Source organism: Cohaesibacter marisflavi, assembly GCF_900115225.1.
Lineage (GTDB): Bacteria > Pseudomonadota > Alphaproteobacteria > Rhizobiales > Cohaesibacteraceae > Cohaesibacter > Cohaesibacter marisflavi.
Window position 1 is genome coordinate 1 of the sequence record NZ_FOVR01000017.1, and the last position, 57,671, is coordinate 57,671.

The window sequence follows — 57,671 nt, forward strand, 5'->3', positions numbered from 1 at the left end:
GCTTGAAATCTTCGAAGAAAGATATGGCAATGCCTCGACGCTCATCACCAGCCAACTCCCCATCAGCACATGGCATGATGTCATTGGTGAGCCGACCTTCGCTGATGCCATCCTCGACAGGTTCGTTCACAACGCCTATCGCATCGAACTAGAGGGCCAATCCTTCCGAAAAACTCACGCCAATATGGGTGACGAAACCGGCCAAAACTGATAACAAAAATCAACCGCCTCACGGCAATGCATCAGAGCCGCGCGGATAGCCCGGAATGGGTGCGCGGATGTTGTTGGAATGACTGCGCGGATACGTCGGAATCCGCATCTAAAGTATCATCTCATTATGGGGGGGCATAAACTTACCTTACCAGTACCATCCACTGTTCATAGAGCCATGCCGGATGTTCAGAAAGGACTTGTTGCTACCACAGATTACACTCAATTTTCCGAGCCTTTTGCAATGTTGGGTGAAGTCAATTCCTGTGAAAATATACTGGATACATATTTAAGCACCTACCACGTTTTGGAAAACTACATGATTCGTAGAGAAGTAACTTCTGTGTTCTCAAATTCAACTGGTCGGAGTTTTCAGCGGGTGAGAGATTTTAAGCGATTAGGGCAACAGACTGATGATAAAGAAATCGCTCATTTGAATAAGCTCTTCTCAAAATCTTGGGAAATCATGATCGGGGAATGCAGATTGCAAGAGACACTTGAGCAATCCTTTGAAGATGCACGAGCGAATGACGCGTGGGACAATGACAGCTTTGATGATTTCTTGAAGCATTTGGGATTACAGAATGGAGGAGGTAATCCGGTCACGTTGTCTCACGGTTTTCATAATCAGATGCAAGTGAAAAAAAATTTTCCCAAGCTAGTTTACGCGATCAGGTGTTCGATTGTTCACAATAAGGCCACGGAATTTCACCTTTCAAACGAAGAACTGAGAAGAAATAGTATCATAGCACTCGTTATTGAACGAATTTGTCTTCCTGTGATGTATAGACTTGCTTTTGGTCTGCCATCATCGGCCCCAGAGGACAATCCAATTCACTATCCACAACGTGAACTTATGTTCTACTAAGATTTTTGGTAGAGTGTTTAATCTATAGGTTGATGTAATGTTAGTTTTGATAGCTCTTGACGCTTCAAAAAGAATTTTTTTCATTGCAGATAATAATAATTATTACCAAGATTCTCTTAATTTTTATTTATAAGTAGATGGTTTGAAACAGATCTGTTCCAATCAAGGACGAAAAGGATAGGATGTACTATCGTGTCGCCACCTTTGGTGTCGATGGGACGTCCTTTCTCCTGACACTTAGCGGTCTGTTCAAGTCCGTCCCACAAGGAAATATACGGTCGCCACTTTTGTGGCGGCATTATTATTTTTATTTCCGTCTTTCCTTCTGCCGACCTACTTCCCTTAAGCAAAAACGCATCAACGCTTAGCGCCCGGCGATTGAGGGTGCAATTGGGGAATTAACGTTCCGGCTGTTAAGCCGGCTGCGTTAGTTCCTTCACCTAACGGTGAATGCGCCGCTCATGCGGGAGAGGGAACAGGGTGGTACCATGTCCACATACCATGCAACAATATCTCTATCTGCCATTTCATCTGATCCAAGATCTGCCTCAAATCAATCCGCAATCAAAAAGGGGGGCAAAGCTCTTTCAACCGCTTCAGCCGTATCTCAGGCTAAGGCCCATGTTCAATATATTGTAGATCCAAACAAGACGGATCTTGCCCAAGAAGGAATGATCCTGGCATCGACCGAAGACGGGCACGTCACTACCTCGCAGGAACGCCGAGAACTCATACAGTCCATTTCTGAAAAGCTCGACCGTCGAACCCAGAAGCTTCAAAAGCCCAATCGAGATGGTTCAAAAAAGCCTCCGATTCTTAAAAGCCGCGTTCGGGTTATGGATAAGATTATTGTGTCATTACCCAATGATGCCACTCTTGAACATCAAGCCGAAATCGGCAGACTTACATTGTCTGCTCTCATTGGCGATAGCGGCGCTTTTGGAATTGCGGCTATTCATGGCGATTGCGAAAACAATAAACATATGCACATCGCCCTAATTGACGGTCCAGAAAGCCGCGATGCGGCTCAGAAGAGAGCCGAAACCCGTTGCGAAACCAAGCCTGACAAAGTGATCAGGGTGCGGCAGGGTGACCATCTTAGACTTAATGAAGCTTATGCCAAGCGCAACACTCGCCTGAAAATTGGCGAAATCATCAATAATGTGGCTGACCGGCATGGCCTCCGGCGGGCTGAATTGCGATCTTTGGAAGAGTTAGGAATCGAACGCGAACCCCAGATTCACGAAGGGCCGCGAATTTCGCAGGCTCGGCGAGGGGACGAAAGGGCGTCATGCATCTCTGATCTACCGCCACGAACGCGAGAAGCTCTAGAACACAATGTTGCAACGATCATGACTGACCGTCAGCCGGATGAGCCATTAGGCGAGATCGATCCCCGTATTTTTCCCGAACGTTTGCGACCTTACATAGATGACGGAGTGAAACATATGAATGAGGCGATGCGGCACCAACAAGAACGGGCTCAAAAAAGAGCCGCAACGGTGTCCGCAAATTCGACATGGGTCGACGGTTTAGCTATCCAGCAACATTATATGCGTTTGCGAAAGTCTTTGAAAAAGAAGGATCGGCAGGAGGCTATTCTTTGGCGGTATGGGGATGCAAAGCGCCGATTGAAAATGGTGCGAGAGGGTCGACGAAGCCAATTACTTGGACGCGCTGCTTCTAGACGTTCTTTCGCAATTGGTCGGCTCATGGGAGTGATCAAAGTAGTCGATAAGTTTTTTTTGCTCGGATCGAGCCATCCATCTGTTCATGCCGGATGCGATCACCAAGTGTATGACGATCAACGAAGTCAGCGCTACCGGCTGCGACGCATTGAACGCGAGAGGTAGGAAATTAGTGGCTGACCCTGGTCTTTGACTGGATCAGATGGCGGTCTACTTTGGAGACGTTTATTGCATGATCGTCCGGGTGGCGCCGGAACCACAAATGGATTCGTAAAGCACAACCCGGATGATTATTTAACCCGCTGTTACCACAGACGAAGCGGAGGCATTAGAGCACTATCTCTTAAGATTCAGGGGAGGTCTGTGTGAAGAGAGACCGGATGCGGTACCCTGTGACACCGTCATGTTCCGCTCTGCCCTCATCAATTAGCTCGTTCATAATTCTGCTCACGGCTTTGCGAAGACTGTCTCGGTTGTTGCGTACTTGGTTAAATGGAGCCCCAGTTCGAGACATGATCTCATCATAGGAGAGATACTGACCGGGATTTTGCTCTTCGCCATCACCAAGGATCTGCAAGATATTGGTTTTGCGGCCTCTCTTATCAGCAGGAATCCGCACATTGTCATTAGCGGGTTTTGTCCCCAACGAAGGGACGGTATCCATGATTGTCGCTTGAGGCACCGTGACAACATCGCCATACTTGTCGATACCAATCTCATAAGAACCGAGCTTGAAAGCCAATGGCGCCTTCAATTTTGTGTTCTTTTGCTTCAATGCAGTAAAAAGCACGACTTTTTCTGAACCGATATGTGTTTTGTCTTCGTGTATAACATACACACAATCCATATTGCCGATATAACCTGACGATCCTCGTGGCTTCATAAGGTCAGAGCCGGACACGTGGTGCAACATGGCAATCGCCCCGTTGACGTTTTTTGCAAGGGTTGAAAGATTCGCAGCGACGACACTTGCTGTGCTTGCCGAGTTTTCATCTCCATCCCCTAAAGAGAGTGTCAGAGTGTCAATAACGCAAAAACACTTTGAATAACCAAATTCGAGCATCTTTGTGCGGATAATACTTTCCATCTCTTTGATACAGTCTTGGTTGGTGAGGTCAGGAACGCCAGAGATCACAAAGAAAGTCCCGTTTTTCCAACCTGGGCGTCCCATGTATGAGTAGGCTCTTCGCTTAACACCTGCAGGATCTTCTGGGGCGAAGTAGAAAACGGGCGTTTTCTCGACAATTAGCGAGCCGATAGTCAAGCCATTGACCGTGTGAGAGCACAGTGCAGACATGATAGATGTTTTGCCGGTTCCTGGGGCTCCTGCAATCAGAGAAATTTCGCCTGGAGAGAAAATCCCTTTAACGATGGTGGGAGGGTTCAAATCAGGGATAAAATCTCCAGCTAATTCGGTGGCTGAGAAAAATTTTGAAGACAATTTTTTTTCCTTCATAACTAGGTTTGAATGGGTAGCAGATTTTTGAAATCTGCAAGACATGAAGGAATTAGGTCCGGACCCTATAGGACAGAAATGAAAGTAGCATATACTTTAGTATTATAATTCGGTCTTTGAGCTTATGTTCCTGTAAATTTTTGCTCAGTAATCAGGACGGACAAGACAAGACAAAGAGATTTATCTCTGTGTCTTGTCTTGTCCGTCCTGTCCTATTCATAAAGTATTTGAACGTCATGCTGAATTTTTTGAGGTGAATTATTGAAAATTTTTTCCCGTAATTTGGCAAAAATGTCAGCGGAAATTCAGGTTTTTGGCCAAATGAAAATCAAAAAACAACGCGATAAGGTCACACCATGGGGCATTCGAAATAAAATTAAAAAATAATTTTTGTTTTGCTTAAAAAGTACCCATCTATAGAAGTTTTGATTTTTTCTGATAATTGAGAAAATGCAGTTTAATATTTTTTAAATCGATTAATTCATTGAAAAATCGATGGTTTAACAAAAAATTATTTTTTATTTTTTTCTTCTAAAGACAGACCTAGTTCCATGTTGATGGTCTGCGAATAGGCGCTGGTCAATCTTTGCAATTTTGCATTCAACATGGAAACCATGGCTTCATGCTACCAAAATCCCAAATGAAACCTCTGAAGGCAGCGTTTTTTTTGCTGCAGGCCAATGATTTGCCTGTCATCGCAGAAATGCCTTGAGGTTGAAAATCGGGATGGAATGGGTGGCTTGGTATGAGCTCACCGAAGAGAATGTCATCCAATCCCGAAAATGTGCAGGCTGCAACGGGAACAAAATCATCTCGAACAAGCGAAACGGGTGTCTATCTAAAAAGGCTGTGTGTCGCACGCACGAAGGCAGCCTTGTTGATTGCTGACGGAGAAGACTGGATATTGCCTCATTTCGAACGCCTCAATGCCGAGGTCAACAGAGTTGAAGCAAAAAAGGATGTACTGGATTTGGCCATAGAGATCGCTCTAAAGGCCAAGCAGATGAAATCCGACTGATGGCTGTATGAAGATCTGTACCCAATGGCGACCAATAATTATCGAGGTAGCCAATGCTCGGGCACCTCCCCTGTTGATGCCAACATAGAATTTGGCCTGGCTTTCAAGATAGCCAGAATGGTCGGTTTCTACTCCATTGCTCACTTTCCAAATAACCACGCCCCCAAAGTCATTGAAGGGCTTGAAACTGTGTTTCGTTGACGACCTGAATGACTTTGGTCTCCAGCTCTTTTAGTCCATTTCTGAAGTTGGCTAGATTATGCCGCGGCCAAACAGTCGAAACGCCAGTAAGACAAACACTCCATGCTTGCGCTGTTCGTTGGACGTGAGATGGTTGCTCATATCTGTCTGCGATAAAAGGGCTTATAGAAAGTAGTGAAATGAAGACTGTATCACTTAAGATGTTCTGGCACGGGAAGCACAATGAGATTGTGCAAGGCCAATTTGTCTGCAAGGGTCATATCGTCGCCGTAGAGTTCTCGGTCCCGAATGGACTTGACGCTGTGGCCCATTAATTCGCCACGGTCATCATTGGGCAGTTGAACCTTCTTTAAGCGAGACTCAAACGCATGCCTTGTGCCACCAACAGTGTGCTTTTCTGAGGGTAAAAGGCCTTTTTCTCTCAAAGTCTTGTTTATCGCGTTGGAATAGTTGCTGTTGCCACGATACTTTGGAAATCCTTCTGGGTGCCGTTTGGCTGCTGCCAAAGCGACACCGACGAGGGGCACCTGCCGTTGAGAGGCTGTATTCTTAACCTCGCGACACATATCTCCTTCTTCCACTTGAATGTGAAGGTGCGGGATTGGATCATCCAGTACAATCGCATGTGGGGCAAATTCGAAATCTCGCTCTGACGGCATCCGGTCTCGATTGAGATCAACAGAATATCGACTGCCTCTTGGTTGATTCCATCAAATGCACCAGGTGCGAACCACTTTTCTGTCATCCAGTTAACCGGGATTTCAAGTTTGCGGTTGGCTTTCTCGTAACGGTCTTTTTTGATGCCAATGCCCTGATAAGTCCTCGGTGCTTGTACCATCCCGATGCTTTCGTAATAATCACTGAGCATCGAACGCATATGGATAAAATCCTTGTTGGCTGTGTCGGGTTTTGCCTTGCCCGTAGAAACTGCCTTCTGCCAGAACATTTTGTGTTTCTGAACAGCCGCCGCGTCGATTTCAGAAACAAGAATGTCATTGTTTCCAATTGATTTCATTAGATTTCGGACAGCCTTTTTCCGAGGGTTACGCCATTTGCGCAATTGGTCGTCATTCTTATGCCGGTTGTCATGCCTACGGTATTCCTCGACGGTTGCAACTAATTCGGACAATCGCAAACCTGGTTCTTCAATACCGCCGAGAAGTGCTCGGGCCACCTGAATGTTATCGCCTTCCGCAAGTTTTTCGAAACGAATCAAGGTTTCTTCTAGTGGTGCCAAAAGTAGTGATCCTGACGGCAGATAGTTGAGACCTCGCTTTTTGACAATTTCTTGCGCGGCTCGATAAGAATCCGCACAATCTGGTTGATCCTTAAGAAGCTTCAGTGCCTTCAGTTCGTCCAAGATACCCTTTCTCATCGCTGGCACCAATTCAGTCGCCTTGCGCGCGCTGTCTGTTTTCAAAGTCCGATGGATTTCTGTCTTTCCGGCAATGCCCACATATTCTTTCGGCACCCTCATTCTGAAGTGGAAAGTGCCTTTCCCGCGTTTGATCAAACCACCCATTAATTTTACCCATTTTACCTTTGTTGCAGCGCTGCCCAGCCGACATGTGCTGCTACACATTTTGCTACACATTCCGTTTGAATGCTCACAAAGTAATTAGGGCTAAACTTCTAGAAACAAAAAGAAAAATCAATATTGGCAAAATCCGCCAAAATCCCTCTCTCTCCGCCATTACCTGTTGCCCGTTTGCTTCCCTATCCAATCTTGCCTTTACGCACTGCTTGCTACAAGATTTGACACAGAGTTTGTTTCAAAATGAGCCTTGCTATGCAGATGGCAAAGCTTGGCAAGGACATCGATTTTTATTGTGGTCAATATCGCGCAAGGGTAACCGTGCCGGAGCGGTTAAGGTCTCTCTTGCCCTATGTAGGCAGCAATCATTTTACAGTCAGATCAAGGTATATGAACACCCCGTCCGTAGGCTGCGCGGGCTAGCCGGAGCGCAGGAAGCGCTCTATGCTTCGCCCTTTTGCTGTTCGACAACAGCTTTTAGTGAAGTCGCTTTGACGAGGATGATCTTGCGGATAAATGCCGCCAGGAATAGAGCCGTCATAATGAGGATGATGGTTGGGGCAGGGGCACTATCAAGGAAGAAGCTCAAATAGGTGCCTGCAAGCATTGATGCCATACAAACAGCAACTGACACCCAAAGCATTGTACTGAACTTGCGAACCAGCAGAAAGGCGATGGCCCCCGGTGCGATGAGCAGGCCAACGGCCAGAATGAGGCCGGCGGCTGAAAGCGTCGCCACGATGGTGAGTGAGAGCAGGGTCAGCAAGCCATAATGTAACAGACTGACCGAGAGCCCTGAAACCCGGGCCTGTGCCGGATCGAAACTGTGGAGCAACAGGTCTTTCCACTTGAGGAGCAGACTGGCTGCAACAATTGCAGAAATGACTCCGGCATTGAGCAATTCGCTGTTATCGACGCCGAGCATATTGCCGAATAGAACATGATCGAGATGCACGTTTGTGTGGATTGAAACATAAAGAACGATACCCACTGCAAACATGCCCGAGAAGACAACGCCCATGACTGTGTCGCGCTTGATGCGGCTGTTGGCGGACAGATAGCCGGTCGAGAGCGCGCAGACCATACCGGCCGCAAAAGCGCCAATCAGGAGCGGAAAGCTGAAGATATAGGCCAGAACGATGCCGGGCAGAATGGCATGGCTGACGGAATCGCCCATTAGGGCCCATCCCTTGAGCACCAGAAAGCAGGAAAGGAGCGCCGTCGGCACGGAAACAATGATCGCAATCAGGAAGGCATTCTGCATGAAGCCGAACTGGAAGGGGAGGAGCAGGGTATCAAGGGGCATGTCACGCGTCTTTCCGCTCTGCAGCCAGTGGTTCATCATACCTTGCAACGGCCTTTCTGGCCTTGCGTTTGGCTGCCAGCAATCCATGTTTTGGCGCCAGCAGAAAAGCGATCAGGAAAAGCAGCGTTTGCAGGGTAACGATCACACCACCAGTGGCGCCATCCAGAAAATAGCTGATATAGGCACCGAAAAATCCGGTCAGGGCTCCAATGATGATTGCGGTGATGATAAGCCGTGGGAACCGGTCGCAGAACAGATAGGCCGTTGCGCCGGGGGTGACGACCATGGCGATCACAAGGAAAGCTCCCACTGTCTGCATCGCCGCTACCACCGAGGCAGAAAGCAGCACAAAGAAGATCGCCTTGAGCAATGGCGGATTGAGGCCGATGGTGCGGGCGTGGCTTTCATCAAAGAAGGTGACCATCAGGTCTTTCCATTTGGCCGTCAGGATGATGAGCGAAATGATACCGATGAGCGCGAGCTGCAGGGTATCTTCTGGTGTGATGGCGAGAATGTTGCCCATGGTGATGGTCTGAATGCTGATGGACATCGGGTTGATGGACACCATGAACAGACCGAGCCCGAAGAAGGACGTAAAAATCAGTCCGATGATGACGTCGATTTTGAGCCCTGAGCGTTCAGACAGAAAGAGCATGCTGCCTGCTGCAAGGCCACCAGCAATGAAAGCGCCAAGAGCAAAGGGCAGACCAAGCATATAAGCGCCTGCCACGCCGGGCACCACCGAGTGGGACAAGGCATCTCCAATCAGCGACCAGCCCTTGAGCATGAGAAAGGCCGACAAGAAGGCACAGACACACCCCACAAGGGCCGAAACCCACATGGCGTTTGTCATATAGCCATAGCCAAAGGGCTCGAGAAGGAACTCCATCATTGCTCCTCCTCACTTATCATTGTTTTCTGGCCATATTGCACAAAGGGTCGTTCGTCATCAGAAAGAATGGTAACCTCTCGCCCGTCCTTATCTTCATGCAAGTTTTGGCCCCCCAATGTGAAATGGCGTAGCACGCCACCAAAGGCTTGTTCCAAGTTCGTGCGGGTGAACGTGGTCTCGGTCGGGCCATAGCCCAGCACCGTGCCTTTGACCAACACGGTTCGGTCGCAGAATTCAGGCACCGAGCCCAGATTGTGAGTTGATACCAGCATCACGCGTCCTTCTTCGCGCAAGGAACGCAACAGGGCGATGATCTGGTCTTCTGTTTTGACATCAACGCCGGTGAAGGGCTCGTCTAGCAATATGACCATTCCATTCTGGGCGAGAGCCCTAGCCAGAAACACCCGTTTGCGCTGACCGCCTGAAAGCTCCCCGATCTGCCGTTTGCGAAAGTCCTGCATATTGACGCGATCAAGTGCTTCATTCACGGCGTCATGATCTGCCTTTTTGGGGCGGCGCAGAAAGCCCATATGGCCATAGCGCCCCATCATCACAACATCTTCCACCAATACGGGGAAGGCCCAGTCTACCTCTTCAGCCTGCGGCACATAGGCAACAAGATTGCGCTTCAACGCCTGCTTGATGGGAAGCCCCCAAAGGGAAATCGTGCCCGCAGCCACCGGCACAAAGCCCATGATGGCTTTGAATAAGGTGGATTTTCCCGATCCATTCACCCCCACCAGCGCTGTGATGGTGCCCGTCGGCGTTTCAAAGGATGCATCATGCAGCGCGGTGTGTCCGTTGCGATAGGTTACCGTGACACCGTGAGCCGAAATGCCGCCCCCCTCAAGAGGGGCTGATGTGCCGGGGAGCTGGTTGTCAAAAGTCATGTCAGTCCAGAAGTCCTTTGGCAACGGTGCTCGATGTGACGCGGAGCAGATCGAGATAGGTTGGCACGGGCCCTCCGGCTTCGCTTAATGAATCGACATAAAGCTCTCCGCCATAGCGACTGCCGGTTTCGCGCGCCACCTGTTTGGCAGGCGATGTGTTCACCGTGCTCTCGCAGAAGACAACCGGAATGTGGTTCTGTTTCACCCCATCAATGACTTTCTTGACCTGCTTCGGGGTGCCGATCTGATCGGCGTTCATGGGCCAGAGATAGAGTTCTTTCATGCGGAAGTCGCGGGCGAGATAGCTGAAAGCTCCTTCGCAGGTTACAAGCCATCGTTTGTCTTCAGGAATCTTGGAGATCATGTCGCGTAAAGGCTCAAGCGTGCTGCGAAGCTCGTCTTTGTACGCTGCTGCGTTGCGGACATAGATCTCCGCGTTCTCTGGATCATGCTCAGCAAATGCCTCAAGGATATTGTCGATATAGATCAGTGCATTATCGAGCCCCATCCATGCATGCGGGTTTGGCTTTCCCTCATAGTCGCCTTCGGCAATGGAGATCGGCTTTATGCCTTTCGATAAGGTTGCCGAGGGGACCTCTCCCAGCTGGCCGACAAATTGTTCGAACCAGCGTTCCAGATTCAGGCCGTTCCAGAGAATGAGATCCGCGTTATGGGCGCGCACGATGTCTTGCGGTGTTGGCTCATAGCCGTGAATTTCTGCTCCGGGCTTGGTAATCGATACGACCTCAGCGGCATCTCCGGCGACATTTGAAGCCATGTCTGCCAGCACCGTGAAAGTGGTAACCACTTTCATTTTCTCCGCGGCATGAGCAAATGATGAGGCGGCGGTGCTCAATAGGGCCGATGCAAAGAAAGATAGGATTGCTGTTTTAAAATGCCGTTTTGAAAGGGGCATTGAGGGCTCCTGTCTCGAGATAGTCTGAATATTGCGAATGACTTGCAATTGCATTAGGGCATTATATTTTTGATATTTGCAAGTTTATAAGGCTCGGAGCAGGTGAAAAACTGGGGAAATGCGGGGAATATAGCCTTGGCTTTAAAATCGGAGACTTATTTCACTGTCAATTCTTCAAATGAAAAGGCCAACTCCCAAGAGCTGGCCTTTCAAAGCCTCAGACATAACTTTGGTTTTGAATTCTGGTAAATGTTTCTTCTGCTTCAACAGTCCCCTGATCCAATCCCATTGATTCAGGTGGTGTCATCCCTCCGTGCAAATTTATTGGCTCAGAATTTTTACATTGAACAGATCATCTGGCGCCGTAGCCATGAGTCTTGCAATCAAGTCCTGTTTGAAAGATTGATAGGCACTTTGTTCAGCGTCATCACCTTTGCGCGGCTGGAACCCTCGCACCATATTGCGAAATTCTTCTGTGAAATAGCCATCCACCGGCCATAGGGCAATCCGTTTTCCTTCATACTCGAATTCATAGTAGAAGCGTCCGATCAGAGCTTCTGGGGCCTGTTCGGGGAGCCCTTCCGTTTTTATCGTTATATTGTCAGCATTGCGTGTGCTGCCGCGAAGGACAAGCTCAATGATATCAGTGACTCCGGGGCCGGGGAAACCCACTTGCACCTTAAGTGCGTTTCTTTCGATCAAACCATCATTGGCCAATTCTGCAGAAGCCTTTTTGAGCATCTGAAACATAAGAGCCGTGGCGATGATCTGATCTGGTCCGGCATAGCGAATAAAATCCTCCCGCGTAAAAGAAAGAGGGCAATCGCCTTCTCTCAGATCCACTGTCGGTGCGTGACGTTCTCCAATGCCGTACGGATTTTTCATTTTGAGTGTTTTCCCATATCGCTGTTGACAAAATTTGAGTTTTTTATACAAGAATATCGATAAATAATATGAGTTAGGAACTCAAGATAAAATAATTCATTTCAACGCACTTGCGAAAGAGAGCCAATGGCAAAGTCACAAGGACGTTTTCTGTTCGTCGACAATACTGCTGTAGGATTGGCTGCCCTTCCGCCCCGCTTGGATCGTCATCGGGTCGATGTTCTGCAGCAATATGAGATCGATCGTCTGAACTGGGCTGTCTATGACGCGGTCATTCTGACTATCCATGCAGATCAGATTCATCTGATGGAGTTGAAGGACAAGTTCGAAAGCTATCTGGCATGCGGTGGGACGGTCCTGTTCAACGGCCATGTGGTGCAGCCTTTCCTGCCAGAACTCACCCGCTTTCAGCCGCTGCCAAAGCGCGGAAGAAACGATCTTATCGTTCATCGCGAAGCGGATCATCCTGCGTTTGACGGCATCACTGGTGAGCTATTGTCATTCAGAAAAGGCGTATCTGGTTTTTATGGCCGCGGGATGAATCCACCTCCTGAGGGAGCCTTTGTCGTCAACAGCATCGGTGCGGACCATTGGCCGCTTGACTGGGTTGTCGAGCGCGAGGGCGGTGGGCGCATTTTCGTTCATGCTGGCAATGATATCTGGGGGGTTCTGATGATCGGTTCTCCGGGAAATCTGCCTTACGTTCAACGCTTCTTCGACTGGCTGAGCGAAAGCTCAAGCCTGAAAGATACGATCGTAGCTGTGTGACTGGCCCTTTGAGAAGGATTTTTCGATGATGACTATCGAGCAAGCCCCCCAGAAGAAATCCATCGCAGCGATTGATGGTGGATTCTCTTATCACCATCAATCCTTACGGTGTGAGCCGTTTGCGCACTTCTTCGATGAGGTCATCTATATCAGGGATGTTCCTCTTACCGATCTGACACAGTTCGGAACGCTCATCATTCCATGCAGAACGAACGCGTTTCATCTCGCTCCGCTATCGGAGCAGTTTCAAAGTTACATGAAAGCCGGAGGCAGGCTGGTCGTGATGGGGGAAACTTTCCCCGATCGGTGGTTGCCAAACATCAGTTTCACAGGGATGGAAACGAATTTCTGGTGGTGGCTTGAGAAAGGGGCCGATCTTGGTGTGCGGATCGTAGACACCAATCATCCCATGTCGGCCCATGTCACCAAGGAGGGCGCGACGTGGCATCTGCACGGAACATTGGATCCTCTGACTAAGAACCAGCAAAGCTTGATCGCTTCGCAGAATGGCGAATGCCTGATGTTTGAAGATGTATCAAGTTACGCCCCCGGCACCCTGCTCGTGACCACACTTGATCCATTCTATCATCATGGCTGTCATTTCATGCCTGCGACAACGGTATTTCTGGACAGGTTCCTCACCTGGCTTTCGGAAGGTTAGAAGCGGATCTGGACAAAGTGAATTAAATATGAGTATAAAACTCAAGAATAATTCAACCATCTGTCTCCAGATCCGATATTTCTTATGGCGATCCAACTTTTCCAGCGCCTCGTCCAGGCTGTGATCTTATTGTTTGTAATTTCTATCGTCGGGTTTGCCTTGCTGCGCCTGCTTCCGGGGGATTTCGCAGAGGTGCTGCTCCTTGCTCAGATGGATGGAACCCTGCCGGACCCGGCCACTGTCACGCAATTTGCACAAGACAATGGCTTCAATGATCCTATGCCAGTGCAATATTGGCACTGGCTGACAGATGCGCTGGGTGGTGACCTTGGGCAATCGTTCATTACAGGCGAGGCTGTTTCGAGCGACATGGCCCTTCGTATCAGCCGCTCGCTATTTCTTGGTGTCACATCACTGGCAACAGCATTGATACTAGCCATTCCAATCGGCTTTTTCTGCGCCACTCATACGGGTGGATGGATCGACAGAGCCCTGACCGCCTTGAGTGTGGTGGGCATGTCCATTCCCAATTTCTGGCTGGCGCTTTTGATGGCGTTGTTCTTCTCGCTTTTCCTCGATCTTTTGCCAAGTTCCGGCCATGGCACACTGGCACACGTGGTTCTTCCTGCGTTGGTTATCGCAACGTCGGTTACCGGTGTCATTGCGCGCTTTGTCCGCGCGCGCCTGCTTGACGAGCTGTCGCAGGATTATGTCCGCACAGCTAATGCCAAGGGAATGGGGCGGCTTCGCATTCTCTTGAGCCACGTGGTGCCGAACATCTTGCCATCAACGCTGACGCTGACCGGGCTACAGTTTGCCAAGATTTTCGATGGCATGATTGTGGTCGAAACCATTTTTGCCTGGCCCGGAATCGGCAGTCTGCTGGTTGAATCCCTGTTCAACAGAGACTATCCGCTCATCCAGATGTGCTTTCTTGTGATCGCGTCCGGATATGTCGTTATCAATCTGGTGGTCGACTATCTGATCACGCTGATTGATCCCAGAGTGCGAGGAGCCATATAGATGCTCCGAAAAACTCCGGACAATCAATTGCGAACCCGCTCTCATTGGAGACGAATGCCGCTAAAGGGGCTGGTGTTTCTTGTCGTGGTTCTCCTGTGTATCTGGATTCCATTTTTCGCTCCTTATGATCCCCAAGCGATTGATATTCTGAACAGACTTGCAAGCCCGTCACCCAGCCATTGGCTCGGGACTGATCAGATGGGACGAGACGTCTTTGCGCGCCTTTTGTATGGGGCCCGCATTACAGTTGGCAGCGCCTTGCTTGTCGTCCTGTTTGCTGGCGGCATCGGAACGCTCATCGGTGCTCTTTCCGGCTATCTGGGAGGCTTTCTGGACAAGGTTGTCATGCGCCTGTGCGAAGGCATGTCAGTGCTCCCGGCGCTCGCAATCACCATGGTCATTGCAGGCGTTCTGGGGCTTGGTTTGTGGGCGGTCATTGTCGCGCTCATCTCGGTGCACTGGACCGAATATGCCCGACTGGTGCGCAACATGGTGATGGTGGAAAAGGCCAAGACTTACATCCAGGCAGCAGAAAGCCTGGGGGCCGGGCGCTTTCGGATCATCAGGCACCATCTATTGCCCAATATCGCCGGGCCGCTTCTTACCATTACGGCCTTTTCCATGTCATGGGCCATTCTCTCTTTTGCAGGCCTCAGCTTTCTTGGACTTGGCGTCGAGCCCGGCACAGCGGAATGGGGCCGTATGATTGCTGAATCCCGATCTCATCTGAGATCCCATCCTCACCTCGTTCTTGCCCCCGGGCTGGCCATCATGGCTCTCGTCATGGCGATCAATCTGTTCGGAGACGCCTATGGCGACCGTCTGCGGGGGACACACACCAATCCACTCAAATCACGGAGATCTTGAATGAAACTCAGGTCATTGTTTAAAGGCGTGGCGACAGCTTTGCTTGCCGTTGCAGCATTGGCGACGCCTCTGTCGGCCAGTCACGCTGACGAGGGTGATAACACCCTCACTGTCGCGACCATGTGGGAAGCCTTGCCGCTTTCCATGAAACCACGCAGAAGCCGCTTCTTTAATGAGAGCGAGATCCTTGACACACTGGTCAAACTCGACTTTGACATGAAGCTCATTCCCGGTCTCGCCACGTCCTGGAAAAGAGAGACGCCAACCAGCTGGCATTTCACGCTTCGTGAAGGCGTCAAATTCCATGATGGCACCGCCTTCAACGCAGCCGCTGCAAAATACTCTCTGGAACGCGTGATTGCTCTTCTGCCTTACGCTTCGGATCTCTTGAATATCAAGGATATCAAAGCTGTATCAGATACAGAACTCGCAATCGAAACCAATGCTCCCTTTGCAGCTTTGCCTAACCAATTGACCGATGCAATCACGGTTATCTATGCCCGTGCGTCCTTCGATGAAAAGGGCGCGTTTGTTAAACCGGTCGGTACTGGTCCGTGGAAGTTTGTCGACTATAAGAAGCAGGACCGGACCGTGGTCGAACGGTTCGACGGCTATTGGGGTGACGCCCCGGCACTGGACAAGATCATCTATCGCTACATTCCAGATCACAATGCGCGTGCCCTTGCGTTGGAGACGGGCGAAGTGGATTTTGTCGTACATCTGTTGCCATCCGATGTTCAAAGAATGGAAGCCGATAAAAATTTCAAGGTCTACAAGGCGCCCAGTGCAGGCCTTTATTATGGTGCCTTCAATGCAGGTGAGATGAGCCCGTTGAATGACAGCAAGGTCCGTCAGGCCCTGAACCTGCTTGTTGATCGTGATCTGTTGGTCAAGGGTGCTCTCGACAATATCGGCAAGCCTGCCTGGAAATTCTTCCCGGACGCATTTCCATGGTCTTCGGACAAGGTTTCCAGCTACAGATTTGACCCCGAGGCAGCTGCCACCCTGCTGACCGAAGCGGGCTATGATAAGGTTGATGGCGTTTGGTCCAAGAACGGGATGCCTCTTGAGTTGCGCATCGTCAGCTACTCCAGTCGTGCCGAAATGTCTGTGATTACCGAGACGATGGCCGCTTTGCTGGCACAAAATGGCATCAAGTCCAAGATCGAAATGTTCACTTGGGCAGGCATGCTCGATAAGGTCAAGCAGGGCGCCTATGATGTCTCAGTTGTCTTCTGGACGCCTGAAATGACTGGTCATCCGGATTTGCATCTGAAATCCCAATTCCACTCCAAAGCCGGCCTCAACTATCAGAACTGGGCCAATCCGGAGTTCGATGCGCTGGTGGATAAAGGGCGCGGTCTGGACGTGGGACCTGAAGCCAAGGACGTCTATATCAAGGCGCAGCAAATCCTGCAGGACGATGCACCGATCATCCCTCTCGTGCACAAGATCTATGTGGCGGCCTCAAACAACCGAATTGAGGGCTATAAGGTCCACCCTTCGGGCTTCTTCTACAATTTCAAAGCAGTCAGCAAGAAATAGCGAAACAAGCATAAGTTTGGCACACGGGCATTTTGTTCGTGTGCCAGTTTTTCTAACGCCGAAAATGGCCGGTAAGAGTTGTGTCTGATATATCCTGGCCTATCAGTCGTGGCCAGATGGCTCCATTGGCAAGTGCCCCTTGCACTCTGGCGGCATCTCGTCGAGGGTGGCCGAGAAGGCGATGCCCTGTCATTTCTTTTGTCATCAGTTGACCATAAGAATGGCGCGAAGAACTTGTATTTCAAACGGGCCGGTGTTCCACCTTCTGATCGCAGTATTTGAGTCTAAACAGCTCACCGAAGGTCTTCTCTCAGCGATATGCAAGCACATTCCCACTCTTATTTGAGTGCACAAATGGGCTTAAGGGAAAGTTCGGATCTTTAAACTTTCAAAGCTGATCAAATAGCTGAATATACAGATTATTTTTGATCGCTCATTTTCTGCTCATCGCACAGTGCGGCCAAAATTCATTCTATCTATGACTGAAGCAAAAAACAATTTTGTTGACATAATCATGGGCTTAGCCAATATTTACCTAAATATTTTTGAGTAAAAATGAACGCTGCAGCTCAAATCCACTCAAAGGAAGACATCTGAATGAAAGCCTCCAAGACCGGAATGCCCAAAAGGCGCAACGCTCGTAAGTCCGACCTCACGCGGTTCATCAACACATCGCTGGTGGATCTGGTCGCCAAACAGATCCGCTCAATGATTTTTGCCGGAGATTATCTGCCAGGAGAGAAGCTGGTTGTGAGGGAATTGTCGGAAGTGCTGGGTGTCAGCCATACGCCAGTCAAGGACGCGCTGAACCGTCTGGTCGCTGAAGAACTGGTCGAGGCAATTCCCAACAAGAGCATGGTGGTCAAGAGCTTCACCAACAACGAACTGGTCGAACGCTTGGGGGTGCGGCTGATGTGCGAGCTTTTTTATGCCGGAGAGATCATTCGCTCGGCCAAAGAGGACGACACATTGGTGTCTGATCTGGAAGCCTGTCTGACTGCCATGGAGGAGGCAATCTGCGACGATAGCAACATTGACTATGAAGCTTGGGTGTCGAACGAAACCCGCTTTCACCGCCGATACATGACCGCAGCAAAGAACCAGACTCTGGTGAGCGTCTATAATGGCCTCAACACCAACGAATTCACTTTCTTTGCGTATCTGCACAATGAACACAAGCCGCTGAAGCGGCCCATTTTCGAGAATAATCTGGTTGAACATCGAGCGATCATTGATGCCCTCAAGGCACTCGATCAAGCCAGATTTGTCAGAGCCATCGCATGGCATGTGTTGCACGCCTGCGAAGACTACAATGTCGATGAGGAGGCTCAACTTCGCATCGAACAAATCAAGAGGTTGGCAGAGTGCCACCTCGACGGATTGGGAGAACCGTCTCAAAAAATCTCCTGACTTTCTGCCCTGGATACGTCTCGACTGAGCCTGTTCCGTGCTTGCATGGTCAGGACCCCGCCTCGTACCCGAGACAGATTTGCGTTTAACCCTATGGAGGAAATCATGAAAAAAACAAATTGGGTGCTGACGTTGCTGGCCGGTGCTGCTTTCGCGGCAGTAGGAGGAATGATGGCTAGCACATCCGCTCTGGCAGCAGACCAGATCGTTCTACGTCTGGCTCATATCAACGCAAATACTGATCCGAAACAAAAAGATGCCGAGAAGTTCAAGGAACTTGTCGAGCAAAAGACCAATGGCCAGGTCAAGGTTGAAATCTATGGTGCTGGCGTGCTTGGCAATGTGCGCGAGATCATCGAAGGCTTGCAGTTGGGCACCAATGAAGTCGTTATTGAAGGCTTCGGTACACTGCCATCTTACACCGACCTTTCCTTGCTTGATCTTGTCCCCTTCATGTTCCGTGATCGGGCCCATTTTGATAAGGTCTGGGAAGGTGAAATTGGTGCGGATCTGCTCAAGGAAGCTGGTGATCAGGCTGGCATGAAGCTGTTTGGCCCGTCCTATCGCGGCGTTCGCGTGACCACGTCAACGAAGAAATTTACCGATGTAGAAGGCGTCAAGGGTCTCAAGATCCGCGTGCCGGCTGATGATATGAGCGTCAAGACATGGCAGGCTCTGGGGGCGACGCCAACCCCGATGGCCATGACAGAAGTGCTCACCGGTATTCAGCAGGGTACCGTGGAAGCACAGGAAAACCCTCCAATCCTTTCATACAATTTCGGTCTTGCTGACATCTGCAAATTCCTCATCAAAACGGACCATCGCTGGAGCGCAGACGTCTTCATGATGGACCAAAACTATTTTAACAGCCTGCCTGAAGATGTTCAGACTGCCATTGTGGAAGCCGGTAATGAGGCTGGCCACTACACCAGTGGTCTGATCACGGACAATGAAGACGGCTATCTGCAGAAATGGAAAGATGCAGGCGCAGAAATCGTCAAGCCTGAACTTGACGGCTTCCGGGAAGCAACAAAGGATGTCGTCAAGGACAACTTCCCACAATTGACGGAATGGGTCGAGAAGATCAAAGCCGTCCAATAATCAGCACTCGCTAGAGCCAAATGAATGACCAACGGGTGTCAGAGTTCCAAGCTGACACCCGACGGGTCAGTCATGCCCAGCCTACCCCACTGCAGGGCGGCCCATGCCGCCAAGACCTGCGGAGAAAACCATGCGTATTTTAGAGTGGGTCTGTGGTGCGATCGAGAAAATCATCAATTTCATCATCATCGTGTGTCTCATGATGATGACCGTTGTGATCTTCTATCAGGTCGTACTGCGCTACGTCTTCAACAGCTCCAACATCTGGGCGGAAGAATTCGCCCGCTATGCCTTCATTTGGGTCGTCCTGCTAGGAGCGGCCAGTGCGCTCAGGCGCTTTCAGCACATCAGGATCGATTTCGTGGTCAACATGTTGCCAGAGCGAGGCCAGAAGCTGATCGGCTTCATCAACTATGTTCTGATTGTCGGTTTCCTCTTGACGCTGATCAAATATGGCATTGCCATTTCAATGAAAACCACGCACCAGATTTCAGCCGGACTGCATATTCCAATGTCCTTCATGTATCTGAGTATTCCGATTGGAGCAGCGCTGATGCTGCTGTTTACGATCCAGATCATTCTGAGAGATTACTTGCTGCCTTCTGATGCCAATTCACCAGCTCTGGAGAGGGAATAGCCATGGGTATCGGAACCGTTCTTCTCGTTGGCCTGATTGTGCTTGTGCTGATGGGCATGCCCGTCGCCTTTGCAATCGGTGTTGCATCTATGGCTTCCATTCTCGTGGGGAACTATAATCTGATCGTTGTTCCCCAGAAGATCCTCGCAGGCATGGACTCCTTTCCCATGCTGGCAATCCCCTTCTTTGTGCTCGCTGGCAACCTGATGACGGGAGGTGGCATTACTGACCGTATTCTGAGTTTCACCAAGGCGACGATGGGATGGATGCGCGGCAGTCTGGGCATCGTCACGGTTATCGCCTCTGCGATTTTCGCAGCCATTTCCGGCTCAGGCACGGCAACGGTAACAGCCATCGGTGGCATCACCATTCCTGCCATGAAAAAGGAAGGCTACCCGCCTGAATTATCTGCGGCCATTGCTGCCAGTGCTTCCACCGTCGGCCCTCTTATCCCACCGAGCATCATTCTGATCGTTTATGGCAACTCGGTGCAGACATCCATTCGCGAGCTGTTCATGGCGGCAGTCATTCCTGGCGTCATGCTTGTTCTGGGGTTTCTGGGCTACACCTATTACAAGGCCCGCAGTCTTAATCTGCCTGTCGGCAAAAAATTGGACCATAAGGAAGTCTGCCGTGAAACGAAACGCAGCTTCTGGGCTCTGTTGATGCCGATTATCATTCTGGGTGGTATCTTTGGTGGTGTTTTTACCCCCACAGAAGCGGCGGCCGTCTCTGCGGTCTATGCCTTCATCATCGGCATCTTCGTCTATCGAAATCTGACGCTGAAGAGCATCAACCGGATCTTTTATGATAGCTGTATTGTTTCAACGATCATGCTGTTTCTGGTTGGTTGTTCCAAGACTTCCAGTTGGGTCCTGGCCATGGGACGTGTTCCTGAAGCCATCGCATCCAATCTGCTTTCGGTGACCGACCAGCCCGTTTTGCTGCTACTGCTGCTCAACGTTTTCCTCCTGATTGTCGGCATGTTCATGGAAGCAAACGTGGCTGTTGTGATCTTCACTCCCATCCTGCTGCCCATTGCCATGGCCTGTGGCCTCAGCGTCGTCCAGTTTGGTGTCGTGATGTGCTTCAACCTTTGCCTTGGATTAATCACCCCGCCGGTTGGTCTATGCGCATTGCTTGGGAACAATATCGCTGAAGGGAGGCTGGAGCTTACCTTACGCTACTGTGCCAGCCTGTTCCTCGTCGGCGCCGTCATTCTGATGTGCACGACCTATATACCAGCCATGACCACCTGGCTGCCGAGCATTTTGAAATAAACAAGATATTGGACAACCGCCCAGCCGTCGGAACCACGCGCGAACCAATGGAAATCGCGCGCCGACAGCTGACGGGCGTCAAGGAATCCAAAATGGAAGCGTCTAAAACTCTGTCTGACTTCATCGCCCTGTGCCACAAGATATATGCCCACGATTTCGTGCCCGGATCAGGAGGCAATGCGAGTATTCGCCTTGGTGACAGGATCGTCATAACGCCCTCGGGGATCAGTCTTGGCAAACTTGAAGAAACGGACCTTGTGTCCATCGCCATGGATGGCTCGGTCATCGGCAAAGGGAAACCTTCAAAAGAGTGGCGAATGCACATGAATTGTTATGAACGTGCCGATGTCAATGCGGTCATTCATGTTCATAGCCCTTACGCTGTCGCCATTGCTTGCCTGAAGGAGCTCGACACCACCTGCGCTATGCCGGTCTATACGCCGGGCTATTCGGTGCGCGTGGGTGCGCTGCCCGTCGTGCCCTATTATCGTGCAGGTTCGACCGAGCTCGCCGACAGTATCATCGCCATCATGGCGCATCGCAATTCACTTCTGTTAGAAAATCATGGTCTGCTCACCGTCGGTGTAACCATGGATCAGGCCTTTAATCTGGTGGAGGAAGTCGAGGAGAACGCTCACTTGCACTTTACTCTAGGCGGGGCGGGTAAACCCCTGACCAGAGAACAGCAGGAAGATTTGACCGGCAAATACTGATCATCTGTGACAACCAAAACAACAGGAAAGAAAAATAAGATGGTCACGCAAATGAACCGCCCCATTGTGCTCGGTATCGATATTGGAACCACCGGAACCAAATGTAGCTTCTATGATTTGGAATGCAATCTCGTTGCAAGTGAATATCAGGAATATCCAATGATCCATCCCCGCGAGGGATGGGTTGAAGAAGACCCGAATGTCTGGTGGGCCAGCGTCGTCCGCAATGTCAAACTCTGCATCGATCGCGGGGATGTCGATCCTATTGAAGTGGCTGGTATTGGCGTCAGTTGCACCAATTCCTTTATTCCTCTCGACCGGGAAGGCAACAATCTTTACAACGCGATCCTTCAGCTTGATCAGCGCTCGGCAAGCGAAGTGAAATGGCTTGAAGACACCATCGGCCGGGACCGAATCTACGAAATTACCGGCAACCGCATTGCCAGGGGTACATTCGCCCTTCCAACCCTGCTTTGGTATCTCAAGAACCGCCCAGACATCATTGAGAAGACGCACAAATTTGTCGTTCCCAGCGGCTTTATCATCAATAAACTGACCGGAGAATTCTCTATTAACACCTCTCGGATGGGGTTCACTCTTCTTTCCAACATTCGCACCGGTGAGTGGGACGAAGGGCTGGCTAGAGATACAGGTGTTCCAATCGATAAACTGCCCAAGCCCTACAATGCTTCGGACATTGTGGGGCATGTTACGTCGTGGGCTGCGGCGCAATGTGGGCTGAGAGAAGGCACGCCTGTTATCGCCGGCTCCATGGACACTGTATCGGCGGCAATCGGTGCAGGAGCGATCCTCCCCGGGGATACCTTCCTTGCCATAGGTACTTGTGGACGGGCCTGCTTTACCAGTGAAACCCCGCTTTTTGACGATCGATTGATGAATTGCCGACATGCTGTCGAAGGCCAGTGGTTGAGCGTGGAAGCAACCAACGCAGCGGGCGCATCGCTAAGATGGTTTCGCGACCAGTTCGGGGAGGCTCTTGAAAAGCGCTGTCATGAGGAAGGTTGTTCCATCTATGAGATGCTGGACAAGGTGGCCGAGGAAGCAGATGCCGGGTCCAATGGTGTTATCTATCTCCCCTACCTATCGGGCGAACGATGCCCGATCTGGGATCCCAATGCCCGCGGCGTCATGTTTGGCCTTAGCTTTGGCACAAGCTATGGAGACATGGTCCGCGCGATTATGGAAGGTGTGGCCTATTCCATTCGTCAGGGCATGAAGATTGTTCTCAAGCATAATGACAAACCCAAGACCCTGTCGCTTGGCGGCGGTATTGCCAACAGTCGCATCTGGTGTCAGATTTTTGCGGACATCCTCAATGAGCCGATTGTCCGATTGCGAGTTAGTGAGACCGAGACGCTGGGGGCTGCCATTCTGGCAGCAAAGGGAGTGGGTTTGATTGACACTCTGGACAAGATGACCGGATACACAACCCAGAACTGTGAAGTCGTCCAGCCGAACAACGAAGCCTCCAGCATTTATGACGACTATTTTGTCCTTTATGAAAAGCTCTATGACGATCTGAAGGACAATTTCGTTGCAGCACAAACAATAAAAGACCAACACGGCTAGAAGTTCTTGGTTCCAAGACGGTTCGAAGGGGGGCGGCTTTGTGAAAAAGAGCCGTCTCCCCTGTACTACCCGGTGGCTTGCTACCCTTATCCTTTGGACGGTTTTCTTTTCAAAGACAGTCTGCTTCGAACGGCATCAAGGCTATTGGCTTCTTGATGCCAAGCTCACTGTGTTTGACAGCTTCAGTCCTCAATCGTCCACATCGGATAAGGTTACCGCGTTGGTGACCTTTTCGCGTTGGGCCTGACGGGCGACCATCACACTCATGCCTGCCATGAGGGGAAGCCATTTTTTGTCCGAGACCGAGAGGACGAAATTGTCAAACACGATATTGCCCAGCGTGGCGTTCAGTTTTCTGGCTATGGTCCCGATCTGTTTGTCTGCAAGCTTGACCTGATAGTTGGAGCCGAACATGGCATTCATCTTGATTAGCTCAAGCTTGCCTTGTGATGTCTTTCCGGAAAAATAGGTATGGTGCAGAACAAGCCGTCTTTTGAGGCGACAGAATTTGCTGCCATCCAGATAAAGATCATAGGTGGTAAAGATGTGAAACAGGCGCTTGGTGAGCATGAAACGCTCCTGATCGCTGTCTGTTTCGTAGATGTGGAAGGTTTTGCACGGAAGCTGCGACGTGACGGTCAGTGCTGGATTCAGATCTGCATCAAGCAGGTGGAAGTCCTGCCCGGTCCATTTGAATTCTTCGTTGAAGAGATAGATCTCTTCCTTGCTATCCATGCCCAGTGCGGAGTTGTCTGCCTTGCCTGAACTGAAGAAGCCCTGCAACCGGTCGATCAATGTGGGCAACAGGCAGGCCGAGCCGAAGGAATAGCGGATGATACCCTCTGTGCTCTTCGGGCGTTCGGGCTGTTTCAGGCGCCATGCATCTTCGCTAGCGGGTCGCAGTCTGGATGTCATCGTGCTGAAATTGACGCTGATGAAGATGCCCAGTACCGGCCTGATGAAGACATATTCTTCTTCCGGATTAGGCCCCAGAATGATGACATCCTTGCTGATCGTCGAGATTTTGCCGAACCAAGGCATGCCCCACGCGGTTTCCATGCCCTTGAAGGCGTCAAAGATCTCTTCAAGGCTTGCGCCACGCGTGTTGACGACCAGTTTCACGCTGTCATTAAACTTGTTGTAGAGCCCGGGGCTGAAAAATTGTAGCGCCACCAGAGCCAAAATGAAGAGCAACGTGCTTGCAATGATGGGCCATGTTGCCACATCTGCTTCACCGGGGCTGAACCCTTCGATCAGATAGTTGAGAGACAGAACAAAAAGCCCGATTGCGGCAATCAGGAAAATAGCTCTAACGAGCTGAATTTTAAAGTGAAGCATGGAGAAGATCCTGAAATTGTTGGCGCATAAAAGCTGTGGTTGGCGCCGATCTATCTCTATGCTTGTAGAGAGTCTGCTCTGAGACGTCTCTCCGTTATATTGCCGATGAGACATATGGATGCAGAGGGCCTATGCCGTTTGGCAAGGGCTTGAGGGCGTGTCTTTGGAATGCTCGTGAAAAAGGCCGCATGGTTGCGGCCTCTCACGTTTGCGGGCTTATTGGTGCAGGTGTTAGCCTTTGAGTGGTTCGGAGACCTTGAAGGACAGGTCTGCAAGGCCTTCGATTGCACATTGGATGTGATCTCCGATGGCAACGGGGCCAACGCCAGCAGGGGTGCCGGTGAAGATGATATCGCCAGCGGCCAGTTTGAACTGCTCTGACAGGTTGGCGATGACTTCGGGCACTTTCCAGATCAGATGATCAAGATCGCTTTCCTGTCTGGTTTCGCCATTCTGCTTGAGCCAGATTTTTTTCTTCTCCAGTGTGGGAACACTTTCGGCCGCGATGATTTCTGAAACGGGCGCCGAATGCTCGAAGGCTTTGGCGGCGATCCAGGGGCGGCCCTTCTTCTTTGCTTCGGCCTGCAGGTCGCGGCGGGTGAAATCCACGCCAACGCCATAGCCGAAAATCAATGCGTTGGCATCGCTGACAGCGATATTGGTCCCGCCTGCCTTGAGCGCGACGAGCAATTCTACCTCGAAATGCACATCCTGACTGAGAGGCGGATAGGGGAAGTCTTTGCCAAATAGCAGGTTGTCGGGGTTCTTCTGGAAGAAGAACGGAAATTCACGGTCCGGGTCATGGCCCATTTCTATGGCATGGTCTGCATAGTTCCGGCCAACACAATAGACGCGCCGGATGGGAAAGCTCTTGTCCGATGCCTTGATGGGCAGGGTTGGAATGGCTGGCGCCGGAATCGCGTAGTGAGGCTGAAGATCGCTGGTGCTCATGGTGATGCCTGATAAAATATTTGGAAAAAAAAGAACTGAAAGCTTCTTTGATTAAACACCATGAGGCGAGACACATCAACGCACTGTTTGGCGCTTTTCAGGGCAAAGGCAAGACTGTATCTTCCTAAGTTGAATCACCCGAAGATGCATCTGTCTGCGCAGCGCACAACTCTGCAGAAAAGGGCAAGACCAGCGGGTTCATGGTGTCTGACCTCCAAGCGCAGACCAGCGTGACTGAGCTGGGCAACTCGGGCAGGGGGCGATAGCAGACACCGGCAACCGGTTCGTTGAGTACCCACGCAGGCACGATGCCAACTCCCAGTCCAGCCGCCACCAGCGTAACGACGCCAATGGTGTGAGACACCCGCTGGATGACATGGGGCAGGAAGCCTGCTTCGCGGCAATGTTGGTTGACGATATCCTGATAGCCGATGCCCCGGATTTCGGTGTAGCTGATAAATTTCTGATCCTTGAGGTCTTTGACCGTAAGGGTCGCGCGCCGGGCAAGCTCTGACTTGTCATGGACGACCGCGACAAAGCCTTCGCGATAGATCTGGCGGGTTTCCAACCCGCTGGCGACACGCGGCGGCCGCATCAAGGCGATGTCAATTTGACGTGAGGCCAACAGGTCCAGTTGCTCCTCAGTGGTGTGCAGATGCATGTCGAGTCGGGCCGATGGATATTTTTTGCTGAAGGCGGAGAGAGCGGCTGGCAAGACTGAATGGACTGCAGAGCCCATCGCGCCGATGCGCAGCACGCCTGAGCCCAGGCCACCAGCCATGCGGGTTTCATCAACGGCATTGGAAAGGGCCGTGACCAGAGCCTGCGCCTTGGTGGCAAAGACTTCTCCGGCCGGTGTCAACTGCACGCTGCGGGTGTTGCGGTCAAACAGGCGAACGCCGATTCGTTCCTCCAATTGTCTGATCTGCTGACTGAGAGGCGCTTGGCTGATGCCCAGTATTTCTGCGGCGCGTCCGAAGTGCAGTTCGTCGGCCACTCGTAAGAAATACCGAAGGTGTCTGATTTCAATGCCTTGCATGATTAAGTCTCTAAACAGAATAATTATGCTGATTAATATATTGGACAACTTGATTTGTCAGTGTTTAATTTTTTGAAAAAACAAGAATTCACCAGACCAGAGTTAAAAAGATGGACCTTTTTCTACCTTTGCGGTGGCTCACTGCATCAATGCTGTCAATGGTTGTCGTGGTAACGCTGTTGCAGATTGTAATGCGCTATCTGTTCAATGCACCCCTGATCTGGAGCGAAGAATTCGTTCGCTTCGTCACGGTATGGATGACATTCATCGGCGCAGTTGTTGTTTGCTATGATGGCCGGCATCTCAATGTCGACGTCTTTTTGCAAAAAGCTCCAGCCCCTATCAAGCGCGCCCTGCATTGGTTCAATGCAATTCTCTCTTTCGGCTTTCTGGCCATTCTCGGGTGGACTTCCATCACACTGGTCAAGATCGACATGATGAATGAGCTTTCTGCGCTTCCCCTGACGCTGGGTCATTTGCGCCTTGCTGTGACCGTGGGCAGTTTTCTGATGATCGCGGCCATCCTGCTGCGTGTCTTCTATAAGCGAGCACCGGAATATTACGCTTCAAAATCTTCCCCCTCTCAATCCCCTTCGCAGGACATGGAGTAAGCCCTTGTTGACCGTATCCATTATTCTGCTGTTGCTGGTTCTAATTGCCTGTGGTTTGCCGCTCTTCTTCTCCATCGGTATTTCTTCGATGGTCTATTTCTACATGGCCGACATCAACCTTGCCCTGATGGGGCAACGGATGAGTGGCGCTGTGGATTCCTTTCTCATTCTGGCTATTCCCTTCTTCTTTCTGGCCGGAGAACTGATGAATGCCTGCAAGTTGACGGATCGCATCATCAATCTCGCTCGCGCTTTTGTCGGCCATATCGATGGCGGTTTGGCTCAGGTCAATATTTTCGCCAGCCTGATTTTCTCGGGCATGTCCGGTTCTCCCACCGCTGATACCACGGCGCTCGGCTCGGTGCTTATCCCGGCTATGAAGCGCGAAGGCTATCCGGCACCATTCTCTGCTGCCGTTACGGTGGCCTCCTCGATGGTCGGTCCGATGGTGCCGCCTTCGGTGGCGCTGGTGATCTATGGTACTCTGGCTGATGTTTCTATCGGGCGCCTGCTTCTGGCTGGTATCCTGCCTGGTGTGGTGATCGTTGGCACGCAGATGGTCTTTACCTATTTCTACGCCCGTCACAAAAAGTTCCCCAAATATGAGCGGGCGTCGATGGAAGAGGCCTGCACCGCTGTCAAACAAGGCGGTGCAGCCTTGCTCTTCCCCATTATCATCGTGGGCGGCATTCTGGGGGGCATCTTTTCGCCAACTGAAGCAGCTGCAGTTGCCGTGCTCTATGCGCTCTGCCTTGGTTTCATTTACAAGAATGTCAGTCTTAAAGACATTACCGATGCGATCATCAAGACAGGGCTTGGCTCTGCGCGCATTCTGGCCATTATTTCGGTTGCCTCCACCTTCTCGTGGATCATGGTGCGCGAAGGAGTGCCTCTGGCCATTGCCAGCGCCATTTCTAACATCTCTGATGATCCGACCATTGTCTTCTTCCTCATCGTGGCGATGCTGCTGGTGGTTGGCCTGTTGATGGTCGCCTCATCTGCTGAGATTGTGCTGACCCCGATTTTGGTGCCCGTGATCCTGCAGTTCGGCATTGATCCGGTGCATTTCGGTGTGCTGATGGTCTTTACCCTCATCATTGGTGGGGCGACGCCGCCTGTTGGTGTGCTGATGTTCATTGCTCAGGACATTGCCGAGATCAGTCACGGCAAGATGGTCAAGGCGATGCTCCCCTACTATCTCCCCATTTTCATTGCAGTGGTGCTGCTGGTCATGTTCCCGCAAATCAGCCTCTTCCTGCCAAATCTCGTCTTCGGCTCTTAAAGTATGGAGAAACCAAAAATGACCAAGACCAAAAATCATCTCCTAGAGAATATGACTTTCGAAGAGTTCCGCACCTGGAGCGAAGAGGAAGAAAATCCTGTGGTTCTGATCCCGCTCGGCTCGCAGGAAATTCAGGGGCCGGTGGTGCCCATGGGCGATTTCATGTTGGCCCGCAAGATTGCCGAAGAGGTTGCCGAACGCTCCAATGCGGTGACGGCTCCGACCATGCCATTCGGCTATGCAGAATATTTCTGGTCTGTCCCGGGGGGGATTGCCCTGTCTGCGGACAGCTTCCGCGGCGTGCTGCGTGACATTCTGGACAATTTCCTGCGTCACGGTCACAAGCGACTGGTGATCCTTAATGGTCACTCCGGCAACTATTCCCTGATTGATCAGGTGATCCGTGCGGTCCGCCGCGAGACTGGCCTGATCATTCCTTGCATCAATCTGTGGCGCGCCATTCCGGATAGTGTCTGGACCGAAATCCATGGTGACTATGGCAAGAAGGCTTTCTCCCATGGCGGCGACCCGATCACGTCCGTTTACATGCACTATTTCCCTGAACTGACCCATCCGGAGAAGGCAAAGCTGCCAGACGCTCCGCTAGAAATGGCTGGAATGCCGGTGATGGGTCTGGGCGGCGCCAAGTTCAAGGATGTTGAAATCGGCATGCCCGTCAATGTGGATGACCGGTGCCCGGATGGCATCGTCAATGGCGACCCACGTCTCTCGTCTGCAGAGAAGGGTGAGAAATTTGCCGAATATCTCGTCGGCTTCTGCGCCGACTTTGTCGAACACTTCCGCAGTGTCGACCCCTCCGACCCCAAAAAATAAAATCCAACCTCCAGACAGGGATCCAAACGAAATGAAAACAGTATTGAAAGCAGTTGCATTTCTTGCGCTTCTCACCACCACGGCAAGTGCTGATGAAATCCGCTATGCCACATGGGCTAAGCAGGGCGAAGCTCAGTATGTCGGCGCTGAAGAATTCAAGCGTGTGGTTGAAGAAAAGACCGACCACACCGTTACGATTTTCCCGGGTGATCAGCTGGGCAAGCCAAAAGAGGTCTACACCCAGATGGCTCTGGGCACGACCCAGATTCTGGCCTCCGGTGACCCGGGTCTGAAGGAAATCGAATATCTTGCCCTGCCATATCTCATGAAGGGCATGAAAAACTATCAGGACGTTCTGAAGACCGATTTCGCTGAAGTCTGGAACGAAAAACTGATCAATGACCGCAAGGTCCGCATTCTCGGCTTTATGCCGCGTAGTCCCCGCCAGATCAGTGCCAACAAGCCAATCGAAACCATCGAGGATCTTGCTGGCCTGAAACTTCGTGCTCCCGAGCGCGATTATTATGTGAAGTCTCTCTCCGCACTTGGAGCCAGCCCGACCCCAATGGCTTTTGCCGAGGTTTACACCGCCTTGCAGACAGGCGTTGTTGACGGTCAGGAAAACCCCATCGAGACCATTTATGCTCAGAAATTCTATGAAGTGCAGAAGGGCGTTGCGATGCTCGACTATATCGTCAAGCCAGCCTACGTGACGATCTCTGCTCCTTTCTGGGATTCCCTGTCTGAAGCCGATCAGGCGGTTCTGATAGAAGCCAACGAAGCTTCTACCGCAGTCGTCGAAAAGCTTCTGCCTGAGCAGCAGGAAAAATATCTGCAGGTCATGAAAGATGCGGGTGTGACCATCACCTATCCGGAAAAAGGCCCTTTCATCGAAGCCACCCAGTCGGTGCGTGATGAGCTGGGCACAAAAGCCTGGGGCAAGGACGTTTACGAGCAGATCAAGGAAATTGGCGCTCAATAATCGTTCCTGACAATTTCGGGTGTCGCGAGGTCTTGCGGCACCCCGCCTTTTCGCGCCCAGATCTGACCGGCTCTTGCCGCTCCCGGCTTATGAAAGTCCGATTGACTGGTTCGCGTGCCTTTCCCTCACATTCGAAAGCTTGTCGGATGGCTCTGGCCGTTTTCGGCATAGCAATTGGAGTTGGACACTAGAGATGACTTGCCCTGCCGAAATCAGAACACAGATCGAAAAGCTCACGAGCCAGATCACGCCGGATCTGATCGCCATCCGCAGATGGATGCACGAAAATCCGGAGCTTGGCTTTGAAGAAGTGGAAACCTCCGGCATGATCCAGCATGAGTTGGATAAGATTGGTGTTTCCTGGAAAGGCGGTTTCGGTAAAACCGGTGTCTGTGCGACGATTGATGGCGGAGATGGTCCCTGCATTGCGCTTCGGGCCGATTTCGATGCCCTGCCTATCAATGAGACGGGCAATCCGGACTATAAGTCCAAGATTGCGGGAAAGATGCATGCCTGTGGTCATGATGCCCATACAGCGATCATTCTGGGGGTCGTGCGGGTTCTCTCCCAGATTGATGATTTGCCGGGCAAGGCCATGTTCGTGTTCCAGCCTGCTGAAGAAGGTCTGGGTGGCGCACGGGCGATGCTCGCAGATGGCCTGTTTGACTATTGCGATCCGGATATAATGCTCGGCTATCACAATTGGCCGCCGTTGCCCGCTGGCACCATTGGCTGGCATCCGGTGACGGCTTTTGCCTCTTCTGATCCCTTTGACATCGTCATCAAGGGTAAATCCGGCCATGGTGCGCATCCGCATATGGCAAAGGATCCAATTGTTGCTGCCGGTGCGTTGGTGTCCGGTTTGCAGAGCATTGTCAGTCGCGAAGTGGCGCCCCTCAGTGCTGCTGTCGTAACCGTGGGATCGATCCATGGGGGATCGGCCCGCAACCAGATCCCCGATGAAGTGACGTTGGAAGGCGCTGTGCGTACGCAATCTGAAGATGTGCGCCAGACCGTGAAAGGCGCCATCGGGCGCATCGTGGAAGGCATCGCGCTGCAATATGGCATGGAAGCAGAAGTCAAATTCCTGCAAGGCGTGCCTCCTGTGGTCAACACGCCGGATATTCTGGCTCATGTGGTGGGCGTCGCCCGTGATGCCCTTGGCTCGGACAAAGTGGTCGAGTTGCCACAGGGGTCCATGGGCAGTGAAGATTTTGCTGAATATTCCAGCCGCAAGCCAGCCGCGCATCTGCGCATCGGCTCGCAGCATAAGGAACTCAACACGATGCTTCACCGCAGTGATTTCGACCTTGATGAAGCCTGTATCCCAACCGCTGTGAAAGTGTTGAGCGAGGCCATCATCTCGCTGATGTTGGAGAGCAAGAAGGCCTAATCTAGCTTTTTGATGTGCGGTAGCTTGAAAGGGCTTCCGTCAGACTATCAAGCACGGCCGAGCGACTGGACGTTGGGCGACGCACAACGCCCAGTTTGCGATAGATGGGGGGATTCCCGAAGGGAAATGCCCCTAGTTCTGATGTCTTCATGCCATGCATGGCTACCTCTGGAACGACGGAAAATCCCAGCCCCGCTTCGACGCAGCCGACGATGGCTGGCATGGTGTTTACAGAGAATACCCGGCGAGGCTCAGCTCCCAGACGCGCCATTTCTGTGTCAATTTGACGCGCTAGCGGCACATGAATGCGATATCTGATGTAGGGAATCGAGCGCACGAGTTCCTCAAACGGGAGCTCTTTGGTGCCTGCCGGTACGAGAATCATTAAGGGCTCGCTGAGTACTTCCGTCCAGTTGAGGCCGCTTGGAACAGTCACCTGATCAGCAACAAGTGCAGCGTCCAGCTGGCCTGATGCAACTTCGCTCATCAACTGCTCCGACATGCCGATCCTGAGGCGAAAATTCAAATCTGGATAGGTCGTCCTCATCGTGGCCAGCGTTTTTGGTACGTAAGAATTGGCTGCCGTTCGCAAGGTGCCAAAAGCAAGTGTTCCCCTGACCTTAGAGCCACTTACCGACGCTTTGGTTTCGTTGACGATCTGTAGGATCGTGCGGGCAGAGCGCACCATTTCCCCGCCCTTTACCGTCAAAACTGGTGGTCGGCGGGAGCGATCGAACAGGTCCGTTTGCAGTTCGCTTTCAAGCGCTGCGATTTGCTGGCTGACAGCGGAGGCTGTCAGGTTGATAGCATGTGCTGCTGCGGCGAATCCACCATGCTGCACAACGGCCAAAAGGGTTTCGAGCTGTCGGGTGTCCATGGTTTAACGTTAGCATATCTTATTTTAATAGCAAGAATTATGCGCTTTGGTGGGGTGTTTCTTGTGTTAACGTTGTTGCGCAATCACAAACAAAAACGGATTTCCGTTATAAATTTTCCATTGGGAGTAGTCTCCATGAATTTACGTTCAGGCCTTGTGGGCCTCTTTGCCGCTGTTTCTCTTTTTGCCTCGCCGGTCGTTGCTGCAGATTATCCGGAGCGTCCGGTCGAATTCATCGTTCCATGGTCACCGGGTGGTGGGTCTGATACCCTGATGCGCCTCATCGCCAACAATATCGAACCGTTTCTCGGCGCTGAAATGCCGATCATCAACATGCCCGGTGTGGGCGGAACGGTTGGCTTGCGCGAAGCCTCACGCCGTGCAGCCGATGGCTACACCATTTCTCAGGTTCATGAAGGCCTACTGGTTGCCTCTCAGATCGGTCTGACAGAGCTCAAATGGAATGATTTCGAACCTATCGCCCTGATGACTTCTTCTCCGCAATATTTGGTTGTCAATGGCAAGGCGCCCTACCAGACTTTTGAAGAATTCCTCGCCTATGCCAAGGAACATCCGGGTGAAATCACCATGGGTGTGACGCTGGGCGGTGTGCCGCATCTGCATGCTGCCATGATCGAGCAGGCCTTCGATCTCAAATTCTCTTATGTGGGCTATGAAGGCACCGGTCAGCGCATCCGCGCACTGGTTGGCGCCAACCTTGATGCTGCCATCGGCGACATCAGCTCTTCCAAGCAGTTTGTCGACAATGGCGATCTGACATTCCTCGCCGTCGGCTCCGCCAATCGGGTCAAGGCTGCTCCGGATGTACCAACCTTCAAGGAACTGGGCGCCGACATCGAGCTGAGCGTAACCCGCGGTATCGTGATGCCAAAAGGCGCACCGCAGGAAGCCCGCGACGGACTGGAAGCTGCTCTCAAGGCTCTGTCTGAAGACGAAACCTATGTGACCCAGACCAACAATGCCGGTGCGGAAGTCGATTTCCGCGGCCAGACTGCCTATACCGAATATCTTGGCAAGCTGGATAAAACCGTCACCAGTCTGGCAGAGGTTCTCGCACCGTGAGCCAGTCAGATCTTGACGAAGAACTGTCTCTGGAGGTGGGCGAGATCGCCCGCCTCTTGAGTTACATCCTGTTTCTTCTTGTTTCTGCCGGGATGTTCTTTGCTGCAGGGGATATTCCGACCTCTCGTTTCGAGAAGCTTGGGGCAGGGGCGTTTCCGCAATTTGTCTTTGCAGGAATCTTCCTCATCTGTGCGATCGCGATTGTGCTGACCGTCCCCAAAATTCCGGCTCGAGCCTATGGCCAGCTTTTTAATCAGGCCATTCTCTGGGCGCGCAAATGCTATCTGGTGTTTGTTTGTCTTGCTGCTCTTGGGGTCTATCTGGTCGCCATGCCATGGCTTGGGTTCAGCCTTGCCAGCCTGATTTTTCTCTTTGGCCTGCAAATGGCCCTGCTGCCGCGCTCGCTTAACACCATTTTTATTGCCGCGATTGTCGCGGTGGTCTTCTCCTATGGCTTGAACATGTTATTCGCCGACATTTTCACCGTTTTCCTGCCAAAGGGAGTGTTCTGATATGGATAGCTTTCTTATTGGCGCCTCGCAGATTTTTACGGTCACGACGCTGGCCTATATGCTTGCCGGGTCTATTGCCGGCATTGTCGCCGCAGCCATTCCCGGCTTCACTGTTACCATGGCTATCGTGCTGACGCTGCCGCTCACCTTCACCATGGAACCCCTGCAGGGCATCGCCGTGATGCTCGCCGTTTATGTGGGGGGCTATACAGGCGGTCTCATTTCGGCAGCCCTGCTGGGCATTCCCGGCACGCCCTCTTCGGTCGCCACCACTTTTGATGCCTTTCCCATGGCCCGTGGCGGTGAAGCGGGTCGCGCGCTTTCCATGGGGGTCTGGGCTTCCTTTTTCGGCACGGTCATCTCCACCATCGTTTTGATCGTTGCCGCGCCTCCTCTGGCCATGATTGCTGTCAAGCTGGGCCCTTGGGAATATTTTTCCCTCATTGTCTTTGCTCTGACCATCGTTGCAAGTCTTGTCGGAGAATCCGTCATTCGCGGCTTGATCGCAGGGCTGATCGGTCTGGCCATGTCTACGGTTGGCAGTGATCCGATCTTGGGGCGTTCGCGCTTTGATTTCGGTCTTGAAACCCTTGAGACAGGCCTGCCATTTCTCGTCGTGCTGATAGGCATTTATGCTATCTCGCAGCTCGCCTCAGAAGTGGAAGACGCCAAAAGCGTAAAATCGGGCAGTAAACTGGTGACTGGCGCCATTGATTTCCAGACATGGAAAGTCATGCGTGAGGTTCTGACCCGCCCGGTCAACCTTATTCGGTCTTCGATCATCGGTGTGCTTATTGGCGCTCTTCCCGGTGCGGGGGGCTCCATCGCCAACCTTGTGGCCTATGATCAGGCCAAACGGTCGTCCAAAAATCCTGACGCTTTCGGCACAGGCACGCCGGACGGCATTGTTGCCTCAGAGGCTGGCAACTCGGCCACTGCCGGTGGCGGTCTTATCCCTATGATCGGGCTTGGTATTCCCGGTTCGGCCGTTGATGCCATCCTGATGGCATCCTTGATGGTGCATGGCATCTCGGTCGGCCCGCGCCTCATCATGGATCACTCGGATCTGGTCTATGGCATGTTCATCGCCATGGCTGTTGCTTCCTTCATCATGTTGATCGTTGCCACCTTGTCCATGCGCCTTTTCCTGCGTGTGGCAGAAGTGCCCAAATGGATCATCGTACCGGTGGTGATGATTTGTTGTGTGGTTGGCGCATTTGCGCTTAACAACCGGGTGTCTGATTTGTATCTGTTGGGCTGTATTGGCGTCTTCGGCTATGCCTTGCGGGCGCTCGGCTATTCTCTTGCCCCCTTGGTTCTGGGCGTCATTCTGGGCCCGATTGCCGAAACAAACCTGCGCAGGGCCTTGATGACCAACGAGGATCCAACCCTGTTTTTCACCCGTCCAATCAGTCTTTTGTTCTTGATCGCTGCGGTCGTTTCGATTGTCTGGGCCATCAGAGGACATATGAAGAAACGCAAGACAGAAGAAAGGCTCTTCGATGCTGCTGCGTCATGATCCCATTTATTCATCCCGCCGCTCACCGGTTCTTGCCGACAATGTCGTCGCAACATCGCAGCCTCTTGCCACGCAGGCAGGTCTGACGATTCTGCAAAAGGGAGGCAACGCCGTTGACGCGGCGATTGCTACGGCTGCAACCCTGACCGTTGTTGAACCCACGGGCAACGGCCTTGGGTCCGATGCCTTCTGCATTCTCTGGGATGGCAAGCAACTGCATGGCCTCAATGCATCTGGTCGGGCTCCCGCAGCCTGGACGCCAGAGCGCTTTCCCAATGGCATGCCACAGCATGGTTGGGATAGTGTGACGGTTCCCGGTGCGATCAGTGCCTGGGTGGAGCTTTCGGCTCGCTTCGGCAAGCTCGATCTGGCCCAGGTTCTGGCGCCAGCCATCCGTTATGCGGAAGAAGGCTTTATTGTCTCTCCTGTCATCGGGGAACTGTGGGCGCGTGGCGCGGCAACGCTGAAAAGCCAGCCCGGTTTTGCAGATCATTTCATGCCCGGTGGGCACGTGCCCAAGGCGGGCGAACGCTTCGTGAACAAGGCGGCTGCGAAGACCCTCAAAGCCATTGCCGAGACCCATGGCAAGGCCTTTTATGAAGGTGAGATTGCCGAGAAGATTGTTGCCTTTGCCAAGGCCAATGGCGGCGCAATGGCAATAGAAGATCTGGCCGAGCACGAGGCCGATTGGTGCGGCACCATCAGCCAAAGCTTTGATGATGTGGACTTGCACGAGATTCCGCCCAACGGACAGGGGATCGCCGCCTTGATGGCGCTGGGTATTCTTGAGAATACGTCCATCCGCGACCACGGTCCGGATGATCTGGCTGCTGTGCATCTTCAGCTTGAAGCCATCAAGCTGGCTTACAGCGATTTGCATCGCTTTGTGGCTGACCGTCGCTTCATGACCGAAGTGCCGGAAACGGTCTTGCTCGATCCAGATTATCTGAAGGCGCGGGCCGCCCTGATCAGCATGGATCAGGCTCAAAATCTCGGTCATGGTGCCCCAAAGCGCGGCGGCACGGTGTTGCTCAACACTGCCGATGCATCCGGCATGATGGTCAGCTTCATCCAGTCCAACTATGCGGGCTTTGGCTCAGGCGTTGTTGTGCCCGAAACCGGGATTGCACTTCAGAATCGCGGCTTTGGCTTCGTTACGGAAGAGGGACATCCCAATTGTGTGGGGCCGAAAAAGCGCCCGTTCCATACGATCATCCCCGGCTTTGCCATGAAAAATGGGGCACCGCTAATGGCCTTTGGCATGATGGGTGGACCAATTCAGGCACAGGGCCATATGCAGCTCTTGCTCAGAACCCAGCTTTGGGATCAGGATGTGCAAACCGCCGCCGATGCACCGCGCTGGCGCATGATCGAGAATCTCGATGTGGCGTGCGAGCCGACCATGCCTGAAGCGCTTCTGGAAGGGCTTACGGATCTTGGTCATCGCATCCAGATTGAATCGCCCGACAATGCCTTCGGCTTTGGCGGGGCACAGCTAGTCCAGAAGCTGCCAGACGGGGGCTATGCTGCCGGGTCCGATCCTCGAAAGGATGGGCAGGCCGCAGGGTTCTAGGTGCTTGAAAGGCCCTTTGAGGCGAAATATAGAGCGTTCCTTTGTTGTTTGAAGCATGAAGGGGCGCTCAAGGCAGAAGTAATAAGAAGCAGACTGGCACGCGACCAGATCTTATAATCGGAGGAATCATGAATTTTCTCAAACGCATTGGTATAGACACCTATATGGTGCTGCTGATCGCGACAGTATGTCTTGGTTTGCTTATCCCGGCCCATGGTATCGCCATGGTCGGGCTTGGTCATGTGACTTTCTGGGCGGTGGCGCTGCTCTTTTTTCTCTATGGTGCCAAGCTTGATGCCAGCTCTGTCAAAGCGGGCCTGATGAACTGGCGCTTGCAGGGGCTTACCTTTCTGGCCACCTATCTGGTGATCCCGATTATCGGTCTGGCGCTGGCGGCCATCTTTGGCCCGCTGCTTGGCGGAACGGTGACGCTGGGGCTGCTGTTTCTGGCGGTGCTGCCTTCCACGGTTCAGTCTTCCATTGCCTTCACCTCGATTGCCGGGGGGAATGTGCCTGCAGCCATTTGCGCGGCTTCCGTTTCAAACATGATCGGTGTGGCGCTGACGCCCGCGCTTGTGGCTCTGTTGATGCATCAGGGCAATGGCGGGGTGAGCTTTGATGCGGTGGTCAAGATCAGCACGCAGATCCTCTTGCCCTTCATTCTGGGCCAGCTGGCGCGGCCGCTTATCGGTGCTTTTATTGCCAAGCATAAATTCCTGACCATGATCGTGGATCGCGGGTCCATCTTGCTGATTGTCTACAAGGCGTTCAGTTCGGGCACGACATCGGGCTTGTGGAGTGCAATTCCGATGACCAGTCTGGCGATGCTGTTTGTCGTCATCCTTATTTTTCTGGCTTTGACCATGGCAGCCATGGTGTTTGGCGGTCGGCTGTTCAAGCTTGATTATCCGGACCGGGCGGTGCTGTTCTATTGCGGTTCAACCAAGAGCCTTGCCAGCGGGTTGCCCATTGCCAGCGCGCTGTTTGCGGCTGACAGGGTTGGCGCCATCGTGCTGCCGATCATGATCTACCATATGAGCCAGTTGCTCGTTTGCGCCTATGTCTCGCAGAAGGCTGGCCGCGCGCAGTTGGCCGCGGATGGAGAAGGTGCTTTGGCCAATGGAACGGCCAAGTAAGACGTTTCACAGTCCATGCCGATAATATGAAAAGGGTGCCATACGGTTTTGTATGGCACCCTTTTTGTTTGATGATTTGATATGTGGCCGTGATCGGCTGGCATATGAAATCTAGCGCCGAGCGAGGGCCGTCCTGAATATCTTCGCATCAGGCAATGACAGGCCGCCTACGCCTTTGGCGCTGTCCTCGTCGGTCTGCACAGATATGTCGACGATGGTGATGACAGACATGCCGGGCACAAGTCGGTTGGAATTTTCCTGATTGCTATCAATGGAAATTCGGACAGGAACCCGCTGGGCTACCTTGGTGAAGTTGCCGGTGGCATTGTCTGATTTGAGCACGCTGAACTCAGACCCCGTCGCCGGAGAAAAGCGTTCCACATGGCCCGTGAAGCGCCTGTCATTCTGCGCATCCACGGTGAAGCTCACCGGCTGGCCAATGCGCATTTTTGCCAGCTGGGTCTCCTTGTAGTTGGCTACCACCCAGACCTCTTTGGGAACCAGATGGGTGGCGGCAGTGCCTGCCGTAACATATTGCCCTACATGGACGCCGACCGTGCCCAGAACCCCATCGCGCGGGGCGGTGATGCGCGTATGCTCAAGGTTGATTTCGGCCAACTCAACCTGCGCTTTGGCGCTGGCAACGGCAGCTGTTAAAGCATCGCGGTTGATGTGGGTGGTGCGCACGTGCTGCTGAGCCACAATGAGCGCGGCTTTCTGGGCATCAAGAGATGCCTGCGCCTGATTGAATGTGGCGCGATATTGATCAGCCTGACTGGTGGCGGCAAATCCCTTTTCATGCAGTTTGCTGGTCCGGTTGAGATTAAGGCGGGCGATTTCTAGAGCGGCCTTGGTACTGGCCAGTTGAGCCTTGGCCTGATCGACCTGAGCCTTGGCGGTTTCTTCGTTGCTATCGGCATTTTGCAGGGTTACTTCGGCTTCCTGCAAGGCTGCCTTGGCTTGAGCTAACTGTTGGACATAGATGCGGTCATCTATGCGGATCAGTGTTTGCCCCTTGGTGACATGCTGATAATCCTGTACAGGCACAGCCACGATATATCCGGCCAGTTGCGGACTGATCGTTGTGACGCGCCCCTTGATATAGGCGTCCTCGGTGCGTTGCAGGTTCGTTGCGTTGAAGGGCGGCAACCCCCAGACATAGAGCACCACGAAGATGCCACACAGACCAAGGGCGATGGCCACATAGGTTGCGATGGTTCGTAGAAATTTGGGCATGATAAAAAGCAATCTTGTAATGGTCAGGCCGCAGCGGCAGCCATGGTTTGTTTTCTGGCCCGATGGAGCTGGATGAGGCGTTCCACACCAAGCAGGCAAAAGGTGAGAGCAGAGAGAAAGGCCATGAGCAAAAAGGCATCATTATACGCCAGCACATAAGCCTGACGGGATGCGGCACTGGCAAGCATGGCGACCCCTTGCGCACTGCGCTGGACCGGATCAGTGATCGCGGAAGCTACGCTGTGGCCATAAAGCTGGATGCGGTGCGCCACATCGGGGTCTGTCATGACCAGCGACTGGGTAATGGCGTGGGAATGGAATTTCTCTCTGATGATGACAAAGCTTCTGAAGAAGGCCGAGCCCATCATGGCGCCAATCTTCTGCGTCGTGATGAAAAGGCAGATGAAGGACATGATATAGTCAAAACCCTTGCGGAAGGCGGCAATCATGCCAAAGGACATGGCTGCTGGCATGAACAGGCCGCTGGCAAAGGCAATCAGGGCTTGCGAGACATACATCTGTTCCGGTCTCGTCTGAATTGTCAGATGACTGTTCATCCATGAGCCGATGCATAGAAGCAAAAGGGCAAACATCTTCAGATAGATCTGCTTGCCGATTTTCAGCACGAAGCAGCAAGTGATGCCAGCCGTAATGGAGACGGCGAAGATCATTGCGTAGAAGGGGATCAACTGATCGCCGACAGCACCCATTTGCCTGAAGAACCCCACCGCACCGGTGGTCTGTTCCGAACAGATAATTCGATAGAGGAACAAGGCGACGATGAATTGCAGGATCTCCCGCGATGTCAGCCAGCGGATGTCGATAAAGGGCGTTTTGCGGTTGACCTCAACGGTAGCAAACAGGGTGGCAGCCAGAAGGCTGGTCACGACGATCCAGCCAAGCCAACGGGCCTCTGTCCACCAATAGGTCGTGCCGACCGTCCAGAGAATGCAAAAGCCGCCCATTGCGATGGCAAGCGCAGGAAAACTGATGAAATCGGCCTTCTCGATTACCTTGCGCCGGGCGGGAGATTGCAGAGGGCAGACATAGATCGCGGCAATAGCCATCAAGGTCAGCCCGAATTCCAGCATGAACAGGCCCTTCACGCCCCAGACATCGAGCAGATAAGGCGAAACCATGCCGGCCATTGGACGACCGAGGGTCACCATGGTGGCGCCAAGGCTGATGCCGATTGTCATTTTTCTGGCGGGCGGCAGGGTCTCCATCATGTAGATCATGGTTAGCGACGTGAGGGACGCGCCCGCAATGCCTGAGAAAAATTCCACTATGAGCGCCATTTGCAGAGTGTGTACCGTCAGTCCCAGAAGTGAGACCAGCAGATGCACGATGATGGCGATCTCGGCAAACTTGCGGATTCCATATTGCAGCCGGATCTTGAAAAGGAACAAGGTGAGGCTGACATTGGGTGCCAGATAGGCTGCCGTCAGCCAGGAAGCTTCCGCCGGAGTTGCGCCGATGGGGCCGGCAATCTGATAGAGATTGACCGATAGTGAGCTGAAGCCAAAGCCATAGGCGAGCCCGACAATCACGGCAACCAGCACATAGGCAGCCTTGACCGGCAAGGGGCGAGGGCCCAGCGGCATGCGTCTTGGCAGGTTGGCGATTTTAGGCCTTGGTGGTGGCGCGGTTGGGGCAGGGCTGGCTGTGCCCTTTTGAGAAGCCGTGGGCTGCTTCTCAACCAGCTTTGCTGATAGATTTGACATGTAGGCTCAGTCGCTTTTTTCGCCAACGCAGGCCGAGGCTGATTGCAATACGGAAATTGCGACCTCCAGATCCCTTGTTGGTATATCGCCAAATACCTCCTGGCGAATGGCCTCCCCAATTGATTTAACCAACTGGCCGCTTGCTTCTCCCTGCTCGGTCAGATGGATCTTCTTGACGCGTCTGTCTCGTTCATCTGGAAGCCTGCGGATCAGATCATGATCTTCCATTCTGTCGAGTAGCCGCACGACAGTGGCTTGTTCAAGCCCTAGTTGGCACGCCAGTTCCCGTTGGGTCATGTCTGGCGAGCGGACTAAAAGCATGAGGGCCCGGCCACGGGTGTAAGTTAGGCCATGAGCGGTGACGCGGGCATCGAACAGCGTTTTCAGCTTTCGGCTCAGCTTGGTCAGGGATTCCAGAAATTCTTTTGTCAGATGGTCTTCAAGATCATTCATGAGAAAATAGATAGTATGCTAACTATTAGTATGTCAATTATTTATTTTTGAGGGGTCTGTCGGAGTTTGGTCCTTTGGCAAGCCTGATGAGAGGGGATTTGGAGGGCATTGAAGCCGGCTGCCGCAATAGCGGGCAAAAGGTCATTCAGCTGTAACATTGGCGAAATATTCGAACGGAACTGGAGTTCGCGCTGCATCTGTCCTGCCGAATCGCGGTCGGTGCATGCAGGTTCCCTTGATATTAGGAAGTGATATGAACCAATCTCTGTCGGTGAAGAAACGCATTTCTCTGGTGGTCAATCCAGATGCCGTATTCTCTCAGGAAGGTTTGCTGGAGCATATATTCGGGCGCTTCTTTCGCGGCTTGGTCTATGCCCAGATCTGGGAAGACCCCGTTGCGGACATGACTGCGCTGCAGCTTGGCTCCGATGACGATATCGTTTGCATTGCTTCGGGTGGTTGCAATGTGATGTCCTATCTCTGCGCCCAGCCAACTTCAATCTCCGCGGTGGACCTCTCTCCTGCGCATGTGGCGCTCAACCGGCTCAAGCTCGCAGCTGCGCGTCACCTGCCAGATCAGGCGAGCTTCTATGACTTTTTCGGCCATGCGAACCGGCCTCACAACATCACGCATTTTGATCAATATCTTGCACCCCATCTTGACGCGGATACGCTGCGCTATTGGGACAAAGCCTCTCTTGTGGGCAAGCGCAAGAGCATGTTTCGCAAGGGACTATACAGACATGGGCTGTTGGGGCGCTTTATCGGGCTGGTTCATCTTGCAACGCGCATTGGTCGCGTGCGGTTTAAAAGTCTGTTGCAGGCCAAGACACTTGAGGAGCAGGCCTTGTTTTTCGAGCAGCAGATTGCGCCGCTCTTTGAAACAAGCTTTGTGAGATTTCTTGCCAGACGGCGTTCCTTGCTCTTTGGTCTTGGCATTCCGCCAGCGCAATATGACAAGCTCGCAGCAGATCGGGATGGCGATATCGTGTCGGTGCTGCGCGAAAGGACGCGAAAGCTCTTTTGCGATTTTCAAATCGGGGACAATTACTTCGCCTGGCAGGCGGCCAATCGCAGCTATGCGCCGGATGGCAAGGGGCCTGTTCCGCCCTATCTGGAGGCGCAGTATTTCGAAATCCTGCGTGCCAACGCAGACAGGGTGACGGTTGCCAATCAATCCATTACCGAGATGCTGGCGAGCCAGCCCAATGGCAGCAAGAGCGTCTATGTGCTTTTGGATGCGCAAGACTGGATGAATGACAGGCAGCTGAACGAGCTCTGGACTGAAATCACCCGCACCGCACGGTCGGGCGCGCGGGTACTGTTCCGCACAGGTGGTGTTGAGGATATTTTGCCCGGTCGCGTGTCTGCTCATCTGCTGGATCAATGGATCTACGACGACGAAGCATCCCGCAAGGCAACGGCTGAGGATCGCTCAGCGATTTATGGTGGCGTGCATCTATATCGTATGGGCAGGTGAGAGAATGGCTTGTTCCGGTGAGACACAAGGCAACCATGCCGGATTGATGGATGACATCTACCGCTATCAACGCCGGATCTATGATATCTCGCGTAAATATTATCTGCTGGGACGGGATCGGCTGATCATGCAGATGGAGCCCGCCGAAGGGGCTCATATTCTCGAGATCGCATGCGGTACCGGGCGGAATCTGGATTGCATCAGCAGGCGTTATCCCGGACGCTCTCTGTATGGGCTGGATATATCAGAACAGATGCTTGCCACGGCGCGCGGCAAGTTGGGCGTACGGACTGAGTTGGCGCAGGGCGACGCCTGTGCCTTTGATGCCACGAGCCTTTTTGGTCGGGACGGGTTCGATCATATCGTCATGTCCTACAGTCTTTCCATGATCCCGGATTGGCAAGGTGCACTCCGGGAAGCGCTCAGACATCTTGCTCCGGGAGGCACTCTGCATATTGTTGACTTTGGCGATCAGGCCCGGTTGCCAAAGGGGTTCAGGCTGCTGTTGTTGGCATGGCTGGCGACGTTTCATGTCACGCCTCGCGAGGCCCTTGCCGAGACCCTTGAAACCCTGTCGCTGAGCCTGCCGGTCAATATAGAGCATGCATCTTTGTTTCGGAATTACGCTCAGATTGCTCGGATCCATTTGCGGCTCTGATTTTGTGCCTCGCAGTCCCCGGTTTTACATTCCAAAACTTTGGAATTTCTTCTGTTTAGATCGCTTTTGGAAGTCTTGTGAATGTTGGTGTTGGATGCCTGATGTTGTTTTTATATAAAAATATTTCTGTTTAAATGTGTCCAAAATAATCTTCTCTACCGCAATCCCCATAGGGCAGATGTAGCAGTATTTCGCCGTTTATTTGGGATGTCTCAATGTAAACAAACTGTTAAATGGGCGGCGAGAATCGGTATCAATATTGTCAAATTGACACAAAAGCCCTTTAATGAAATATTTAGATATAAATGTGTCCAGAGCAGAAAATACAATAATTACAAAACTTAACTCGCGCCTTACGCGTTCTCAAGGGGAGAGTAAAAATGGCTTCAGGTATTCGCACCGAACTCGTCAACCGATATAATGTTTCAGGTTCAAACAACGGGCTGTCCTCAGCATATGGGGTGCACAGCCTGACCATCGGCGACCACACCTATGTGTATGTGGCCGCTCAATACAACGATGCAATCACAGTCTTCGAGTTGGAGGCCGACGGGAGCCTGACGCCTGTTGAATCCTACAATGATACGACAAGCGCGCTGCTGGATAGTGTTTCAACACTAACATCGACCACCATTGGAGGCTCCACCTATCTGTTTGCCAATTCAAATGGCTATTATGGGGAAGGCATCACCTCCTTCAAGGTCAATAATGATGGCACGCTAACACCTGTTGATACCGTGGCTGAAAGCTCCACCGTTGAACTGGATGGTACGATCGGTAGCATGAGTGTCACAACGGTGGGAACAACCCAGTTCTTGATCGCCAGCGGGCGAGATGATGATGGCGTGAGCGTTTTCAGAATCGGGACCGATGGTACGTTGGTCAATACGTCTGATTATGATGACGCGTCCAACGTGAACTATGGCTTGAATGGCGCCATGGGCGTAACGACCGCCAAGGTCGGGACGAGCACTTATGTTTTTGTTGCCGGTTACTATGACAGCGCCGTCACCGTTATGCGGTTGAATCCCAACGGGACGATGACCTTTATCAATACTGTTGAGAATACCGGCGATCTAAATCTGTCTTACGCCACGGAGCTGACAACTGCTGTCGTGAATGGAACCACATATTTGTTTGTTGGTGGCTCCTCTTCTGCTGGTGTCAGTGTGTTTTCTGTGGCCGCTAACGGAACCCTGACCAACGTCTTCAATACTCCAAGTGACAATTCTACAGAGCTTAGTGGCGTCTTGGGGCTAGAGACCTTTACGCTCAATGGCCAAACCTATCTCATGACCAATGGTGCAAACTATAGTAGTCTGAGTTACTTCAGCGTGGGCAATGATGGGTCTTTGACGTTGGTGGATACCGTGAGTGACGATGAAACCGTCAATCTCTATGGGACGGATTATTCAGACATCGTGACCATTGATGGGCATAGCTATGTTATTGCCACGGGCAGCAGCGAAAGCGGCGTATCGGTTTTCGAGCTGGGCGTTGAGAACCCGATTGTCGGGACGGCCGGGCCAGACTTTCTTGAAGGCACAGACCTTGCCGATACGATGGATGGCAGAAATGGCAATGACATCATAAGCGCCTATGGTGGCAATGACACGGTCCATGGTGGTAACGGAGCTGACGTCATTTTGGGCGGAGATGGTGACGATATCATCTATGGCGATGATGATAATCTGCAGACACTGTCCAATACAGTCACCGTACCGAGTACGCAGCAGCAGCTCTCCATTTCTGCAACTCTGCCTGCAACATCGAATACGAATTCCATTGATGTGTCCGGCTTCATTAGCCGTGATGCGATGAAGACATCCGATTTCAATATCGTTTATGTCATCGATGTTTCCGGCTCGATGGGGTCAAGCTTCTCCGGCAATGAAACCGTTCCGGACATGAACGGAGATGGCTATGCAAACGAACTCATCGATGGCGCCATTACCGCTTATGAATCGGTGACAGATTCTCTGGTGAGTGCAGGACTGTCTGGTTCCAACCTGGCTGTTGTTGCCTTCTCGGGTTCTGCCACGACCATTTATAACGGGACCGTTGGGGGCAATGTCGACAGTGTTCTGGAAACGTTGAATGCTAGCGGAAGTACCTATTTTGAAGCTGCGCTCGACCAGACAATTACGGCTCTTAATGGCATGGGGACAGGCGAAAATCATGTCTTCTTCATGTCTGATGGTGCACCTGGCGATCAGGGAGCCTATTCAGATGAAGTCTCGACCTTGCTGGCGGCCAATGGGCTGAATGCAACCATTCGGGCGATTGGTTTGGGAACCGGTGCCAATATTGATGTACTGGATCTGGTCGATGATGGTCTGGACAACGACACCGCTGAACGCGTGCTGACACCGTCTGCCCTGACCTCCAGTTTGACCGGTGCGCCTGTGCAGGCAAGCGAAGTTGCGCGTATCGAAATTCTGGTCAATGGCAAGGTCGTGGAAACAATCAGGCCAGCCGAATTCACCAGTACACCTCTCGGCCTGAGATACTCGGCCACTGTCAATGGCCTGTCGACTTCGGCCAATGACCAGATCGTAGTCCGGATGGTTGCGTCTGATCCCGCTCATACAACAGCGAGAGTGGGAGTGACATTGAAGAATGCAGGCACTGGCGATGGTGATGATATCTTGTTCGGCAATGATGGCAGTGACACCATCATGGGCAATGGCGGCAATGATACTATTCATGGTGGCCATGGCGATGACGTCTTGTCAGGCATGTCTGGGAATGACGTACTCTTTGGCGGTGCCGGTGCTGACAAAATGTCGGGTGGTAGCGGCAACGACGTCTATTATGTCAATATGGCCCGCGATACCGTCACCGAATATGCGCGTGGTGGGTTCGACAAGATCAACTCGCACATTTCGTTTAGCTTGATGCAGGATGGTCAGAATGTCGAGAGCTTGAACCTCTTGGGTGACGCCAATCTCAAAGGCTATGGTAACGCTGCCAATAATGTTATTTCCGGGAATGCGGGCAACAATGTCCTCTATGGCTTTGCGGGAAATGACAAAATTTATGGCAACAATGGCCGGGATACCCTGATCGGTGGTGATGGCAATGATAGCCTTTATGGTGGCAATGGACTTGATACCATGCGGGGTGGCGCTGGCAATGACATCTATTTTGTCGAAAGTTGGGGCGACAAAGTCGTCGAAGTGGCCAAAGGGGGCATTGATAGCGTCAATAGCACTTCAAGCTTCTCTCTCAATCTGAATGGCGCTTTTGTCGAAAATTTGAACCTTACGGGCAAGGCAAACATCAACGGGATTGGCAACGGGTTGGCCAACAAGATTGAAGGCAATTTGGGAAATAATATCCTGAATGGTCTGTTAGGGAATGACAAGCTCTTTGGTTATAAAGGCAATGATCGCCTCAATGGTGGTGATGGCGCTGATCGGCTTGATGGTGCCAACGGCAATGACATTCTGGATGGGGGCAATCATAATGATGTCCTATTTGGTGGCAACGGCAATGATACCCTTTATGGCAGAAATGGTGCCGACAGCCTGTTTGGAAATAGCGGCAACGATATCCTGCAAGGTAACCTCGGGGCTGACCGCCTGAATGGTGGCAATGGCATGGACCGGATGTATGCCGGTGTTGATAATGTTCGTGACGTGTTCGACTTCAACACGGTTCTGGAAAGCCGTGTCGGGGCCGCTGTCCGCGACAAGATCTTCCAGTTCGATCGTGGGGAAGACAAGATTGATCTTTCCGGGATTGATGCCAACACATCGGCTGCGGGCAATCAGGCCTTTGCTTTTACGGGCCATGTCGCCAAAGCGCATTCGGTCTGGTGGGTCGATACAGGCACTGATGTTGTTCTTCGAGGAGATAACAACGGTAACAATGTTGCTGATTTTGAAATTCAGATCAACGACATCGGTGGGCTGAATGCGGGTGATGTCATTCTGTGATGCATCGCTGACTGCTTCTGGGCTGAAGCTTGAGGCATAAACTAAAAGCAGCATCCCATTATAGGATGCTGCTTTTTTCATTTTTTCATGCTTTTGGGGTGGGCATTTGAACCGCGGCGCTATGGATCGATTGGGTTCCTCGCCGGGGGTTAGCCGCTTGCCGGTCCGTCACTTTATTTGGGCTAGCGTTCCTTGAAGGCATGGGTGATCTGGTCGACCATGGGTTTGATCAAGTAGGACATGATGCTTCTATATCCGGTTTGCAGATAGACCTCTACCGGCATGCCGGGCACCAGAAGTTTGCCGCCCAGCCGACTGAGTTCTCCGTCATTTATGGTGACGCGCACCAGATAATAGGCTGTGCCTGTCGAGCTATCGACGATGCGGTCCGCAGAGATGAGCCGCAACGTGCCAGCAAGCTCTGGGGTGGTGCGGCGATCGAAGGCAGGAAAGCGTAGGCGGGCTTGCTGTTCGGGTGACAAACGATCGATCTGGGCTGGGCTGACTTGGGCGTCAATCACCAGATTGTCTGCGGAAGGAACGATGATCATCACAGTTTCGCCCGGAGAAATAACGGCCCCGATGGTGTGCACGGCCAGCTGCAAGACGCGTCCGTCCTGAGGAGCCTTGATTTCCATGTGCCTGAGCTGTTCCCGTGCGGCGATTTCCTGTTGTTCCAGTTGTCCGATCTTTGTTTCGGTCTCGTGATATTGTTCCAGAACCGACGATTGATAATTCTCGTCCAACTGGACGATCTGGAACTTTTTCTCGCTGATGGCCTGCTTGAGCTGGGCGATATCCGAGACAAAGGCCCCATATTCTCCTTCCAGCTCGGCTTTTTCGCGCTTTAGGGTGTTGACCCTTGATTTTGTGACCAGCTGCTTTTCCAGAAGGGACACATTGGCCGTGATGTCGCTCTGGATAAGGGAAATTTCGTCATTCTTGGCATCGCGCTGGACTTGCAAACCGTCAATCTGTGTCCGGATCTGATTGATCTGTTCTTGCAGCTGGCTCTTGTTGCCAGCAAGGGCGTTGCGTTTGGAGAGCAACAGTTGTCTGTGGCTTTTATACAGATCTTCCCTCTCGCTGTTGCTCATAACGGATGGGTCAATTTCGGGAAAGTCGATGTCCTCAAGGCCATCGCGTTCGGCGATCAAGCGTGCCTCTGCGGCGCGCAATTGCGCAAGATGTTTGGTGACGATGGCGAGATTGGCACGGGTGGATGTGTCGTCAAGGCGAATGAGAATGTCACCAGCGGCGACCGGGTCGCCCTCCTTGACGTTAATCTCCTTAACCGTTCCCCCTTCGCGGTGCTGTACTCTCTTGCGGTTGCCTTCAACAACCACCGAGCCGGAAGCGATGACAGCGCTTGAAATGTTTGAATAGGCACTGGAAACGCCCAGACCGCCAACAATGATGATCGTCAGGATGAGGGCGATGACGAGATGAACGCGAAGTTCTTTTGTGATCGATTTTACGAGTGACTTATTCATGGCGGATCAAGCAGCCCCTTGCGAGGAAACAGGTGAAAGGACCTTGGCAAGAACTTCATTTTTCGGGCCGATTGCCTGAACCTGCCCTTCGTTAAGACAAAGAACATAGTCGACTGCGGCAAGGGCGCTGGGGCGATGGGCGATGACCACAATGATCGATCCCTTTTCTTTCATGGCAAACAGGGCTTTGGTCAATGCGCCTTCGCCCTGACTGTCGAGGCTGGAATTGGGCTCGTCCAATACGATCAGGAACGGATCGCCATAAAGCGCTCTTGCAAGCGCGATACGCTGCATTTGTCCCCCTGAAAGAGCAAAGCCAGCAGGCCCGATAACAGTGTCATAGCCATCAGGCAGGCGGGAAATCATGTCGTGCAGATCAGCCAATCGAGCCGCTTCGATAACCGCCTCTGAAGAGGCTGCGGCGTCAAAGCGCGCGATATTCTGGGCCACCGTTCCCTGAAATAGCTGTAAGTCCTGTGGCAGATAGCCGATGATATGCTTGTGTTTGTCTTCTGACCAATGATTGAGTTCTGACCCGTCAAAGCGAACCGCACCGCTCAGGGCTGGCAGAATGCCGACCATGCATTTTGCCAATGTCGACTTGCCCGATCCGGAAGGGCCGATGATGCCCAGAGCCTGCCCTGCCTTCAATTTGAGAGACATCGGTGCAATGAAGGCCTTTCGGCTGCCGATCGGGGCGCAGCTTGCCTGCTCAATGGAGAGATTGTTTTGCGGAATGGGTAATTCAAGATCGACATCATGATCCGGCATCCTGTTCATGAGCTCAATCAGGCGCGCATGGGACTGTCGGGCTCCGACAAAGGCTCGCCACTGGCTGATGGCAAGCTCGATGGGAGAAAGGGCGCGCGATACCATGATAGAGCCTGCGACCATTGTGCCAGCCGTGATTTCATGTTGAATGGCAAGCCATGCCCCCACGCCAAGAATGGTGGATTGCAGCATCAGGCGGATGGTCTTGGTGACCGACGTGAAAAAACCATTGCGGTCAGCGGCTGTTTTCTGTTTGCGCAGATAGCTTTCGTTGTTTCGGGTCCAACGCTGTTGCAGGTCGCCAAACATGCCCATCGCCTTGGACACTTCGGCATTGGCACGTGAGGATTCCACCAGCTCGTTGCGCACGGCAGCTTCCTGTGTTGCGTCCTTGATGGGGGTTCTGGAGAGCCACTCGTTAAGGGCGATCAGAATGCCGATGACAATGGCCCCCAACAGGCCGATAAGCCCCAGAATGGGATGGAAAAGATAGACGATAAACAGGTAAAACGGCATCCATGGGCTGTCGAACAGAGCGGCAGGGCCGGGGCTAGAGAGAAACTGACGGATTCTGTCAAGGTCACTTACCGGGCGAACGGCTGATGCGTTGGAGCCGGTGATAATCGGGGCTGTCGACGAGGCTCGATAGACGCTTTCGGACATGCGCGCGTCAACATATTGGCCGATCCGCAACAATATCCGACTGCGCAGAATATCCAGAATGCCATAAAAGGTATAAAGCGTGATCGCGATGATGCCCAAGACGACGAGAGTTGGTACAGAGTTGCTCGATAGCACGCGGTCATAGACTTGCAGCATAAAAAGCGGGCCTGTCAGCATCAGAATATTAATGATGGCGCTCAGTAAGCCAACGCCAACCCAGACCCAACCTGTATTCTTGAAAAAACTAACCAATTTACTGTTTGCTTTCGCAGGGGGTCTTGGCACGCTATACCTCCGTTGCGAGGAAAAAATAGAAATAAAAAGACGGTTTTTCTTACCATGTTGCATGCGCAATGACGAAAGAAATGTCAATTGCTACAATGCTATTAGCATTGTTTAACCACTTAACACGGCGGGTATTTCCAAATTGTAATAAAACGAAACAAATAAAGCGAGTCCACCGTTTAAAGTGGATTCGCTTGTAAAGCTTAATTTTTAAGGACTTATGTTGGCTACGCCTTTAAAGGATGAAATCTGTATCGACCAGAGTCTGGGTGTCCATGAGTTGGATTTCAAAATCTGCCGAGGCATCGCCGTCCGTATCAGCAAAGACAAACAGGTCAGAGCCGCTGGCTTGATACCAAACAGCGTGAGCATCCGCTGTTGTGCCGCTGAAGGTAAAGCTGTCGTCTACCGAGGTGGCGCTATTGGCGTCGATAGCGGAAAGATCGATGATATCCTCGCCACTGTCAAACATGTGAAGCTTGTCATGATTGGCTCCGGTCAAGCTGTCATTGACACTAGAGAACACGAATGTGTCCTGAGCATTGTCGTTGCCAGCAAACATGACGTCTGCACCGAGGCTGCCAATCAGGGTGTCGGCGCCTGAACCTGCTCCCAGAATGTCATTTCCGATGCCGCCGTTCAGGCTGTCATTGCCCGCACCGCCGGTGAGTGAGTCGTTGCCCTGATTGCCGAACAAATGGTCGTTGCCGAGATCACCGAACAACTTGTCATCACCGAGACCACCGTTAAGAGTGTCGTTATGTTGGTTGCCGTGGAGCGTATCAGCACCGGCGTTGCCGTTGAGCTTATCATCTCCGGCACCACCAAAGAGCTTGTCATTGCCTAGGTCGCCAAAGAGGATGTCGTTGCCGTTGCCGCCGTTGAGGGTGTCGTTGTTCTGGTTGCCGTGAAGCGTGTCAACTCCATCATTACCATTGAGGATGTCATCTCCGGCGCCGCCAAAGAGTTTGTCGTTGCCCAGATCGCCAAAGAGTGTGTCGTTGCCGTTGCCGCCATTGAGGGTGTCGCTATGCTGGTTGCCATGGAGCACATCGGCGCCATCATTGCCGTTGAGAATGTCATTTCCGATGCCGCCAAAGAGCTTGTCATTACCCGCGCCACCGCTGAGGGTATCCTTGCCCACATTGCCGAAGAGCGTATCGGCTCCTGCATGACCAAAAAGCCTGTCGTCGCCGTTGCCACCGTTCAGAGTGTCGTTGCCAAGGTTGCCGAACAGCCTGTCATTGCCATCGCCGCCGTTGAGGGTATCGTCGCCAGCAAGGCCCGACAGGGTATCATTCCCAATAAGACCATAGAGATGATTGTCTCCGATGTTGCCGCTCATGTTGTTGGCTTGCATATTGCCTGTGGCGTTAAGGTCTGCCTTGCCGGTCAGAGTGATGTTTTCGATATATTGGCTGGAGTTTTTGAGGTTATAGCTGGCTGAACTGAACACTCTGTCCATGCCTTCGCCTGCGGTTTCTGTGACGATATCACTGCTGTTGTCGACATAGAATGTGTCGTTGCCGGCGCCGCCGATCATCGTGTCTACCCCTGCGCCCCCGTAGAGGGTGTCGTTGCCATCGCTGCCATTGAGCAGGTCAGCGCCCGCCAGACCTTTGAGGGTGTCATTGCCCTCTTTGCCCGAGAGCTCGTTATGAACTGCGGAGCCGATGAGGGTGTCGTCCTGGTCTGTGCCTTTGGCGCCTTCTATGCCTGACAAGATGTCTGTGTCGCCATAGCCGTCTGTCGCTGTTCCTCTTGCCAGATTCACAATTACGCCAGCTGTGCCGAAATTGTTGTAAAGCCCAAGTTTGTTGTCATCCTTGTGATAGTCGACCATATCGAAGCCACCACCGCCGGAAATCTTGTCATTTCCGCCCAGGCCAAGGAAGATTTCATCGGCGTCCGAGCCGATGAAGGTATCAGGAAGGAAGGTCCCTCGAACCCTCTCGATCCCGGACAGGCTGTCCGTATCGCCAAAGCCATCGGTGGCAATACCGGTTGCCAGATTGACCGTTACGGCATTCGTGCCACCATTGGAATAGTCATAATAATAGGAGACGGTATCGTTGCCTGCTCCACCGATCAGGGTATCATTGCCCCCAAGCGAGATCAGCAATGTGCCTTGGGCATCCGTCGTGATGGTGTCGTCAAATGCTGTGCCAATGAACCGGTCAACATCACCCCCATTGAGCAGGACGCGGTCTGTCTTGGTGCTGGATTGAATCAGACCGGTTGACAGATTGGCAACGATCCCCTCGTTCACGAAGCTGTAGTTCATGCATATATAGGCAAGGTCGTTTGTCAGGATGACAGTATCGTTTCCCTCACCGGTCACGATGGTGTTGTCATCGTCATCGGTTGCGGCCTTTGTGACATAAATAGTGTCATTGCCCGGTCCGCCATCAAGATAGTCTTCGCCAGCGCCAGCATAAAGCACGTCGTTGCCGTAGCCACCGTAAAGTTGATCGTCGCCATCACCGCCATGGATCGTATCATCATTATCCATACCATAGATGATGTCATTTCCAGCGTTGCCGTTGATGGTATCGTCGCCCTTATATGCGAAGATTAGATCAGCACCATCGCCACCGGTAATGGTGTCATCGCCCCTGTCACCATTCAGTTCGATGGGCGTGGCTTCTGTGCCTTGGGTAGCGCTCGCGTCGATTGAGCTGCCACCTGTCACGGCAAGAGAATAGAAATATTCGAACGCGGTCTCGAAACTTGAATCCAGAGCGGATGCGTTCCAGTCAACCGCATCCAATGTGGCAATAAAGGACTCTAGAGATATGCTGAAATCGGTTGCTTCAACCATCGTGTTACCATTGGCATCAATGAGCAGGGCGCGGGTTATGGTGCCACCTGTCACTTCGAGATCATCACCAAAGCCAATTGACGTGATGTTGTTGCCAAACAGGGTGATCCGAGTGCCGTCAGTATTGGAGATCGAAAATTGGGTGCTGCTTACATTAAAGAGTGAGCCGTCTTCCATCCCGTCAACGTTAAAATCTACACCTGATGCTGCCTGATAATAGGTTACCTGAGCCATATTTTATTCCTGTATGCGTATGCTGAAAAACGAAGACAATATTGGGCGATAAGCCTCTTCGAAAAAACAATATCAAAGGGGCGTGGTTATCGGACTGAAGGCCCGATCTGCGATGCTCCTTGCGGACAAACCCGTCTCTCGGAAAACATATTCATTTCTGTTGCTCTGATCGTCATGGGTGTCAATCAGTAGTTGTCCCAAACGCTTCCATTTGTAGCGATAATGGAAAAAGAATATGTATCTTGTTTCCCGTTTATAAAAACCGAACTCTTGGAACCAATAAGCCTGCCAATGCTGTAAAGGTTGGCGGACGTTGATTTATGCCAATTGTTAAAAGAGCAATATTCGGCATAGTTATACTTTTGGGTGTCTATGGACTGACACCTTGTGCATTTTGTCAGATTTTTGTGTTGCAAATGTCAGACAATTGGAATAGCTTGTTCAGACAGAGAGTGGAAAGACACGATGACCAATACGGCGGAAATATCGAAAACAGGCAATTCGAAAGCGGTTGGAGGCTTACTGGCCGACGAGCTGGCGAAACTCGTTTTCGATGGGTCTCTGGTTCCTGGGGATACGCTGCCTCCAGAAACCGAACTGGCGGCAACGCACCAGATCAGCCGAGCATCCGTGCGCTCGGCGCTGCAGTTGCTGGAAACGCTGGGTATTGTTGCGCGTCGTGCCGGACGGGGGACTACGGTTCAGGAATTTCGCGAATGGAACTTCCTTGATAGCCAGGTCAGCCAGTGGATCGCCGATTATGCTGCGCCGAACCTTGGGGTTCTGCATGACGTTTTCGAGTTCCGCGTAACAACCGAACCACTCATCGCCACTTTGGCGGCTAAGCGGGCCACGGCGCGTGATCTGCTGGCAATGGAGGAAGCCTTCAATGTGATGGAGGCAAACTGGGAGAGACGGGCCTCGCTGGGAGAGCGGGTGAGTTTTTCTCAAGCCGATATCGCTTTTCACGAAGCGATCTATCGCGCGACACATAACTTGGTTTGGGCTCAGATTGTTCACATTCTGCGCCCCGCGATCTTGCTGGTGATCAAAACCAGTAACGAGACAGCCGAAGAGCTTCGCGAAAGTCTGGAGCGCCACCGTCGTTTGATGGAAGCAATCCGGATGCGGGATTCCGACGCTGCGCATGTAGCCGCTACGCGTATTTTGTCTCAGACCGGCTACGATTTGGGATTTGAGGAAACCCCGGGGGAAAAAGAAACCTAATCCGCAATTGCGGGAGGATCCCGGAAGGGGCTCAAGTTCCGACTAGTTTTTTTAATGCCGGCATGGGAGCCGGCAAATGAGCAAGGAGGACTCATATGACTCTGTCGAAACTGCTTCGTGCAAGCGGAGGTTTGTTCGTTGGTGCTGCTCTTGGTCTGATCATGGCCAATCAGGCAGTTGCTGCTGATTACGAATGGACCTTCCAGACGTCCGAAAATACCGGCGAGCCACAGTTTGAAATCAAGAAACAATGGGCTGACAATATCGAGAAGATGACGCAAGGACGCGTCAATATTGAGATTTTGCCAACCGGCGCTGTTGTTCCTCACAACCAGACCCTTGATGCAGTCCGCTCCGGCATTCTGCAGGGTCATCTCACCGATCCAAGCTATTTCTCCGGTATCGATCCGGCTTTCTCCATGCTCGGCAACCTTGTTGGCGCATGGGGCGATCCGCTCGAATTCCTTGAATATATGAAATATGGTGGCGGTGAACAGCTTTATAACGAGCTGGTCGAACCTTACAATGTGCATCTCATCGGTGCTGCTGCAACCGGTCTTGAAGCCTTCGTAACTAAGAAGCCGATCCGCACTGTTGCCGATCTTAAAGGCCTTAAGGTTCGTGCACCAGAAGGCATGGTTTACGAGATTTTCTCCAAAGCTGGCGCTTCGCCGGTGAACCTGCCGGGGTCTGAAGTTTACACCGGTCTTGAAAAAGGTGTGATCGACGCGGCCGACTACACCGTGTTCTCAACCAACCAGGCTCAGGGCCTGCATCAGTTCGCCCGTTATCCGAACTATCCGGGCTTCCACTCCCTGCCAATGGTTGCCGTTTCCATGAACAAGGAAATCTGGGACGGCCTGCCTGAAGACATCAAGACTGCCATGGAAGTCGCTACCGACGATCTGGCTTATGATCTTGTCTTCAAACTGAAGGCTCGCGATCTGGATGCCGTTGAAGAAGCGCGCGCTGATCCGAATATCGAAATCATCGATATGGCTCCGGAAGAACGCAAAAAATTCCGTAACATCGCCAAGGAAGAATGGGCCAACTGGGCCAAGAAGAACGAGCTGACCCAGAAAGTCTATGACTCGGTCGTCGCCTTCCTGACGAAACGGAACCTCATGTAAAATACCCCAATGTCCGGCGGGTTTGTCCCGCCGGGCGCTTGCTCGATTTCTGGTGTCACGTCTGGCGCGTCTAATCCGGATGCGTCGCATGGCCGATCCTGCGAAAGTTTCTCAAATGTCAATTGATTCCAACACTCCCGCCTCGCCGGAACCGGCTGGCGTGGATGGGGAGATCCGCACGCCGCTTGACGCTGCCATCGACTGGTGCGGACGCGGCCTGGCCTGGCTGGTCTTTATCGCCATGGCCATCAGCGTCACAGAAGTTATCAGCCGGTATGTCTTCGATAGCCCTACATCCTGGGTGCACGAGACCACGGTCTTCATGATCGCGATCATCTTCGCTCTGGGCGGCCCGATCGCCCTTGCGCGCGACAAGCATATCCGTGTTCGTATCATCTACGATACGGTGTCTACCAAGACCCGCAAAATTCTGGATGTGTTCAACACGATCGTGACCTTCCTGTTTTCCATCGCCATGTCCTATGCAGCCTTTGTTCTGTTCTGGCGCTCTTCGCACAATCCAAGTGGTGCATGGCAACTGGAACGCTCCGGTACCAGCTGGAACCCGCCGTTCCCGGCCCTCACCAAGGGCATTATCCTCACCGCCATGGCGATCATGACCGTGCAGTCCATTCTGCATGTCATCAAAGCCATCCGCGCGGTCAATGAAAACAACAAAAGCGAGGAGAAGTGACCATGGGTGGACTTGGCCTGCAAGCCCTGGGCATTGAATGGGGCACTTATGTTCTTGTCGGCAGTATCTTCTTGCTGCTGCTCACAGGACTTCCTCTTGCTTTCGTTACCGGTCTGGTCGCCATGGTCTTTACCGTCGGCTGGTTCGGTCCCAACGCTATTCCTCTTGTCATCAGCCGTGTTTATGGCTTTATCACCGAATATTCCCTTGTCGCGGTGCCCATGTTTGTCTTTATGGCATCCTTGTTAGACCGATCGGGGATAGCCAAGGAC

Annotated in this window: 49 protein-coding genes (1 of these 49 running past the window's edge); 32 read left to right on the top strand and 17 right to left on the bottom strand. The window is 52.3% G+C overall.

The window, feature by feature from the left end:
- The 3 genes from BM258_RS21400 to BM258_RS21410 all read left to right on the top strand — a co-directional run.
- Positions 1 to 211, top strand: a 211-nt coding sequence (locus tag BM258_RS21400; protein WP_175528201.1) for an ATP-binding protein, incomplete at its 5' end; no start/stop codon positions are given.
- 78 nt (positions 212 to 289) lie between these two features.
- Positions 290 to 1,078, top strand: coding sequence for a hypothetical protein (locus tag BM258_RS21405; protein ID WP_139229344.1), 789 nt, complete (start codon positions 290 to 292; stop codon positions 1,076 to 1,078).
- A 488-nt stretch (positions 1,079 to 1,566) separates the two neighbouring features.
- Positions 1,567 to 2,931 carry a MobA/MobL family protein gene (locus tag BM258_RS21410; RefSeq protein ID WP_175528202.1) on the top strand — a complete coding sequence of 455 codons (1,365 nt, stop codon included), beginning with the start codon at positions 1,567 to 1,569 and terminating at the stop codon, positions 2,929 to 2,931.
- 178 nt (positions 2,932 to 3,109) lie between these two features.
- On the opposite strand, the gene BM258_RS21415 is transcribed toward BM258_RS21410, so the two are convergent.
- Positions 3,110 to 4,207: an AAA family ATPase gene (locus tag BM258_RS21415; protein WP_175528203.1), complete on the bottom strand. Its 1,098-nt coding sequence runs from the start codon at positions 4,205 to 4,207 to the stop codon at positions 3,110 to 3,112.
- Positions 4,208 to 4,967: 760 nt separating this feature from the next.
- Between BM258_RS21415 and BM258_RS21420 the strand changes: the two genes are divergently transcribed.
- Positions 4,968 to 5,240 (top strand): hypothetical protein, encoded by a 273-nt coding sequence (locus BM258_RS21420; RefSeq protein WP_090075290.1) that lies wholly within the window; start codon positions 4,968 to 4,970, stop codon positions 5,238 to 5,240.
- Positions 5,241 to 5,874: 634 nt separating this feature from the next.
- Here the strand turns inward: BM258_RS21420 and BM258_RS21425 are convergent.
- From BM258_RS21425 to BM258_RS21450, 6 genes are all read right to left on the bottom strand, one after another.
- Positions 5,875 to 6,963 (bottom strand): DUF6538 domain-containing protein, encoded by a 1,089-nt coding sequence (locus tag BM258_RS21425; protein ID WP_090075291.1) that lies wholly within the window; start codon positions 6,961 to 6,963, stop codon positions 5,875 to 5,877.
- Positions 6,964 to 7,417: 454 nt separating this feature from the next.
- On the bottom strand, positions 7,418 to 8,281 hold the full coding sequence (locus BM258_RS21430) for a metal ABC transporter permease (protein ID WP_090075292.1): 864 nt from the start codon (positions 8,279 to 8,281) through the stop codon (positions 7,418 to 7,420).
- A 1-nt stretch (position 8,282) separates the two neighbouring features.
- Complete coding sequence (locus tag BM258_RS21435) at positions 8,283 to 9,173, bottom strand: metal ABC transporter permease (RefSeq protein ID WP_090075293.1); 891 nt, start codon at positions 9,171 to 9,173, stop codon at positions 8,283 to 8,285.
- Positions 9,170 to 10,063 (bottom strand): manganese/iron ABC transporter ATP-binding protein, encoded by an 894-nt coding sequence (locus tag BM258_RS21440; protein WP_090075294.1) that lies wholly within the window; start codon positions 10,061 to 10,063, stop codon positions 9,170 to 9,172. The genes BM258_RS21435 and BM258_RS21440 overlap by 4 nt, the downstream gene beginning before the upstream one ends.
- A gap of 1 nt (position 10,064) precedes the next feature.
- A complete protein-coding gene (locus BM258_RS21445) occupies positions 10,065 to 10,979 on the bottom strand; it encodes a metal ABC transporter substrate-binding protein (RefSeq protein ID WP_175528204.1) in 915 nt (304 codons plus the stop codon).
- 321 nt (positions 10,980 to 11,300) lie between these two features.
- Positions 11,301 to 11,915: a hypothetical protein gene (locus BM258_RS21450; RefSeq protein ID WP_139229345.1), complete on the bottom strand. Its 615-nt coding sequence runs from the start codon at positions 11,913 to 11,915 to the stop codon at positions 11,301 to 11,303.
- Between the two features lie 75 nt (positions 11,916 to 11,990).
- Here BM258_RS21450 and BM258_RS21455 point away from each other — a divergent pair, with 75 nt between their 5' ends.
- The 11 genes from BM258_RS21455 (at position 11,991) to BM258_RS21505 (ending at position 23,459) form a co-directional block, all read left to right on the top strand.
- Positions 11,991 to 12,632: a hypothetical protein gene (locus BM258_RS21455; protein WP_090075297.1), complete on the top strand. Its 642-nt coding sequence runs from the start codon at positions 11,991 to 11,993 to the stop codon at positions 12,630 to 12,632.
- Between the two features lie 25 nt (positions 12,633 to 12,657).
- Complete coding sequence (locus BM258_RS21460) at positions 12,658 to 13,293, top strand: hypothetical protein (protein WP_090075298.1); 636 nt, start codon at positions 12,658 to 12,660, stop codon at positions 13,291 to 13,293.
- A gap of 84 nt (positions 13,294 to 13,377) precedes the next feature.
- On the top strand, positions 13,378 to 14,316 hold the full coding sequence (locus tag BM258_RS21465) for an ABC transporter permease (RefSeq protein ID WP_090075299.1): 939 nt from the start codon (positions 13,378 to 13,380) through the stop codon (positions 14,314 to 14,316).
- Positions 14,317 to 15,183, top strand: a complete 867-nt coding sequence (locus BM258_RS21470; RefSeq protein WP_090075300.1) for an ABC transporter permease — start codon at positions 14,317 to 14,319, stop codon at positions 15,181 to 15,183.
- Positions 15,184 to 16,728, top strand: a complete 1,545-nt coding sequence (locus tag BM258_RS21475) for an ABC transporter substrate-binding protein (RefSeq protein ID WP_090075301.1) — start codon at positions 15,184 to 15,186, stop codon at positions 16,726 to 16,728.
- A gap of 597 nt (positions 16,729 to 17,325) precedes the next feature.
- A complete protein-coding gene (locus BM258_RS21480) occupies positions 17,326 to 18,138 on the top strand; it encodes a GntR family transcriptional regulator (RefSeq protein ID WP_090075302.1) in 813 nt (270 codons plus the stop codon).
- A 105-nt stretch (positions 18,139 to 18,243) separates the two neighbouring features.
- Positions 18,244 to 19,239 carry a TRAP transporter substrate-binding protein gene (locus BM258_RS21485; RefSeq protein ID WP_175528205.1) on the top strand — a complete coding sequence of 332 codons (996 nt, stop codon included), beginning with the start codon at positions 18,244 to 18,246 and terminating at the stop codon, positions 19,237 to 19,239.
- 130 nt (positions 19,240 to 19,369) lie between these two features.
- Positions 19,370 to 19,876, top strand: a complete 507-nt coding sequence (locus BM258_RS21490; RefSeq protein WP_175528206.1) for a TRAP transporter small permease — start codon at positions 19,370 to 19,372, stop codon at positions 19,874 to 19,876.
- Between the two features lie 2 nt (positions 19,877 to 19,878).
- Positions 19,879 to 21,156 carry a TRAP transporter large permease gene (locus BM258_RS21495; protein ID WP_090075305.1) on the top strand — a complete coding sequence of 426 codons (1,278 nt, stop codon included), beginning with the start codon at positions 19,879 to 19,881 and terminating at the stop codon, positions 21,154 to 21,156.
- Positions 21,157 to 21,203: 47 nt separating this feature from the next.
- Positions 21,204 to 21,869: a class II aldolase/adducin family protein gene (locus BM258_RS21500; protein ID WP_090075306.1), complete on the top strand. Its 666-nt coding sequence runs from the start codon at positions 21,204 to 21,206 to the stop codon at positions 21,867 to 21,869.
- Positions 21,870 to 21,908: 39 nt separating this feature from the next.
- Positions 21,909 to 23,459 (top strand): xylulokinase, encoded by a 1,551-nt coding sequence (locus BM258_RS21505; protein WP_090075307.1) that lies wholly within the window; start codon positions 21,909 to 21,911, stop codon positions 23,457 to 23,459.
- 189 nt (positions 23,460 to 23,648) lie between these two features.
- On the opposite strand, the gene BM258_RS21510 is transcribed toward BM258_RS21505, so the two are convergent.
- The 3 genes from BM258_RS21510 to BM258_RS21520 all read right to left on the bottom strand — a co-directional run bounded on the left by BM258_RS21510 (position 23,649) and on the right by BM258_RS21520 (position 26,787).
- Entirely contained in the window at positions 23,649 to 24,797 is a 1,149-nt protein-coding gene (locus tag BM258_RS21510; RefSeq protein ID WP_090075308.1) for an LURP-one-related family protein, read from the bottom strand.
- A 231-nt stretch (positions 24,798 to 25,028) separates the two neighbouring features.
- Entirely contained in the window at positions 25,029 to 25,748 is a 720-nt protein-coding gene (locus BM258_RS21515) for a fumarylacetoacetate hydrolase family protein (protein ID WP_090075309.1), read from the bottom strand.
- A 124-nt stretch (positions 25,749 to 25,872) separates the two neighbouring features.
- Positions 25,873 to 26,787, bottom strand: a complete 915-nt coding sequence (locus BM258_RS21520; RefSeq protein ID WP_090075310.1) for a LysR family transcriptional regulator — start codon at positions 26,785 to 26,787, stop codon at positions 25,873 to 25,875.
- 110 nt (positions 26,788 to 26,897) lie between these two features.
- Here BM258_RS21520 and BM258_RS21525 point away from each other — a divergent pair, with 110 nt between their 5' ends.
- From BM258_RS21525 to BM258_RS21545, 5 genes are all read left to right on the top strand, one after another.
- Positions 26,898 to 27,398: a TRAP transporter small permease gene (locus BM258_RS21525; RefSeq protein ID WP_090075311.1), complete on the top strand. Its 501-nt coding sequence runs from the start codon at positions 26,898 to 26,900 to the stop codon at positions 27,396 to 27,398.
- A 7-nt stretch (positions 27,399 to 27,405) separates the two neighbouring features.
- Complete coding sequence (locus BM258_RS21530; RefSeq protein ID WP_244544803.1) at positions 27,406 to 28,680, top strand: TRAP transporter large permease; 1,275 nt, start codon at positions 27,406 to 27,408, stop codon at positions 28,678 to 28,680.
- Positions 28,681 to 28,698: 18 nt separating this feature from the next.
- Positions 28,699 to 29,514 (top strand): creatininase family protein, encoded by an 816-nt coding sequence (locus tag BM258_RS21535; protein WP_090075313.1) that lies wholly within the window; start codon positions 28,699 to 28,701, stop codon positions 29,512 to 29,514.
- Between the two features lie 31 nt (positions 29,515 to 29,545).
- On the top strand, positions 29,546 to 30,496 hold the full coding sequence (locus BM258_RS21540) for a TRAP transporter substrate-binding protein (protein WP_090075314.1): 951 nt from the start codon (positions 29,546 to 29,548) through the stop codon (positions 30,494 to 30,496).
- Positions 30,497 to 30,689: 193 nt separating this feature from the next.
- Positions 30,690 to 31,889 carry a M20 metallopeptidase family protein gene (locus BM258_RS21545; RefSeq protein ID WP_090075315.1) on the top strand — a complete coding sequence of 400 codons (1,200 nt, stop codon included), beginning with the start codon at positions 30,690 to 30,692 and terminating at the stop codon, positions 31,887 to 31,889.
- A 1-nt stretch (position 31,890) separates the two neighbouring features.
- On the opposite strand, the gene BM258_RS21550 is transcribed toward BM258_RS21545, so the two are convergent.
- A complete protein-coding gene (locus BM258_RS21550; protein WP_090075316.1) occupies positions 31,891 to 32,766 on the bottom strand; it encodes a LysR family transcriptional regulator in 876 nt (291 codons plus the stop codon).
- Between the two features lie 135 nt (positions 32,767 to 32,901).
- Here BM258_RS21550 and BM258_RS21555 point away from each other — a divergent pair, with 135 nt between their 5' ends.
- The 5 genes from BM258_RS21555 to BM258_RS21575 all read left to right on the top strand — a co-directional run bounded on the left by BM258_RS21555 (position 32,902) and on the right by BM258_RS21575 (position 38,589).
- Complete coding sequence (locus BM258_RS21555; protein WP_090075317.1) at positions 32,902 to 33,849, top strand: Bug family tripartite tricarboxylate transporter substrate binding protein; 948 nt, start codon at positions 32,902 to 32,904, stop codon at positions 33,847 to 33,849.
- Complete coding sequence (locus BM258_RS21560) at positions 33,846 to 34,361, top strand: tripartite tricarboxylate transporter TctB family protein (RefSeq protein WP_210186840.1); 516 nt, start codon at positions 33,846 to 33,848, stop codon at positions 34,359 to 34,361. Before BM258_RS21555 ends, BM258_RS21560 begins: the two co-directional genes overlap by 4 nt.
- Before the next feature lies 1 nt (position 34,362).
- The gene (locus tag BM258_RS21565; RefSeq protein ID WP_090075318.1) at positions 34,363 to 35,880 is read left to right on the top strand and encodes a tripartite tricarboxylate transporter permease; all 1,518 of its coding nucleotides are present in this window, start codon (positions 34,363 to 34,365) and stop codon (positions 35,878 to 35,880) included.
- Positions 35,864 to 37,453, top strand: a complete 1,590-nt coding sequence (locus BM258_RS21570; protein ID WP_090075319.1) for a gamma-glutamyltransferase family protein — start codon at positions 35,864 to 35,866, stop codon at positions 37,451 to 37,453. Before BM258_RS21565 ends, BM258_RS21570 begins: the two co-directional genes overlap by 17 nt.
- Before the next feature lie 128 nt (positions 37,454 to 37,581).
- Positions 37,582 to 38,589: a bile acid:sodium symporter family protein gene (locus BM258_RS21575; RefSeq protein WP_090075320.1), complete on the top strand. Its 1,008-nt coding sequence runs from the start codon at positions 37,582 to 37,584 to the stop codon at positions 38,587 to 38,589.
- Between the two features lie 111 nt (positions 38,590 to 38,700).
- Here BM258_RS21575 and BM258_RS21580 read toward each other — a convergent pair whose 3' ends face one another.
- The 3 genes from BM258_RS21580 to BM258_RS21590 are packed head-to-tail and all read right to left on the bottom strand — an operon-like array spanning position 38,701 to position 42,002.
- On the bottom strand, positions 38,701 to 39,825 hold the full coding sequence (locus BM258_RS21580; protein WP_090075321.1) for an HlyD family secretion protein: 1,125 nt from the start codon (positions 39,823 to 39,825) through the stop codon (positions 38,701 to 38,703).
- 23 nt (positions 39,826 to 39,848) lie between these two features.
- Positions 39,849 to 41,549: an MFS transporter gene (locus BM258_RS21585; protein WP_090075322.1), complete on the bottom strand. Its 1,701-nt coding sequence runs from the start codon at positions 41,547 to 41,549 to the stop codon at positions 39,849 to 39,851.
- Between the two features lie 6 nt (positions 41,550 to 41,555).
- Positions 41,556 to 42,002, bottom strand: a complete 447-nt coding sequence (locus BM258_RS21590; protein WP_090075323.1) for a MarR family winged helix-turn-helix transcriptional regulator — start codon at positions 42,000 to 42,002, stop codon at positions 41,556 to 41,558.
- 253 nt (positions 42,003 to 42,255) lie between these two features.
- Here BM258_RS21590 and BM258_RS21595 point away from each other — a divergent pair, with 253 nt between their 5' ends.
- From BM258_RS21595 to BM258_RS21605, 3 genes are all read left to right on the top strand, one after another.
- On the top strand, positions 42,256 to 43,482 hold the full coding sequence (locus tag BM258_RS21595) for a BtaA family protein (RefSeq protein WP_090075324.1): 1,227 nt from the start codon (positions 42,256 to 42,258) through the stop codon (positions 43,480 to 43,482).
- A 4-nt stretch (positions 43,483 to 43,486) separates the two neighbouring features.
- Positions 43,487 to 44,140, top strand: coding sequence for a class I SAM-dependent methyltransferase (locus BM258_RS21600; RefSeq protein ID WP_090075325.1), 654 nt, complete (start codon positions 43,487 to 43,489; stop codon positions 44,138 to 44,140).
- 380 nt (positions 44,141 to 44,520) lie between these two features.
- Complete coding sequence (locus tag BM258_RS21605) at positions 44,521 to 48,081, top strand: VWA domain-containing protein (protein ID WP_090075326.1); 3,561 nt, start codon at positions 44,521 to 44,523, stop codon at positions 48,079 to 48,081.
- 182 nt (positions 48,082 to 48,263) lie between these two features.
- Here BM258_RS21605 and BM258_RS21610 read toward each other — a convergent pair whose 3' ends face one another.
- The 3 genes from BM258_RS21610 to BM258_RS24990 form a co-directional block, all read right to left on the bottom strand.
- Positions 48,264 to 49,574, bottom strand: coding sequence for an HlyD family type I secretion periplasmic adaptor subunit (locus BM258_RS21610; protein ID WP_090075327.1), 1,311 nt, complete (start codon positions 49,572 to 49,574; stop codon positions 48,264 to 48,266).
- 6 nt (positions 49,575 to 49,580) lie between these two features.
- Positions 49,581 to 51,260: a type I secretion system permease/ATPase gene (locus BM258_RS21615; protein ID WP_244544804.1), complete on the bottom strand. Its 1,680-nt coding sequence runs from the start codon at positions 51,258 to 51,260 to the stop codon at positions 49,581 to 49,583.
- Between the two features lie 268 nt (positions 51,261 to 51,528).
- On the bottom strand, positions 51,529 to 54,348 hold the full coding sequence (locus BM258_RS24990; RefSeq protein ID WP_090075329.1) for a calcium-binding protein: 2,820 nt from the start codon (positions 54,346 to 54,348) through the stop codon (positions 51,529 to 51,531).
- A gap of 465 nt (positions 54,349 to 54,813) precedes the next feature.
- Here BM258_RS24990 and BM258_RS21625 point away from each other — a divergent pair, with 465 nt between their 5' ends.
- The 4 genes from BM258_RS21625 to BM258_RS21640 all read left to right on the top strand — a co-directional run.
- Positions 54,814 to 55,575, top strand: coding sequence for a FadR/GntR family transcriptional regulator (locus BM258_RS21625; protein WP_210186841.1), 762 nt, complete (start codon positions 54,814 to 54,816; stop codon positions 55,573 to 55,575).
- Positions 55,576 to 55,670: 95 nt separating this feature from the next.
- Positions 55,671 to 56,705: a TRAP transporter substrate-binding protein gene (locus BM258_RS21630; RefSeq protein WP_090075330.1), complete on the top strand. Its 1,035-nt coding sequence runs from the start codon at positions 55,671 to 55,673 to the stop codon at positions 56,703 to 56,705.
- Positions 56,706 to 56,820: 115 nt separating this feature from the next.
- Positions 56,821 to 57,399 (top strand): TRAP transporter small permease subunit, encoded by a 579-nt coding sequence (locus BM258_RS21635; protein ID WP_090075358.1) that lies wholly within the window; start codon positions 56,821 to 56,823, stop codon positions 57,397 to 57,399.
- A 2-nt stretch (positions 57,400 to 57,401) separates the two neighbouring features.
- Positions 57,402 to 57,671, top strand: partial view of a TRAP transporter large permease gene (locus tag BM258_RS21640; RefSeq protein WP_090075331.1) — the start only. The gene runs 1,059 nt beyond the window's last position; the window shows 270 of its 1,329 coding nt (coding positions 1-270); it begins with the start codon at positions 57,402 to 57,404; its stop codon lies off the right edge, out of view.

What these genes read in the sequence shown, in the direction of transcription:
- BM258_RS21405 (WP_139229344.1), top strand. Translation starts at nt 290, where the DNA reads ATGACTGCGCGGATACGTCGGAATCCGCATCTAAAGTATCATCTCATT.
- BM258_RS21410 (WP_175528202.1), top strand. Translation starts at nt 1,567, where the DNA reads ATGTCCACATACCATGCAACAATATCTCTATCTGCCATTTCATCTGAT.
- BM258_RS21420 (WP_090075290.1), top strand. Translation starts at nt 4,968, where the DNA reads ATGAGCTCACCGAAGAGAATGTCATCCAATCCCGAAAATGTGCAGGCT.
- BM258_RS21425 (WP_090075291.1), bottom strand. Translation starts at nt 6,963, where the DNA reads ATGGGTGGTTTGATCAAACGCGGGAAAGGCACTTTCCACTTCAGAATG.
- BM258_RS21430 (WP_090075292.1), bottom strand. Translation starts at nt 8,281, where the DNA reads ATGCCCCTTGATACCCTGCTCCTCCCCTTCCAGTTCGGCTTCATGCAG.
- BM258_RS21435 (WP_090075293.1), bottom strand. Translation starts at nt 9,173, where the DNA reads ATGATGGAGTTCCTTCTCGAGCCCTTTGGCTATGGCTATATGACAAAC.
- BM258_RS21440 (WP_090075294.1), bottom strand. Translation starts at nt 10,063, where the DNA reads ATGACTTTTGACAACCAGCTCCCCGGCACATCAGCCCCTCTTGAGGGG.
- BM258_RS21445 (WP_175528204.1), bottom strand. Translation starts at nt 10,979, where the DNA reads ATGCCCCTTTCAAAACGGCATTTTAAAACAGCAATCCTATCTTTCTTT.
- BM258_RS21455 (WP_090075297.1), top strand. Translation starts at nt 11,991, where the DNA reads ATGGCAAAGTCACAAGGACGTTTTCTGTTCGTCGACAATACTGCTGTA.
- BM258_RS21460 (WP_090075298.1), top strand. Translation starts at nt 12,658, where the DNA reads ATGATGACTATCGAGCAAGCCCCCCAGAAGAAATCCATCGCAGCGATT.
- BM258_RS21465 (WP_090075299.1), top strand. Translation starts at nt 13,378, where the DNA reads ATGGCGATCCAACTTTTCCAGCGCCTCGTCCAGGCTGTGATCTTATTG.
- BM258_RS21470 (WP_090075300.1), top strand. Translation starts at nt 14,317, where the DNA reads ATGCTCCGAAAAACTCCGGACAATCAATTGCGAACCCGCTCTCATTGG.
- BM258_RS21475 (WP_090075301.1), top strand. Translation starts at nt 15,184, where the DNA reads ATGAAACTCAGGTCATTGTTTAAAGGCGTGGCGACAGCTTTGCTTGCC.
- BM258_RS21480 (WP_090075302.1), top strand. Translation starts at nt 17,326, where the DNA reads ATGAAAGCCTCCAAGACCGGAATGCCCAAAAGGCGCAACGCTCGTAAG.
- BM258_RS21485 (WP_175528205.1), top strand. Translation starts at nt 18,244, where the DNA reads ATGAAAAAAACAAATTGGGTGCTGACGTTGCTGGCCGGTGCTGCTTTC.
- BM258_RS21490 (WP_175528206.1), top strand. Translation starts at nt 19,370, where the DNA reads ATGCGTATTTTAGAGTGGGTCTGTGGTGCGATCGAGAAAATCATCAAT.
- BM258_RS21495 (WP_090075305.1), top strand. Translation starts at nt 19,879, where the DNA reads ATGGGTATCGGAACCGTTCTTCTCGTTGGCCTGATTGTGCTTGTGCTG.
- BM258_RS21500 (WP_090075306.1), top strand. Translation starts at nt 21,204, where the DNA reads ATGGAAATCGCGCGCCGACAGCTGACGGGCGTCAAGGAATCCAAAATG.
- BM258_RS21505 (WP_090075307.1), top strand. Translation starts at nt 21,909, where the DNA reads ATGGTCACGCAAATGAACCGCCCCATTGTGCTCGGTATCGATATTGGA.
- BM258_RS21510 (WP_090075308.1), bottom strand. Translation starts at nt 24,797, where the DNA reads ATGCTTCACTTTAAAATTCAGCTCGTTAGAGCTATTTTCCTGATTGCC.
- BM258_RS21515 (WP_090075309.1), bottom strand. Translation starts at nt 25,748, where the DNA reads ATGAGCACCAGCGATCTTCAGCCTCACTACGCGATTCCGGCGCCAGCC.
- BM258_RS21520 (WP_090075310.1), bottom strand. Translation starts at nt 26,787, where the DNA reads ATGCAAGGCATTGAAATCAGACACCTTCGGTATTTCTTACGAGTGGCC.
- BM258_RS21525 (WP_090075311.1), top strand. Translation starts at nt 26,898, where the DNA reads ATGGACCTTTTTCTACCTTTGCGGTGGCTCACTGCATCAATGCTGTCA.
- BM258_RS21535 (WP_090075313.1), top strand. Translation starts at nt 28,699, where the DNA reads ATGACCAAGACCAAAAATCATCTCCTAGAGAATATGACTTTCGAAGAG.
- BM258_RS21540 (WP_090075314.1), top strand. Translation starts at nt 29,546, where the DNA reads ATGAAAACAGTATTGAAAGCAGTTGCATTTCTTGCGCTTCTCACCACC.
- BM258_RS21545 (WP_090075315.1), top strand. Translation starts at nt 30,690, where the DNA reads ATGACTTGCCCTGCCGAAATCAGAACACAGATCGAAAAGCTCACGAGC.
- BM258_RS21550 (WP_090075316.1), bottom strand. Translation starts at nt 32,766, where the DNA reads ATGGACACCCGACAGCTCGAAACCCTTTTGGCCGTTGTGCAGCATGGT.
- BM258_RS21555 (WP_090075317.1), top strand. Translation starts at nt 32,902, where the DNA reads ATGAATTTACGTTCAGGCCTTGTGGGCCTCTTTGCCGCTGTTTCTCTT.
- BM258_RS21565 (WP_090075318.1), top strand. Translation starts at nt 34,363, where the DNA reads ATGGATAGCTTTCTTATTGGCGCCTCGCAGATTTTTACGGTCACGACG.
- BM258_RS21570 (WP_090075319.1), top strand. Translation starts at nt 35,864, where the DNA reads ATGCTGCTGCGTCATGATCCCATTTATTCATCCCGCCGCTCACCGGTT.
- BM258_RS21575 (WP_090075320.1), top strand. Translation starts at nt 37,582, where the DNA reads ATGAATTTTCTCAAACGCATTGGTATAGACACCTATATGGTGCTGCTG.
- BM258_RS21580 (WP_090075321.1), bottom strand. Translation starts at nt 39,825, where the DNA reads ATGCCCAAATTTCTACGAACCATCGCAACCTATGTGGCCATCGCCCTT.
- BM258_RS21585 (WP_090075322.1), bottom strand. Translation starts at nt 41,549, where the DNA reads ATGTCAAATCTATCAGCAAAGCTGGTTGAGAAGCAGCCCACGGCTTCT.
- BM258_RS21590 (WP_090075323.1), bottom strand. Translation starts at nt 42,002, where the DNA reads ATGAATGATCTTGAAGACCATCTGACAAAAGAATTTCTGGAATCCCTG.
- BM258_RS21595 (WP_090075324.1), top strand. Translation starts at nt 42,256, where the DNA reads ATGAACCAATCTCTGTCGGTGAAGAAACGCATTTCTCTGGTGGTCAAT.
- BM258_RS21600 (WP_090075325.1), top strand. Translation starts at nt 43,487, where the DNA reads ATGGCTTGTTCCGGTGAGACACAAGGCAACCATGCCGGATTGATGGAT.
- BM258_RS21605 (WP_090075326.1), top strand. Translation starts at nt 44,521, where the DNA reads ATGGCTTCAGGTATTCGCACCGAACTCGTCAACCGATATAATGTTTCA.
- BM258_RS21610 (WP_090075327.1), bottom strand. Translation starts at nt 49,574, where the DNA reads ATGAATAAGTCACTCGTAAAATCGATCACAAAAGAACTTCGCGTTCAT.
- BM258_RS24990 (WP_090075329.1), bottom strand. Translation starts at nt 54,348, where the DNA reads ATGGCTCAGGTAACCTATTATCAGGCAGCATCAGGTGTAGATTTTAAC.
- BM258_RS21625 (WP_210186841.1), top strand. Translation starts at nt 54,814, where the DNA reads ATGACCAATACGGCGGAAATATCGAAAACAGGCAATTCGAAAGCGGTT.
- BM258_RS21630 (WP_090075330.1), top strand. Translation starts at nt 55,671, where the DNA reads ATGACTCTGTCGAAACTGCTTCGTGCAAGCGGAGGTTTGTTCGTTGGT.
- BM258_RS21635 (WP_090075358.1), top strand. Translation starts at nt 56,821, where the DNA reads ATGTCAATTGATTCCAACACTCCCGCCTCGCCGGAACCGGCTGGCGTG.